This is a genomic window from Paraburkholderia sp. RL17-381-BIF-C (assembly GCF_046026435.1).
Classification (GTDB): Bacteria; Pseudomonadota; Gammaproteobacteria; order Burkholderiales; family Burkholderiaceae; genus Paraburkholderia.
Genome location: NZ_JARESX010000005.1, coordinates 57,672 through 115,342, shown reverse-complemented (window position 1 = coordinate 115,342; position 57,671 = coordinate 57,672). Strand labels below are relative to the sequence as shown.

50 protein-coding genes (1 of these 50 only partly in view) are annotated in these 57,671 nt (G+C 64.2%); 23 read left to right on the top strand and 27 right to left on the bottom strand.

What is annotated here, in order from left to right; all coding sequences use genetic code 11:
• Positions 1-123 precede the first annotated feature (123 nt).
• The 10 genes from kdpE to P0D70_RS05710 form a co-directional block, all read right to left on the bottom strand.
• Positions 124-822: a two-component system response regulator KdpE gene (gene kdpE / locus P0D70_RS05755; RefSeq protein WP_091795932.1), complete on the bottom strand. Its 699-nt coding sequence runs from the start codon at positions 820-822 to the stop codon at positions 124-126.
• Positions 815-3,652 carry a DUF4118 domain-containing protein gene (locus P0D70_RS05750; protein ID WP_091795935.1) on the bottom strand — a complete coding sequence of 946 codons (2,838 nt, stop codon included), beginning with the start codon at positions 3,650-3,652 and terminating at the stop codon, positions 815-817. Before P0D70_RS05750 ends, kdpE begins: the two co-directional genes overlap by 8 nt.
• Before the next feature lie 234 nt (positions 3,653-3,886).
• On the bottom strand, positions 3,887-4,465 hold the full coding sequence (kdpC, locus tag P0D70_RS05745) for a potassium-transporting ATPase subunit KdpC (protein ID WP_408183433.1): 579 nt from the start codon (positions 4,463-4,465) through the stop codon (positions 3,887-3,889).
• A gap of 34 nt (positions 4,466-4,499) precedes the next feature.
• Positions 4,500-6,584, bottom strand: coding sequence for a potassium-transporting ATPase subunit KdpB (gene kdpB, locus P0D70_RS05740; RefSeq protein WP_091795941.1), 2,085 nt, complete (start codon positions 6,582-6,584; stop codon positions 4,500-4,502).
• Positions 6,585-6,636: 52 nt separating this feature from the next.
• Positions 6,637-8,442 (bottom strand): potassium-transporting ATPase subunit KdpA, encoded by a 1,806-nt coding sequence (kdpA, locus tag P0D70_RS05735; protein WP_408183430.1) that lies wholly within the window; start codon positions 8,440-8,442, stop codon positions 6,637-6,639.
• Positions 8,439-8,531, bottom strand: coding sequence for a K(+)-transporting ATPase subunit F (kdpF, locus tag P0D70_RS05730; protein ID WP_091795945.1), 93 nt, complete (start codon positions 8,529-8,531; stop codon positions 8,439-8,441). The genes kdpA and kdpF overlap by 4 nt, the downstream gene beginning before the upstream one ends.
• Positions 8,528-8,641, bottom strand: a complete 114-nt coding sequence (locus P0D70_RS05725; RefSeq protein ID WP_007175652.1) for a hypothetical protein — start codon at positions 8,639-8,641, stop codon at positions 8,528-8,530. Before P0D70_RS05725 ends, kdpF begins: the two co-directional genes overlap by 4 nt.
• A 254-nt stretch (positions 8,642-8,895) precedes the next feature.
• Positions 8,896-9,870: a quinone oxidoreductase family protein gene (locus P0D70_RS05720; protein ID WP_408183564.1), complete on the bottom strand. Its 975-nt coding sequence runs from the start codon at positions 9,868-9,870 to the stop codon at positions 8,896-8,898.
• Positions 9,871-9,929: 59 nt separating this feature from the next.
• Positions 9,930-10,319, bottom strand: coding sequence for a methylglyoxal synthase (locus tag P0D70_RS05715; RefSeq protein ID WP_091795951.1), 390 nt, complete (start codon positions 10,317-10,319; stop codon positions 9,930-9,932).
• 69 nt (positions 10,320-10,388) lie between these two features.
• Positions 10,389-11,168, bottom strand: coding sequence for an SDR family oxidoreductase (locus tag P0D70_RS05710; protein ID WP_091795954.1), 780 nt, complete (start codon positions 11,166-11,168; stop codon positions 10,389-10,391).
• A 290-nt stretch (positions 11,169-11,458) separates the two neighbouring features.
• Between P0D70_RS05710 and upp the strand changes: the two genes are divergently transcribed.
• The 13 genes from upp to P0D70_RS05645 all read left to right on the top strand — a co-directional run bounded on the left by upp (position 11,459) and on the right by P0D70_RS05645 (position 24,815).
• Complete coding sequence (upp, locus tag P0D70_RS05705; protein WP_011487457.1) at positions 11,459-12,109, top strand: uracil phosphoribosyltransferase; 651 nt, start codon at positions 11,459-11,461, stop codon at positions 12,107-12,109.
• A 445-nt stretch (positions 12,110-12,554) separates the two neighbouring features.
• Positions 12,555-13,283 carry a YebC/PmpR family DNA-binding transcriptional regulator gene (locus P0D70_RS05700; protein ID WP_408183424.1) on the top strand — a complete coding sequence of 243 codons (729 nt, stop codon included), beginning with the start codon at positions 12,555-12,557 and terminating at the stop codon, positions 13,281-13,283.
• 238 nt (positions 13,284-13,521) lie between these two features.
• Positions 13,522-14,820, top strand: coding sequence for a phosphoribosylamine--glycine ligase (purD, locus tag P0D70_RS05695; RefSeq protein ID WP_408183421.1), 1,299 nt, complete (start codon positions 13,522-13,524; stop codon positions 14,818-14,820).
• Positions 14,821-15,104: 284 nt separating this feature from the next.
• Positions 15,105-16,028, top strand: coding sequence for an oxygen-dependent coproporphyrinogen oxidase (hemF, locus tag P0D70_RS05690; protein ID WP_408183419.1), 924 nt, complete (start codon positions 15,105-15,107; stop codon positions 16,026-16,028).
• Between the two features lie 49 nt (positions 16,029-16,077).
• On the top strand, positions 16,078-16,794 hold the full coding sequence (locus P0D70_RS05685) for a nicotinate-nucleotide adenylyltransferase (protein ID WP_408183562.1): 717 nt from the start codon (positions 16,078-16,080) through the stop codon (positions 16,792-16,794).
• A gap of 4 nt (positions 16,795-16,798) precedes the next feature.
• The gene (gene rsfS / locus P0D70_RS05680) at positions 16,799-17,257 is read left to right on the top strand and encodes a ribosome silencing factor (protein ID WP_091795967.1); all 459 of its coding nucleotides are present in this window, start codon (positions 16,799-16,801) and stop codon (positions 17,255-17,257) included.
• Positions 17,258-17,303: 46 nt separating this feature from the next.
• Positions 17,304-17,774: a 23S rRNA (pseudouridine(1915)-N(3))-methyltransferase RlmH gene (rlmH, locus tag P0D70_RS05675; RefSeq protein ID WP_091795971.1), complete on the top strand. Its 471-nt coding sequence runs from the start codon at positions 17,304-17,306 to the stop codon at positions 17,772-17,774.
• Positions 17,775-17,849: 75 nt separating this feature from the next.
• Positions 17,850-18,479 (top strand): Maf family protein, encoded by a 630-nt coding sequence (locus tag P0D70_RS05670; RefSeq protein ID WP_091800681.1) that lies wholly within the window; start codon positions 17,850-17,852, stop codon positions 18,477-18,479.
• A gap of 9 nt (positions 18,480-18,488) precedes the next feature.
• Positions 18,489-19,958 carry a ribonuclease G gene (rng, locus tag P0D70_RS05665; protein WP_111930459.1) on the top strand — a complete coding sequence of 490 codons (1,470 nt, stop codon included), beginning with the start codon at positions 18,489-18,491 and terminating at the stop codon, positions 19,956-19,958.
• 342 nt (positions 19,959-20,300) lie between these two features.
• Positions 20,301-20,726 carry a ribbon-helix-helix domain-containing protein gene (locus tag P0D70_RS05660; protein ID WP_091796013.1) on the top strand — a complete coding sequence of 142 codons (426 nt, stop codon included), beginning with the start codon at positions 20,301-20,303 and terminating at the stop codon, positions 20,724-20,726.
• Positions 20,727-20,816: 90 nt separating this feature from the next.
• Complete coding sequence (locus tag P0D70_RS05655) at positions 20,817-21,917, top strand: extracellular catalytic domain type 1 short-chain-length polyhydroxyalkanoate depolymerase (RefSeq protein WP_408183413.1); 1,101 nt, start codon at positions 20,817-20,819, stop codon at positions 21,915-21,917.
• Positions 21,918-21,991: 74 nt separating this feature from the next.
• Positions 21,992-24,367, top strand: a complete 2,376-nt coding sequence (locus P0D70_RS05650; RefSeq protein ID WP_408183409.1) for an ATP-binding protein — start codon at positions 21,992-21,994, stop codon at positions 24,365-24,367.
• Positions 24,368-24,377: 10 nt separating this feature from the next.
• A complete protein-coding gene (locus P0D70_RS05645) occupies positions 24,378-24,815 on the top strand; it encodes a response regulator (protein WP_091800684.1) in 438 nt (145 codons plus the stop codon).
• A 94-nt stretch (positions 24,816-24,909) separates the two neighbouring features.
• On the opposite strand, the gene P0D70_RS05640 is transcribed toward P0D70_RS05645, so the two are convergent.
• The 3 genes from P0D70_RS05640 to P0D70_RS05630 all read right to left on the bottom strand — a co-directional run bounded on the left by P0D70_RS05640 (position 24,910) and on the right by P0D70_RS05630 (position 28,227).
• Positions 24,910-26,568: a sensor histidine kinase gene (locus P0D70_RS05640; RefSeq protein WP_408183407.1), complete on the bottom strand. Its 1,659-nt coding sequence runs from the start codon at positions 26,566-26,568 to the stop codon at positions 24,910-24,912.
• Between the two features lie 20 nt (positions 26,569-26,588).
• Positions 26,589-27,272: a biliverdin-producing heme oxygenase gene (locus tag P0D70_RS05635; protein WP_408183405.1), complete on the bottom strand. Its 684-nt coding sequence runs from the start codon at positions 27,270-27,272 to the stop codon at positions 26,589-26,591.
• Between the two features lie 145 nt (positions 27,273-27,417).
• Entirely contained in the window at positions 27,418-28,227 is an 810-nt protein-coding gene (locus tag P0D70_RS05630; protein WP_408183403.1) for a mechanosensitive ion channel family protein, read from the bottom strand.
• Positions 28,228-28,414: 187 nt separating this feature from the next.
• Here P0D70_RS05630 and P0D70_RS05625 point away from each other — a divergent pair, with 187 nt between their 5' ends.
• Positions 28,415-28,630 (top strand): hypervirulence associated TUDOR domain-containing protein, encoded by a 216-nt coding sequence (locus P0D70_RS05625; protein ID WP_091796025.1) that lies wholly within the window; start codon positions 28,415-28,417, stop codon positions 28,628-28,630.
• A 125-nt stretch (positions 28,631-28,755) separates the two neighbouring features.
• Here the strand turns inward: P0D70_RS05625 and P0D70_RS05620 are convergent, their stop codons facing one another.
• From P0D70_RS05620 to P0D70_RS05610, 3 genes are all read right to left on the bottom strand, one after another.
• Positions 28,756-30,465, bottom strand: coding sequence for a putative bifunctional diguanylate cyclase/phosphodiesterase (locus tag P0D70_RS05620; RefSeq protein ID WP_408183400.1), 1,710 nt, complete (start codon positions 30,463-30,465; stop codon positions 28,756-28,758).
• Between the two features lie 534 nt (positions 30,466-30,999).
• On the bottom strand, positions 31,000-31,509 hold the full coding sequence (gene msrC, locus P0D70_RS05615; protein ID WP_091796032.1) for a free L-methionine (R)-S-oxide reductase MsrC: 510 nt from the start codon (positions 31,507-31,509) through the stop codon (positions 31,000-31,002).
• A 176-nt stretch (positions 31,510-31,685) separates the two neighbouring features.
• The gene (locus P0D70_RS05610; protein ID WP_408183395.1) at positions 31,686-32,108 is read right to left on the bottom strand and encodes a TOBE domain-containing protein; all 423 of its coding nucleotides are present in this window, start codon (positions 32,106-32,108) and stop codon (positions 31,686-31,688) included.
• A 260-nt stretch (positions 32,109-32,368) separates the two neighbouring features.
• Here P0D70_RS05610 and P0D70_RS05605 point away from each other — a divergent pair, with 260 nt between their 5' ends.
• From P0D70_RS05605 to P0D70_RS05590, 4 genes are all read left to right on the top strand, one after another.
• A complete protein-coding gene (locus tag P0D70_RS05605; RefSeq protein ID WP_408183392.1) occupies positions 32,369-34,042 on the top strand; it encodes an SH3 domain-containing protein in 1,674 nt (557 codons plus the stop codon).
• 154 nt (positions 34,043-34,196) lie between these two features.
• Positions 34,197-34,661 (top strand): VOC family protein, encoded by a 465-nt coding sequence (locus P0D70_RS05600; RefSeq protein ID WP_408183390.1) that lies wholly within the window; start codon positions 34,197-34,199, stop codon positions 34,659-34,661.
• Positions 34,662-34,697: 36 nt separating this feature from the next.
• The gene (locus P0D70_RS05595) at positions 34,698-35,168 is read left to right on the top strand and encodes a VOC family protein (RefSeq protein ID WP_408183388.1); all 471 of its coding nucleotides are present in this window, start codon (positions 34,698-34,700) and stop codon (positions 35,166-35,168) included.
• Between the two features lie 195 nt (positions 35,169-35,363).
• Positions 35,364-36,572 carry an MFS transporter gene (locus P0D70_RS05590; RefSeq protein WP_408183385.1) on the top strand — a complete coding sequence of 403 codons (1,209 nt, stop codon included), beginning with the start codon at positions 35,364-35,366 and terminating at the stop codon, positions 36,570-36,572.
• Between the two features lie 62 nt (positions 36,573-36,634).
• Here the strand turns inward: P0D70_RS05590 and P0D70_RS05585 are convergent, their stop codons facing one another.
• The 4 genes from P0D70_RS05585 to P0D70_RS05570 all read right to left on the bottom strand — a co-directional run bounded on the left by P0D70_RS05585 (position 36,635) and on the right by P0D70_RS05570 (position 41,344).
• Entirely contained in the window at positions 36,635-37,438 is an 804-nt protein-coding gene (locus P0D70_RS05585) for a transglutaminase-like domain-containing protein (protein WP_091796051.1), read from the bottom strand.
• Positions 37,439-37,540: 102 nt separating this feature from the next.
• The gene (locus tag P0D70_RS05580) at positions 37,541-38,449 is read right to left on the bottom strand and encodes a transglutaminase family protein (protein WP_091796053.1); all 909 of its coding nucleotides are present in this window, start codon (positions 38,447-38,449) and stop codon (positions 37,541-37,543) included.
• Between the two features lie 382 nt (positions 38,450-38,831).
• A complete protein-coding gene (locus P0D70_RS05575; RefSeq protein ID WP_408183381.1) occupies positions 38,832-40,259 on the bottom strand; it encodes an HdeD family acid-resistance protein in 1,428 nt (475 codons plus the stop codon).
• 152 nt (positions 40,260-40,411) lie between these two features.
• Complete coding sequence (locus P0D70_RS05570) at positions 40,412-41,344, bottom strand: recombination-associated protein RdgC (protein ID WP_091796059.1); 933 nt, start codon at positions 41,342-41,344, stop codon at positions 40,412-40,414.
• Positions 41,345-41,559: 215 nt separating this feature from the next.
• Here P0D70_RS05570 and P0D70_RS05565 point away from each other — a divergent pair, with 215 nt between their 5' ends.
• Positions 41,560-42,108, top strand: a complete 549-nt coding sequence (locus tag P0D70_RS05565; RefSeq protein ID WP_091796062.1) for an ester cyclase — start codon at positions 41,560-41,562, stop codon at positions 42,106-42,108.
• A gap of 87 nt (positions 42,109-42,195) precedes the next feature.
• Positions 42,196-42,516, top strand: coding sequence for a hypothetical protein (locus P0D70_RS05560; RefSeq protein ID WP_091796065.1), 321 nt, complete (start codon positions 42,196-42,198; stop codon positions 42,514-42,516).
• A 92-nt stretch (positions 42,517-42,608) separates the two neighbouring features.
• Here the strand turns inward: P0D70_RS05560 and P0D70_RS05555 are convergent, their stop codons facing one another.
• The 5 genes from P0D70_RS05555 to msbA form a co-directional block, all read right to left on the bottom strand.
• Positions 42,609-43,868, bottom strand: a complete 1,260-nt coding sequence (locus P0D70_RS05555; RefSeq protein ID WP_408183560.1) for a glycosyltransferase — start codon at positions 43,866-43,868, stop codon at positions 42,609-42,611.
• Positions 43,865-45,211, bottom strand: a complete 1,347-nt coding sequence (locus P0D70_RS05550) for an O-antigen ligase family protein (protein WP_408183378.1) — start codon at positions 45,209-45,211, stop codon at positions 43,865-43,867. Before P0D70_RS05550 ends, P0D70_RS05555 begins: the two co-directional genes overlap by 4 nt.
• Positions 45,211-46,338: a glycosyltransferase family 9 protein gene (locus P0D70_RS05545; protein WP_408183376.1), complete on the bottom strand. Its 1,128-nt coding sequence runs from the start codon at positions 46,336-46,338 to the stop codon at positions 45,211-45,213. Before P0D70_RS05545 ends, P0D70_RS05550 begins: the two co-directional genes overlap by 1 nt.
• Before the next feature lie 345 nt (positions 46,339-46,683).
• Positions 46,684-47,760: a glycosyltransferase family 4 protein gene (locus P0D70_RS05540; protein ID WP_408183374.1), complete on the bottom strand. Its 1,077-nt coding sequence runs from the start codon at positions 47,758-47,760 to the stop codon at positions 46,684-46,686.
• Positions 47,761-47,876: 116 nt separating this feature from the next.
• Positions 47,877-49,670: a lipid A export permease/ATP-binding protein MsbA gene (msbA, locus tag P0D70_RS05535; RefSeq protein ID WP_408183372.1), complete on the bottom strand. Its 1,794-nt coding sequence runs from the start codon at positions 49,668-49,670 to the stop codon at positions 47,877-47,879.
• A 252-nt stretch (positions 49,671-49,922) separates the two neighbouring features.
• Between msbA and P0D70_RS05530 the strand changes: the two genes are divergently transcribed.
• On the top strand, positions 49,923-50,684 hold the full coding sequence (locus tag P0D70_RS05530) for a glycosyltransferase family 2 protein (RefSeq protein ID WP_408183370.1): 762 nt from the start codon (positions 49,923-49,925) through the stop codon (positions 50,682-50,684).
• A 199-nt stretch (positions 50,685-50,883) separates the two neighbouring features.
• Here the strand turns inward: P0D70_RS05530 and dnaE are convergent, their stop codons facing one another.
• Positions 50,884-54,465 (bottom strand): DNA polymerase III subunit alpha, encoded by a 3,582-nt coding sequence (dnaE, locus tag P0D70_RS05525; protein WP_408183368.1) that lies wholly within the window; start codon positions 54,463-54,465, stop codon positions 50,884-50,886.
• Between the two features lie 330 nt (positions 54,466-54,795).
• On the opposite strand from dnaE, the gene P0D70_RS05520 reads away from it, so the two are divergent.
• The gene (locus P0D70_RS05520; RefSeq protein WP_408183366.1) at positions 54,796-55,659 is read left to right on the top strand and encodes a sulfurtransferase; all 864 of its coding nucleotides are present in this window, start codon (positions 54,796-54,798) and stop codon (positions 55,657-55,659) included.
• Between the two features lie 62 nt (positions 55,660-55,721).
• Complete coding sequence (gluQRS, locus tag P0D70_RS05515) at positions 55,722-56,615, top strand: tRNA glutamyl-Q(34) synthetase GluQRS (RefSeq protein ID WP_408183558.1); 894 nt, start codon at positions 55,722-55,724, stop codon at positions 56,613-56,615.
• 18 nt (positions 56,616-56,633) lie between these two features.
• Here the strand turns inward: gluQRS and P0D70_RS05510 are convergent, their stop codons facing one another.
• On the bottom strand, positions 56,634-57,671 hold the 3' portion of the coding sequence (locus P0D70_RS05510; protein WP_408183364.1) for a DEAD/DEAH box helicase. The gene runs 444 nt beyond the window's last position; only the last 1,038 of its 1,482 coding nucleotides appear in the window; its start codon lies off the right edge, out of view; the stop codon is at positions 56,634-56,636.

The window sequence follows — 57,671 nt, the reverse complement described above, 5'->3', positions numbered from 1 at the left end:
TCGCCGGTAAGCCGCCGGGAACGACTCGCGACAAGAGATCGCGCCGGCCGTGGCGGATTCACCACAGTGCGCCGCTAGGCTGCGTCAACGCACCGCATCACAGCGTGCCATCACGTCACCGCATCAAGCCGCCCCCACCAGCCGGTATCCCACCCCGGTTTCCGTAATGATATGTTCCGGCTGCGCCGGATCGCGCTCGAGCTTGCCGCGCAGATGCGCCATATAGATGCGCAGATAGTGATGGCTCTCGACATGCGACGGCCCCCACACGTCGCGCAGCAACTGGCGGTGCGTGAGCACGCGGCCGGCGTGGCGCACCAGCGTGGCGAGCAGCCGGTATTCGATCGGCGTCAGGTGGACGGCCGCGCCGTCGCGGCTCACCTGCCGCAAGGCCAGGTCGACGGTCACGGCGCCGAAGCGCACTTGCGGCGACTCGTTCGCACCACCCTGATTGCGCCGCCGCATATGCGCGCGGATTCGCGCGAGCAACTCGGACACGCCGAACGGCTTGGTGAGGTAGTCGTCCGCGCCGGCATCGAGCGCGGCGACTTTCTCGCTTTCCTGCGTGCGCGCCGACAGCACGATCACCGGCAATTCGCTCCAGCCGCGCAGTTCGCGGATCACGTCGAGGCCGTCGGTGTCGGGCAGGCCGAGATCGACGATCACCAGATCGGGCTTGCGCGTGGCGGCTTCGACGAGACCTTGCTTGCCGGTTTCGGCGTCGTGCACGACGATGCCCTCGCCTTCCAGCGCCGTTCGCACAAAGCGGCGAATCTGCTTTTCGTCTTCGATCAGGACGACGGTGATGCTCGGGTCACTCATGGGTAGGCTTGGCAAGCGTGTTAGGAGTTGGTTCGCTGTCGGTGTCGGCGTGCGTCAAAGCATCGGCGCCTTCGTCTTCGAGTGCGTCCGGTGCGTCGGGCGGCGTTTCCACGGGCAGCGTGAACCAGAAGCGCGCGCCTTCCACATGGCCGTCCGCCGACACGCGATTGAGCGCGCCGATTGTACCGCCGTGCGCTTCCACGATCGCGCGGCAGATCGCAAGCCCGAGACCGATGCCCGGCTTGGCCGACTCTTTCTCGCCACGCGTGAACTTCTCGAACACGCGTGCTTCCATGCCGGCGGGCAGGCCCGGGCCGTCATCGTCGACAGTGACGCGCACGAACGACTTGCCGTCCGCGTCGAGACGCTGCGCGCCGATCGTCAACGGCGTGGTCGGCGCCGTGTATTTGGCCGCGTTCTCGAACAGGTTGGAAAAGAGGCGCTCCATCAGCACGGCGTCGAGGTGCAAGAGCGGCAAGTCGGCGGGCAACTTCACCTGCACCGGATGATTCGCCAGCACGCGTTTGCACGCGCGCAGCGCGGCGCCCACGGTTTCTTCGAGCAGCGTCCATTGCTGGTTCAGTTGCAGACTGCCCGCCTGCAGGCGGGCCATGTCGAGCAGATTCGTGACGATGCCCGTCATGCGCAGCGCCTCCTCGTGAATCGCTTCGACCAGTTCGCCGCTGGGCTGCGTATCAGGCGATTGCGCGAGCATCGACGAGAAGCCGACGATGGTCGTCAACGGCGTGCGCAGGTCGTGCGAGATCGCCGACAACAACGAGTTGCGCAGGCGCTCCGACTCCATGTTCACGAGCGCATCGCGCGCGATGTCCACGTAGTGCACCCGTTCCAGCGCGAGCGCGATCTGCGCGGCGAACGCGTCGAGCATGCGCTGCTGTTCGGGCACGTCGAGTTCGCCCTCGTTGCGCATCACGACCGCCAGCACGCCGCGCGTACGCATGGGCGCCTTGAGCGGCAGGTAGAGGGCCGCGGCGGCCGGCAGCGTGTCGGTGCCGTGACCGGCCGGCTTCTGCTGATCGTAGACCCACTGGCCGACGTCGCTATCGAGCATCTCGCCTTCGAGCGTGACCGCCGCGTCGGGATCCTCGATCTTCTGTTTGACCTGATCGGCGCTATCCGGCAACAGAATCGCGACGCGTGCGCCGAACACCTCGCTCACATGACGGCTGCCTATGCCGACGATCTGCTCCGTGGTCAACGCCGCGGCCAGCTCGCGCGCCATCGCGTACATTGCGCCGGTGCGTTGCTCGCGCCGCCGCGCCACGCTCGCCTCACGGCGCAGGCTCGAGGTGAGATGGCTGATCACCAGCGAAGTCAGCAGCATGCCGAAGAAGGTCAGCAGATACTGCGTGTCCGAGACCGACAGCGACATGCGCGGCGGCACGAAGAAGAAGTCGAACGCGGCCACGCTCATGAACGACAGCACCACACCCGGCCCGCGCCCGAGCTTCACCGCGGCGAAGATCACGCCGAGCAGATACAGCATGACGAGGTTGGTCAGATCGATATGGTCGATCAACTGGCTCGACAGCAGGGTGATGGCCGCGCAGATCGCCAGCGCGAAAGCGTAGGCGCGCGGCGGCGAGCGGCGTTCGCGCGCGGCGCTCAATGCATCGCGCCAAGCGTTCGCGGTGGTGTTCAAAAGATGCCGATGCTCGCCGCCGTCGCGCTCAGAAGAAGCGCGAATCAGCGTGAGATCGAGATCGCCCGCTGCCGTTTCGGCGATACGCTCGCCGAGGGGCTTGCGCAACCAGCGCTGCAGGCCCGTGCGCGCCGACGCGCCGGCCACGAGCTTCGACACGTTGCGAGCCTGCGCGTAGCCGATCAATGCGGCGGCCGCGTCGGCGCCCGCCAACGTCGCGGTTTCGGCGCCGAGTTCAGCGGCGAGCTTCAGCGCGTTCAGCGTGCGTTCACGGCGCGCATCCGGCAAACGCTGCAGCGCGGGCGTCTCGACATAGACGGCAATCCAGTCGGCCTTCAGGCTGGCGGCAAGACGCGCCGCCGCGCGCACCAGCATCGGCGCTTCCGGGCCGGGGCCGACGCACACCAGCAAGCGCTCGCGCGCCTGCCAGATGCGCTGGATCGAACGGTCGGCGCGATACTCCCGCATCTGCGCATCGACGCGATCCGCGGTGCGGCGCAGCGCCAACTCGCGCAGCGCGATCAGGTTGCCTTTGCGAAAGAAGTTGCGCACCGCGCGTTCGGCCTGCTGCGGCAAATACACTTTGCCGTCGCGCATGCGGTCAAGCAGTTCCTCGGCGGGCAAGTCGACCAGCGTGACTTCGTCGGCGCGATCGAACACGCGATCCGGCACGGTCTCCCAGACGCGAATGCCGGTGATCTGCCCGACCACGTCGTTCAGACTTTCGAGGTGCTGGACGTTGACCGTCGTATACACGTCGATGCCCGCGTCGAGCAGTTCGTAGACATCCTGCCAGCGCTTCAGGTGGCGCGCGCCCTGCACGTTCGAATGCGCGAGTTCGTCGACGAGAATCAGTTGCGGCTTGCGGGCGAGCGCGGCGTCCAGATCGAACTCGCCGAGCTTGCGGCCGCGATATTCGATCTGCGCGAGCGGCAGCACGTCGAGGCCTTCGAGCAGCGCCGCGGTTTCGCTGCGGCCATGGGTTTCGGCGATGCCGACCACCACGTCCGCGCCTTCATCGTAACGGCGGCGCGCGGCCTGCAACATCGCATAGGTTTTGCCGACGCCCGCCGACGCGCCGAAAAAAATCTTCAGCCTGCCTCGCTGACGTTTTTCTTCGTCGCGTTGCAGCTTGTCGAGCAGCTCATCGGGATCGGGGCGGTTCATGCTCAATGGTTTTCATCGTTGGACGAGCGTCAGTCTACGCATGGTGGCACGGCGGCGGCGCGGCCGCAAATGGCGGGGGCCGCTCGTGGCGGCGAGCGCAGATCGCTTCGCGCCGCGGCTACGCCCATGCCGCGCCGCCATCATGCGCGCTACGCCGCGCCGTCAAAAGCCAAAGGCGGAGTCGCGAGGACGCCGCCTTTGCGAAACGCTGCGACTGAAAGGCTCGACGGAGGATCAGCCGCGCTTCATCTCGTCCAGCGCCAGGTTCAGTTGCAGCACGTTCACGCGCGGCTCGCCCAGAACGCCGAACTGACGGCCGCTCGTATAACGGTCCACCAGCGCCTGCACGTCGTTCGGTGCGAGCTTGCGAGCCTTGGCGACGCGCTCGATCTGATAAGCCGCCGCAGCCGGGCTGATCTCAGGATCGAGACCGCTGCCCGACGACGTCACCAGATCGACCGGCACCGGCTTGGACATATCCGTGCCGGCGGCTTTCAGCGCGTCGATGCGGCCTTTGATTTCGTCGAGCAAGGCCGGGTTGGTCGGACCGAGATTCGAGCCGCTCGAACCCTGCGCGTTGTACGGCATCGGGCTCGTGGCCGACAGACGGCCCCAGAAGTACAGCGGCGCGTCGAACTGCTGGCCGATCAGCTTCGAGCCGACCACCTTGCCGTCCTGTTCGAGCATGCTGCCGTTGGCCTGATCGTGGAAGGCCGCCTGACCGACAGCGGTCATCACCGCCGGATAAGCCAGCCCCGTGACAGCGGTGAGCACCGCGAAAATCACGATCAACGGACGGAACAGATTTTTCATGATGAATGATTCCTCTTGAACTAGCGACTAGCGCTCAGACCCAACCGAACGCGGCCAGCACCATATCGATCAGCTTGATGCCGATGAACGGCACGATGATCCCGCCCAAACCGTAAATGAGCAGATTGCGGCGCAGCAGGATCGCCGCACCCAGCGCGCGATAACGCACGCCCTTGAGCGCCAGCGGAATGAGCAGCACGATGATCAGCGCGTTGAAGATCACCGCCGACATGATCGCCGAAGCCGGCGTGGCCAGGTGCATCACGTTCAGCGCGTTCAGCGCCGGATAGGTCGTGGCGAACGCGGCCGGAATGATCGCGAAGTATTTGGCGACGTCGTTGGCGATCGAGAACGTGGTGAGTGAGCCGCGCGTCATCAGCATCTGCTTGCCGATCTCGACGATCTCGATCAGCTTGGTCGGATTCGAGTCGAGATCGACCATGTTGCCCGCTTCCTTCGCGGCCTGCGTGCCGGTGTTCATCGCCACCGCGACGTCGGCCTGCGCGAGCGCCGGGGCGTCGTTGGTGCCGTCGCCTGTCATCGCGACGAGGCGGCCTTCGGCCTGGTGCGCGCGGATCGTGGAGAGCTTCGCTTCCGGCGTGGCTTCGGCGAGGAAATCGTCGACGCCAGCTTCAGCGGCGATCGCGGCGGCGGTCAAGCGGTTGTCGCCTGTCACCATGATGGTCTTGATACCCATCTTGCGCAGTTCGGCGAAACGTTCCTTAATGCCGCCCTTCACCACGTCCTTCAACTCGATCACGCCGAGCACGCGCGCGCCCTGCTCGCCCTTCTCCGCGACCACGAGCGGCGTGCTGCCGCGGCGCGCGACTTCGGCGACCGCGTTGCTGACTTCGTTCGGGAAACGTCCGCCGTTGGCTTCGACATAGTTCTTCACCGCGTCGGCCGCGCCCTTGCGGATTTCACGGCCCGGCAGATCGACGCCGCTCATGCGCGTTTGCGCGGTGAACGCGAGGAACACGGCATGCAGCGACGCCATATCGCGTTGACGGATATTGAAGCGCTGTTTCGCCAGCACGACGATACTGCGGCCTTCCGGCGTTTCATCGGCGAGCGACGAGAGTTGCGCCGCGTCCGCGAGCGCTTCTTCCGTCAAGCCCGGCGCGGGCACGAATTGCGACGCCTGGCGATTGCCCAGCGTGATGGTGCCGGTTTTGTCGAGCAGCAGCACGTCGACGTCGCCGGCGGCTTCCACCGCGCGACCCGAGGTGGCGATCACGTTGGCCTGCATCATGCGGCTCATGCCGGCCACGCCGATCGCGGACAACAACCCGCCGATGGTGGTCGGAATCAGACACACAAGCAACGCGACCAGCGCGGTGATCGTCACCACGTGGCCGGCCTTCGCCGCTTCGACCGAGAACATCGAGAACGGCAGCAGCGTGGCGGTGGCCAACAGCATGACGATCGTCAACGCGACCAGCAAAATGGTCAGCGCGATTTCGTTCGGCGTCTTCTGACGCTTCGCGCCTTCCACCATCGCGATCATGCGGTCGAGGAACGCCTCGCCCGGGTTCGCCGTGACGCGCACCACGATCCAGTCCGACAGCACGCGCGTGCCGCCCGTCACCGACGAAAAGTCGCCGCCCGACTCGCGGATCACCGGTGCGGATTCACCCGTGATCGCCGATTCGTCGACCGACGCGACACCTTCGACCACTTCGCCGTCGGCCGGAATCACGTCGCCGGTTTCGACCAGCACGACGTCGCCCTTGCGCAGGTCGGAAGCCGTCACAATGCGGATCGGCGACTTCGGATGCGGCTCGTTCAGCTTCTTGGCCATCACGTCTTTCTTCGCGCTGCGCAGCGACGCCGCCTGGGCCTTCGAACGGCCTTCGGCGAGCGCTTCCGCGAAGTTGGCGAACAGCACCGTGAACCACAGCCACAAGGTGACCGCGAGAATGAAGCCCGCGGGCGCCTCGGCCTGGCCGCCGAGCGCGGCGATCCAGAGAATGGTGGTGAGAATGCTGCCCACGTACACGCAGAACATCACCGGATTGCGGAACTGCGTGCGCGGCGTGAGCTTCTTGAAGGAGTCCACGATCGCCGGGCGCACCAGCGCCGGGTCGAACATGGACCTGGTTGCATTATGTTCAGTCATTGAATCCTCGAATTTCCCGTTTGCGCGTGATCACTCGTTTTCATCGCGGGTCTCAATGGGCGCCCATCATCATCAGATGTTCGACACCAGGACCCAGCGCGAGCGCAGGCACATAAGTCAGCGCGCCGACCAGCAGCACCGTGCCGAGCAGCAGCACGACGAACAGCGGTCCATGCGTGGGCAGCGTGCCGCCGGTCACGCCGATGCGCTTTTTCGCGGCGAGCGAGCCGGCAATCGCGAGCACCGGAACGATCGTGCCGAAGCGGCCGAACCACATCGCAATCGCCGTGAGCCAGTTGTAGAACGGCGTGCCCACGGTGAGGCCCGCGAACGCGCTGCCGTTGTTGTTGGCGGCCGAGCTGAACGCGTAGAGGATTTCAGAGAAACCGTGCGCGCCGGGGTTGAGAATGCCGGCCTTGCCCGCGTCGCTCAACACCGCGATCGAGGTGCCCACCAGCACCAGCAGCGGCGTGAGCAGCACGACGATCGACACCATCTTCATCTCGTACGCTTCGATCTTCTTGCCGACGTATTCCGGCGTGCGACCGATCATCAGGCCCGCCACGAACACGGCCAGCAGCGCGAACACGAGCATCCCGTACATACCGGAACCCACGCCGCCGAAGATCACTTCGCCCAGTTGCATCAGCAGCATCGGATACAGGCCGCCGATCGGGGTGAGCGAATCGTGCGTGTTGGCGACCGCGCCGCACGAAGCCGCAGTGGTCGCAACCGTGAAGATGCCCGACTGCGCGATGCCGAAGCGCGTTTCCTTGCCTTCCGCATTGCCGCCCGACTGCAACGCATTGGCCGATTGATCGACGTGCAATGCGGCGATGGCCGGATTGCCGGTCTGCTCCGCGCTGATTTCGCCGAACACGCAAACCGCGAAAGCGATCGTCATGGCGGCGAGCACGGCCACGCCTTGCCGGCGGTCCGCGATCATGCGACCGAACACCAGCGCCAGCGCCGCCGGGATGAGCAGGATCGAGAAGATCTGCAGGAAGTTCGAGAACGGCGTCGGGTTTTCAAACGGATGCGCCGAGTTGCCGTTAAAGAAGCCGCCGCCGTTAGTGCCCAGCATCTTGATCGCTTCCTGCGATGCAACCGGACCCATGGCGAGCGTTTGCGTCTTCACCGGCGTATCGACCGTCACCGGATTGCCCTTCGCGTCCTTCACCGGATTGCCTTGTGCGTCGAGCTTCGGCGCGGCATAGGTGGTGGTCTGCAAGGTCGGCACGTCTTCATACGACTTGAAGTTCTGGATCACGCCCTGGCTCATCAACAGCGCCGCGATGATCGCCGACATGGGCAGCAGCACGTAGAGCGTCACGCGCGTCAGGTCGACCCAGAAATTGCCGATGGTTTGCGCGGTGTGGCGCGCAAAGCCGCGAATCAACGCGATCACCACCACGATGCCCGTGGCGGCCGAGAAGAAGTTCTGCACGGTGAAACCGAGCATTTGCGTGAGATAGCCGACGGTTTGTTCCGGCGTGTAATCCTGCCAGTTCGTGTTGGTCACGAAACTGACTGCCGTGTTGAACGCGCCGTCCACCGTCATCGGGCCGAACTGTTGCGGGTTGCCCGGCAGCCAGCCTTGCACGCGCAACAGTACATAGAGAAACGCCACGCCGAGCGTGTTGAACGCGATCGTGGCGATCGCGTAGTGCTTCCAGCTCATTTCCGTGGAAGGATCGACGCCCGCGATGCGATACAGCAAGCGTTCGACGGGACCGCCGAGGCGCACCACGCGCGAGCTGCCGTCCATCACGGCGCTCAGATAACGGGCCATCGGCACCGCGGCTGCCAGCAGCACGACGATGAACAGGCCCGCTTGCAGGACATTGTTCGAGTTCATTCAATGTCCTCCGCGCGCAGCAGCGCATAGACCAGGTAGACGAACAGCAGCGCGGTCGCCGCACCGGACAACCAGAGAATCCAGCTCATGAGCGCGCTCCCTGACCACGGCGGAACTGCATCAACTTCTCGCAGCCGGCAATTAACGCAAAGGTCAGTGCGGCGAACAGCACCAGGCCCCCGACATACAGCACATCCATTTTTGTTCTCCATTACACGGACTTTGGATGGGTGCAACGTTATGCCGAACCGCGTAAAGGGCTGGTCAAAGATGGGAGGGCGTGTATAAAAATCGCGTAAACGGGAAAGGCCGTTCCATCGCAAGATGGAACGGCCTTGTGCATGCCTGGCATGGGTTTACCGCATGACGTGCCGGCTTTTCCAGTGCGCCGAGCGCGACTTCGAGGATCGCGCGGTTTTTATAGGGCTGACGGCACGTTTATGCCGCGACGCCTCACGGCAACAGAACCGTTGAGCCCGTGGTGCGGCGTCCTTCGAGATCCGCGTGCGCTTTTCCGACATCCGCCAGCGCGTAACGCTGATTGATGCTCGTCTTCACCTTGCCCGACACCAGCATGTCGAATAGCTCGGCGGACATCGCCTCGTAGTCGCTGCGTTTGGCGATATAGGTGAAGAGCGTCGGACGCGTAAAGAACAGCGAACCACGCCCGGCGAATTCAGAAGAGTCGATCGGCGGCAACGGCCCCGACGCGTTGCCGAAGCTCACGAACATGCCGAGCGGCGCGAGGCAATCGAGCGAGCCCGCAAACGTGTCTTTACCGATCGAGTCGTATACCACCGGCACGCCCGCGCCGTTGGTGATCTCGCGCACGCGCTTGGTGAAGTTCTCGCGCGTGTAGACGATCGCGTGGTCGCAACCGTGCGCCGTGGCGATCTGCGCTTTTTCATCCGAGCCGACCGTGCCGATCACCGTCGCGCCGAGCGCCTTCGCCCATTGGCACACCAGCAGGCCGACGCCGCCCGCCGCGGCCTGAATCAGGATCGTGTCGCCGGCCTTCACCGGATACGTGCGACGCAGGAGATATTGCGCGGTCAGGCCTTGCAGCATCACCGAGGCGGCCTGCTCGTCGCTCAGGGCATCGGGCACCTTCACGACCTGCGCGGCCTGCAGCACACGCTCCTGCGTGTACGCGCCGGGCGGACGCGCCACGTAGGCAATGCGATCGCCCACCTCGAGGCCGGTCACGCCCGCGCCGAGCGCCGTCACCTCGCCGGCCGCCTCCATGCCGAGACCGCCTGGCAGCGGCAACGGATACAGGCCCGTGCGGAAGTACACGTCGATGTAGTTGAGTCCAACCGCCGTCTGTTTGACGCGGATCTCGCCCGCGCCCGGCTCGCCGACTTCGACGTCGACCCACTTCATGACCTCCGGGCCGCCGGTTTTATCGAATCGGATTGCTTTGACCATCATGTCTCCTTGGGGTTGGGTTGGAATTGGAGCGTGCCGCGCGTGCGATGCCGCTGGTCTCAGACCTGTTGCGTGAGGCGCAAGGTCAGCGAATCGAGCACCATGCGCGCGGTCGAAATGTTGGTCGCGCACGGAATGTTGTGCACGTCGCACGCGCGCACCAGGGCGTTGATGTCCGGCTCGTGCGGCTGCGGTGTCATCGGGTCGCGCAGGAAGATCACCATGTCCACGCGTCCTTCCGCGAGTTGCGCGCCGATCTGCAGGTCGCCGCCGTGCGGGCCGGACAGCATCCGCTCGACCGCGAGGCCATGCGCGTCGGCGATGCGCCCGCCGGTCGTGCCGGTCGCCACGATGTTGCAACGCCTGAGCGTGTCGACGTATTCGCCGGCCAGTTTGACGATGTCGTCCTTTTTATGATCGTGCGCGATCAGCGCGATACGGGTGGTCATGACGAAAGACTCCTGAAACCGTTGTGATTGTCGTTGTTGTAGTGATGATGGAACTGCCGCAGTTGCGGATCAGAACGTGCCCGGATAGGCGCCGCCGTCGATCAGCCAGTTCTGCCCGGTAATGTAGCCGGCATGCACGCTGCACAGGAACGCACAGGCGCGGCCGAATTCGTCGCGGTTGCCGAAACGGCCGGCGGGGATCGTCTTCATGCGCTGCTTGCGGGCGTCGTCGACGGAAATGTTTTGCGACTTGGCCTGCGCCGCGAAGGTCACGGCAATGCGGTCGGTGTCGAAAATACCCGGCAGCAGGTTGTTGATGGTCACACCGGTGGGCGCGACCTTGCGCGCGAGGCCCGCGACGAAGCCGGTCAGCCCCGAACGCGCGCCGTTGGATAACCCGAGCACGTCGATCGGCGCCTTCACCGCGGAACTCGTGATGTTGACGATACGCCCATAGCCGCGCTCGCTCATCGAGTCGATGGTTGCGCGAATCAGCTCGATTGGCGTGAGCATGTTGCTCTCCAGCGCGCGGATCCAGTCTTCATGCGTGAAGTTGCGGAAGTCGCCCGGCGGCGGACCACCCGCGTTATTCACCAGAATGTCCGGCTGCGGACAGGCGGCGAGCGCCGCGGCGCGGCCTTCGGGCGTGGTGATGTCGCAGGCCACCGTCTTCACTTCCACGCCGCTTTGCTGGCGGATCTCCGCCGCGGTGGCTTCGAGCGTCTCGGCGGTGCGCGCGACGATCGTCAGATTGACGCCCTCGGCGGCGAGCGCTTCCGCGCAGCCGCGGCCGAGTCCCTTGCTGGCCGCGCAGACCAGCGCGGTGCGTCCTGCGATTCCCATGTCCATGTGTATTCACCTCGTGAAGTTGTGCGTCGTGAGAAAGCGCCAGGCGGCCTCAGCTTTTTCCCCGCTCGTGAGTCTCGCTCGAAGCGCCGGGTCCGGCGGGCTCCCGTGGCGAAGTTTCCCCCGATTCTAGAAGAATCGGTGCCGGACTGCGCCGGCTCGCTGCAATCTCCGGTATCTTCGGAGCGCACTCTTTCGGTAAACTTGCGCCGTGGCGCGTCCGCCAGCCAGCCGGCCCCCCGGCCATGCGGCGCGCCGAACCGATCCCTCTAGCCGCCGCTTGCGCCCCCGCCATGACTCAGGACAGCCGTTTCCCCAATCTCTTCATCCTCGATCACCCGCTGATCCAGCACAAGCTGTCGCATATGCGCGACCGGGACACCTCGACCCGCACGTTCCGCGAACTGCTGCGTGAAATCACGCTGCTGATGGGCTACGAAATCACCCGCAACCTGCCCATGACCACGCGCCGCCTGACCACGCCGCTCGTCGAGATCGACGCGCCGGTGATCGCCGGCAAGAAGCTGGCGATCGTGCCGGTGCTGCGCGCCGGCATCGGCATGTCGGACGGCCTGCTGGAACTGGTGCCGTCGGCGCGGGTGGGCCACATCGGCGTGTATCGCGCTGAAGACCATCGCCCTGTCGAATATCTGGTGCGCCTGCCCGACCTCGAAGATCGCGTGTTCATTCTGTGCGATCCGATGGTCGCGACCGGCTATTCCGCCGTGCACGCGGTCGACGTGCTCAAGCGCCGCAACGTGGCGGGCGAAAACATCCTGTTCCTCGCGCTGGTTGCCGCGCCCGAAGGCGTGCAGGTGTTCCAGGACGCCCACCCGGACGTCAAGCTGTATGTCGCCTCGCTCGATTCGCATCTGAACGAGCACGCCTATATCGTCCCGGGTCTCGGCGACGCCGGCGACCGCCTGTTCGGCACGAAGAACTAGAACTGAAAGCGGCCTGAAAAGCGCACGACGGCGTGCGGCCAAGGCCGCCGCCGCGCACTTTTCGCGTCGTTTGCGGCTATCTCGCCCTCTGCCGCACCCTTGCGGCGTGATAAAATTCGAATCCGCTCAAAGAGCGGCTCAACTTGCACCACCGCCTGGCGCACCGCGCCTTTCGCGGGGCCCGGCAGGCCGGCGCGGCATTTGTCGCGTGGGGTCTGGCCAGATCGCCCTGTCCCAACCGCGCTGCCGACCTGCGGTCCCGCTAGCCGGGTCCGGCCGGGCGTGGCGAGGCGCGAGACGGGTAGCCACGAATGGTTGACCCGGACAGTTAAGCACCGGGCGGATTGACATCGCGGCGCACAAACGCAGAACGCGTCAGCGCCCGGCATCGCAACGACAATTGCACACTGCGTGCGCCCCACTGGCGCGCGCGACGGAGAAAGGTATGGCGGGTCATTCGAAATGGGCCAACATCAAGCATAAGAAAGCAGCGGCCGACGCCAAGCGCGGCAAGGTCTGGACGCGGCTCATCAAGGAAATTCAGGTCGCGGCGCGCATGGGCGGCGGCGACATCGACTCGAACCCGCGTCTGCGGCTCGCCGTCGAAAAGGCGTACGACGCCAACATGCCCAAAGATAACGTCAACCGCGCGATCCAGCGTGGCGTGGGCGGCGTGGACGGCGCAAGCTACGAGGAAATCCGCTACGAAGGCTACGGCATTGGCGGCGCGGCGGTGATCGTGGACACCATGACTGACAACCGCACGCGTACCGTGGCGGAAGTGCGTCACGCGTTCTCGAAGAACGGCGGCAACATGGGCACGGACGGCTCGGTGTCGTTCATGTTCGATCACGTTGGCCAGTTCCTGTTCGCGCCCGGCACGCCGGAAGACAAGCTGATGGAAGCCGCGCTCGAAGCCGGCGCTGACGACGTCGTCACGAATGAAGACGGCAGTATCGAGGTGCTGTGCCCGCCGAACGATTTCCCGAAGGTGAAGTCCACGCTCGAAGCCGCCGGCTTTAAGGCCGAACTGGCCGAGGTGACGATGAAACCTCAGACGGAAGTCGAGTTCACCGGCGAAGACGCCGTGAAAATGCAGAAGCTGCTCGACGCGCTGGAGAATCTGGACGACGTGCAGGAAGTCTATACAAACGCCGCGATCGCCGACGAATGAGCGTGCCCCGGCGGCGCGTAGTGCAGCGGTTCCCGTCGAACCGCGCCACGCCGCCGGCCCTCGCGTCGTTGCTGAAGCGCCGAAGCGCGTGAGTGCGACTTACGCACCGCGCTTCCACCCGGCTTCGCATCGTGCCCTGCGCCGCTACTGGCTGCGGGCCCAATGCGAACCTCGTTGTCATTGCACGGCTGAGCATGTTGCGTCAGCCGTTTATGGTTTTTAAGTCTCGGGGATTCACATGAAGTTACTCGTCGTCGGTTCCGGCGGTCGCGAACATGCGCTCGCATGGAAGCTCGCGCAATCGCCGCGGGTCCAGCTCGTCTACGTGGCTCCTGGCAACGGCGGCACCGCCCAGGACGAGCGTCTGCGCAACATCGACATCACGGATCCGGCCGCGCTCGCCGATTTCGTCGAGAAAGAACAGATCGCCTTCACGCTGGTCGGGCCGGAAGCGCCGCTCGCGGCCGGCATCGTCAATCTGTTCCGCTCGCGCGGTCTGAAGATTTTCGGGCCGACCAAAGAAGCCGCCCAGCTCGAAAGCTCGAAAGACTTCGCGAAGGCGTTCATGAAGCGCCACGCGATTCCGACCGCCGAATACGAAACCTTCGCCGACGTCGCCGCCGCGCACGCGTATCTGGACGCCAAGGGCGCGCCGATCGTCATCAAGGCCGACGGACTCGCCGCGGGCAAGGGCGTGGTGGTCGCGCAAACGCTGGAAGAAGCGCACGCCGCAGTGGACATGATGCTGTCGGACAACAAGCTCGGCGACGCCGGCGCGCGTGTCGTGATCGAGGAATTCCTCGCCGGCGAGGAAGCGAGCTTCATCGTGATGGTGGACGGCAAGCACGTGCTGCCGCTCGCTTCGAGCCAGGATCACAAGCGTCTGCTCGACGGCGACCAGGGCCCGAACACGGGCGGCATGGGCGCCTACTCGCCCGCGCCGATCGTCACGCCGCAACTGCACGCCCGCGTGATGCGCGAAATCATCCTGCCGACGGTGCGCGGCATGGAGAAGGAAGGCATCCGCTATACCGGCTTCCTGTACGCCGGTCTGATGATCGACGCGCAAGGCAACCCGAAAACGCTCGAATTCAACTGCCGCATGGGCGACCCCGAAACGCAGCCGATCATGGCGCGTCTGAAGGGCGACTATTCGAAGGTGGTCGAGCAGGCAATCGCCGGCACGCTCGATACGGTCGAGCTGGAATGGGATCGCCGCACCGCGCTCGGCGTGGTGCTCGCCGCGTACAACTATCCGGATACGCCGCGCAAGGGTGACCGCATTAACGACATTCCGGCTGAAACCGCGGATTCGGTCACGTTCCACGCCGGCACCACGTTGACGGACGGCAAGCTGACCACCTCGGGCGGCCGCGTGCTGTGCGTGGTGGGTCTCGCGGATTCGGTGCGCAGCGCGCAGTCGGTCGCGTACGAAACGATCAACCAGATCTCGTTCGACGGCATGCAGTACCGGCGCGACATCGGTTACCGTGCGTTGAACCGCAAGCACGACGCCAAGACCGAAGGCAAGCACTAAGCCGCACTGCGCCGCACCAGGCCATTACCCCGCTCGCCCGCGTGCAGCGCCAACAGCGCTACACTGCGGGTTTTCGCGGCGGGTTTCAGCAGCGACACCGGCGCCCACCGCACCATGTGGGCCGATCCAGGCCCATGCGGGCTGAACGAAGCCGGGAGCATTTCGCCGGGCGCGAAAAAACGTCAGGCGCGCCTTCGCAGGTTCCGACCTGACGCGGGCCCGGCCAACGCCCTTCACGACGAACCCGCGGCACGACGAGCGTGCCGCCCTCAGCATCTGCATTCATGACCGAATCGAGCTACGACGCACAGGCCGTGCGCAACTGGCTGCAAGGCCTGCAAACGCAGATCGCGGACACCCTCGGCGCGTTCGACGGCACGCCGTTCGCCACCGACACATGGCAGCGCGCCCCCGGCGAGAAGCTGCGTGGCGGCGGCTGCACACGGATTCTGGAAGGCGGTAACTTCTTCGAACGCGCCGGCATTGGTTTCTCGGACGTCGCGGGCGACGCGTTGCCGGGTTCGGCGAGCGCGGCGCGTCCGCAACTGGCCGGCCGGGGTTTCGAAGCGATGGGCGTATCGCTCGTGCTGCACCCGCACAATCCGCACTGCCCGACCGTGCATATGAACGTGCGTTTGCTGGTCGCGACCAAGGCCGGCGAAGAACCGGTCTTCTGGTTCGGCGGCGGCATGGATCTGACGCCGTACTACGGCTACGAGGAAGACGCGCAGCATTTCCATCGCACCTGCCGCGACGCGCTGCAGCCTTACGGCGCGGACCTGTACCCGAGTTTCAAGCGCTGGTGCGACGAGTATTTCTTCCTCAAGCACCGCAACGAGCCGCGCGGTATCGGCGGGATTTTCTTCGACGATTTCTCGGCGCCGGGCTTCGATCAATCGTTCGCGATGCTCAAGAGTGTGGGCGACGGGTTCCTCAAAGCGTACCTGCCCATCATCGAAAAGCGCCGCAACATTCCGTACGGTCAAGCCGAGCGCGATTTCCAGGCATACCGGCGCGGGCGCTACGTCGAGTTCAATCTGGTCTTCGACCGTGGCACACTGTTCGGGCTGCAGAGCGGTGGACGCACGGAATCGATCCTGATGTCGATGCCGCCTGTGGTGAACTGGCGCTACAACTGGCAGCCCGAACCGGGCACGCCGGAAGCGCGTCTTTACAGCGATTTTCTCGTGCCGCGCCAGTGGGTGTGACGGGCAGCGCCCGCACCTCGCTCCAATCGTCACGACAAAGGATCTTCACCTGAAGCCGAACGCTCATCCTGTCGCCCTGCCTCGCCGGATCGGACTGCTTGGCGGCACTTTCGATCCGATCCACGACGGCCATCTCGCGCTCGCGCGGCGTTTCGCGCATGTGCTGCATCTGACCGAACTCGTGCTGTTGCCGGCCGGCCAGCCCTGGCAGAAATCGGACGTGTCGCCGGCCGTGCACCGCCTTGCCATGACGCGCGCGGCGGCGAGCGAACTGGTGCTGCCGGGCACGACCGTACGGGTCGCGACCGACGAAATCGAGCACGAAGGCCCGACTTACACGATCGACACGCTGCAACGCTGGCGTGATCGCGAAGGTGAGGACGCATCCATTGCGCTCCTGATCGGCGCGGATCAACTGGTGCATCTCGACACGTGGCGCGACTGGCGGCGCCTGTTCGAGTTCGCCCACATCTGCGCGGCCACCCGGCCCGGTTTCGACCTCACGTCGATTCCGCCGGCGGTCGCTCAAGAAATCGACGCGCGCCGTGCCCGCGCCGACGTTCTGCAAGCCACGCCCTGCGGCCACTTGCTGATCGATACGACGCTTGCGTTCAACGTTTCGGCCACCGACATTCGCGCGCATCTGCGCGAGCAGGTGAACCAGCGGCTTGCCCTCGCGGGCGGCGAACAGCAAGACCAGGCGGCGAGCCATGTCCCCACCGCGGTGTGGGACTATATTCTTCAACATCATCTGTACCACCGGTAAATCCATGGATATTCGCAAACTGCAACGCGTGATCGTCGACGCTCTCGAAGACGTCAAAGCGCAAGACATCAAGGTGTTCAACACCAGCCACCTGACCGCGCTGTTCGATCGCGTGATCGTCGCGAGCGGCACCTCGAACCGGCAAACCAAAGCGCTCGCTTCGAGCGTGCGCGAGAGCGTGAAGGAAAACGGCGGCGAGATCATCAGCACCGAAGGCGAGGACATCGGCGAATGGGTGCTGGTGGATTGCGGCGACGCGATCGTGCACATCCTGCAGCCGGCCCTGCGTCAGTACTACAACCTCGAAGAAATCTGGGGCGACAAGCCGGTGCGCATCAAGCTGTCCACGCCGGATCCGTTCGGCGGTGCGCGTTCGAGCGAGCCCGACGAAGACGAGGACGAAGAGGAAGCCGCGCCGGCCGTGAAGAAGCCCGCGCGCAAAGCGCCCGCACGCCGCAAGTGAGCGGGCTTCGGCCCACTCACCGTTATCGTTCGCGAATGCTTGCGCAATGAAACTGCATATCCTCGCCGTCGGCCACAAGATGCCGGACTGGATCGCCACCGGCTTCGACGAATACGCGAAGCGCATGCCGCCCGAGCTGCGCATCGAACTGCGCGAGATCAAACCCGAGCAACGTTCGTCGGGACGGCCGGCGGAAAGCGTGATGGCCGCCGAGCGGCTGAAGATCGAAGCCGCGTTGCCGAAGAACGCGCGCATTGTCGCGCTCGACGAGCGCGGTAAGGACTGGACCACCATGCAGCTTGCCGGCGCCCTGCCCGGCTGGCAGCAGGACGGCCGCGACGTGGCGTTTCTGATTGGCGGCGCCGACGGTCTCGACCCCGATCTCAAAGCGCGCGCCGACATGTTGCTGCGCGTCTCGAGCCTGACTTTGCCGCACGCGATGGTCCGCGTACTCCTGGCCGAGCAGCTTTACCGCGCGTGGACCATCACGCAAAATCACCCCTATCATCGCGTGTGAATGGACGAGGCGGCGCAGGGATTGCGCGGCGCGCCCGTCGCATGTCCATGCAATCCGCTTCATCGAGACCTGTTCATGTCCACGTCCGCCGCATCGCTGCATCCGTTCGTCTACCTCGCTTCGCAAAGTCCACGCCGCCAGGAGTTGTTGCAACAGCTCGGCGTACGTTTCGAACTGCTGCTGCCGCGCCCCGATGAAGACGCCGAAGCACTCGAAGCCGAGTTGCCCGGCGAGCGCGCGCGCGACTATGTGCAGCGGGTGTGCGTCGCCAAGGCGCATGCGGCACGCGCGCGCCTCGTGGCCGGCGGTCATGCCGCGCGGCCGATCCTGGTTGCGGACACAACCGTCACGATCGACGACGCGATTCTCGGCAAGCCCGTCGATGCCGACGACGCTGTCGCGATGCTCACGCGCCTTTCCGGCCGCGCTCACGAAGTGCTGACGGCCGTGGCCGTGGTCGACGCCGAGGGCACGCTGCTGCCCGCCGCGCTATCCGTGTCGAAGGTGCGTTTTGCTGCACTGCACGCAGACGCGATCCGACGCTATGCGGCGAGCGGCGAGCCGCTCGGCAAAGCGGGCGCGTACGGTGTGCAGGGGCGCGCCGCGGAGTTTATCGAGCATATCGACGGGTCCTATTCAGGTATCATGGGTTTGCCGCTTTTTGAATCTGCTGCCCTCCTGCGTGCAGCGCGCATCGACTTCTAAAATAACACCATGAATGAAGAAATCCTGATCAATGTCACGCCGCAGGAAACGCGCGTCGCGCTGGTCCAGCAAGGCGCAGTCCAGGAACTTCACGTCGAACGAACGCTGTCGCGCGGCCGCGTCGGCAACGTCTATCTCGGCAAGGTCGTACGCGTTTTGCCGGGCATGCAGTCCGCTTTCATCGACATCGGTCTTGAACGCGCCGCGTTCCTTCACGTCGCCGACATCTGGCATCCGCGCATTGCCGGCGAACCACAGCATCAGGCGCCGCATCAGCCAATCGAAAAAATCGTCTTCGAGGGCCAGACGCTGATGGTGCAGGTCGTGAAGGATCCGATCGGCACCAAAGGCGCGCGCCTGTCCACCCAGGTGAGCATTGCCGGCCGCACACTCGTGTATCTGCCGCAGGAGCCGCATATCGGCATCTCGCAGAAGATCGAGAGCGAAGCCGAACGTGAAGCCGTGCGCGCGCGCCTGACCGCCGTGCTGCCCGCCGATGAAAAAGGCGGCTATATCGTGCGCACCATTGCCGAAGATGCAACTAGCGAAGAGCTGGCCGGCGACGTCGCGTATCTGCGCAAGACGTGGGCGACGATCATCTCGCAAGGGCAGCGCATGCCGCCCACGAGCCTGCTGTATCAGGACCTGAATCTCGCGCAGCGCGTGCTGCGCGATTTCGTCAACGATGAGACGTCGCGCATTCAGGTCGACTCGCGCGAAACGTATCAGATGCTGGCCGATTTCGCGGCCGAGTTCACGCCGGCGGTGTCGTCGAAACTGCACCACTACACCGGCGAGCGGCCGCTCTTCGATCTGTACAACATCGAGGCGGAAATTCAGCGGGCGTTGTCGCGGCGGGTGGATCTGAAGTCGGGCGGGTATCTCGTGATCGACCAGACCGAAGCGATGACGACCATCGACGTGAACACGGGCGGGTACGTCGGCGCGCGCAACTTCGACGATACGATCTTCAAGACGAACCTCGAAGCCGCACACACCATTGCGCGGCAATTGCGTCTGCGCAATCTGGGCGGCGTGATCATCATCGACTTCATCGATATGGAAAACGTCGAGCATCGCGATCAGGTGCTGGGTGAATTGAAGAAGGCGTTGTCGCGCGATCGCACGCGCGTGACGGTGAATGGTTTTTCACAGCTTGGTTTGGTGGAGATGACGCGCAAGCGTACGCGTGAATCGCTCGCGCATGTGCTGTGCGAGCCGTGTCCGGTTTGCCAGGGCAAGGGGCAGGTCAAGACGCCGCGTACCGTGTGTTATGACGTGCTGCGCGAGATTCTGCGCGAGTCGCGGCAGTTCAATCCGCGCGAGTTTCGCGTGGTGGCGTCGCAGCAGGTGATTGATCTGTTTCTCGAGGAAGAGTCGCAGCATCTGGCGATGTTGATTGATTTTATTGGTAAGCCGGTGTCGCTGCAGGTGGAGTCGAATTTGAGTCAGGAACAGTACGATATTGTTTTGATGTAAAAGTCTCCGCCAGACTCCGTCGTTTCGTTCAACACCCCTTAAAAACCGCATCACCCTACCGGTGCCAGTTCGAGCGCACCGGTAGCGCCCGCCGCGCGCCATTCAAACACGCGCGCCACTGTCGGAATGGCCGATTCTGCACAGACAGCAGCAATCGGCCCCGAAACCACTCCCTCCCGCAATCTCGCTCGGCGCCGCAAAACGCGCCGCTCGCATCCGCTCGGTCATCGCTAGCCCCCGAACGAACCCCCTTTATTCTCATTGACCCCCTCCGGCCAAACGGCGTATAACCATCCCATTGGATGTTAATTGGATGGCCTCGAGATGCCTCCCGGAGTGCAAATGACTAAACTCAGCCTCATCGACACCTCCCGCCCCAAAGGCGGCGAGACCGAAAAAATCACCATCAACCTGGGTCCGATCGACCTCGGCCAGATCGATCTTCTGGTTGAAGAAGGCTTTTACTCGAACCGCACCGATCTGATCCGCACGGCGATTCGCAACCAACTCGCCATCCATGCGCAGGTGGTCTCGGAAACGGTGACGCGACGCGCCCTCGTGCTCGGGCTGCAACATTTCTCCCGGCAGGATCTCGAAGCGGCGCAAGCCGCGCACGAACAACTCGACATTCATGTGCTCGGCCTCGCCAGCATCGCAGCCGATGTGCCACCGGAACTCGCGGCGGCCACGATTGCATCGGTGGTGGTGCTCGGCGCCTTTCACGCATCGCCCGCGGTCAAGGCGGCGCTTGCCGGCCGCATCAGCTAGGCACGACACTCGACTCACGACCGTGACTGACGCAGTGACCTATCGGTCGTCTTGCTCATTCACGCCCCACACAGGTCAACGCAAACCATCATGAAGATGAACGAAGATTTCCTGAAATCAATGAAAGACGCCTTCGAGCTATTGCGCACGAAGGGCCCGCAGGAAGCCACCGCGGCGGTTCAGCGCGCGCTCTCGGGCAACAACGCGAATCAGGCCCACGCGGACCACGCACAAGCCCCGTACACGCCGCCCAACGTGAACGAATGGACGCAAGCGTGGACGCAGGCGCAAACGCAAGCGAGCCCCGTTCCGCGCGCCCCTGCCGCACCGGCATTCGACGCCGACACGCCAGGCACCTTCAGCACGCATATGTTCAGCAACGCGGCCGGACAACGCCAATACAAGCTGTACGTGCCGGCTGTCTACAGCGCTGAACCGTTGCCCCTGATCGTCATGCTGCACGGCTGCACGCAGAACGCCGACGACTTTGCCGCCGGCACGCGCATGAACGAAATGGCCGAGCGTCACGGCTTCATCGTCGTGTATCCCAATCAGACCCATGCGGCCAATCACTCGAAATGCTGGAACTGGTTCAAGCCCACCGATCAGCAGCGCGATCAGGGCGAGCCGTCGTTGATCGCCGGCATCACGCGCGAGGTGATGGGACGCTATCGTGTGGATCCGGCGCGCGTGTATGTGGCAGGTCTCTCGGCAGGCGGTGCGATGGCGGACATCATGCTGAAGACTTCGCCCGATCTCTATGCGGCGGCGGGCGTGCATTCGGGTCTCCCCTACGGCAGCGCGAAGGACTTGCCCTCTGCGCTCGGCGCGATGAAAGGCGGCAAGACGCAACGCAATCGGGCGCGCGGCGCACCGCAACGTCCGCTCATCGTGTTTCATGGCGATGCGGACGCGACGGTGCATCCGTCGAATGCGGCCGAGATCATGGCCTCCTTCGACGCCGGCACCACGACCGTCAGCGCGCAATCCGGCGCGGCGAGCAGCCAGCGCACCTATACGCGACAACGGCATGTCGCGGCGAACGGCGTGGAAGCGGAGTACTGGTCGATTCATGGCGCGGGTCACGCATGGTCCGGAGGCAGTCAGCGCGGTTCGTACACGGACCCGTCGGGCCCCGATGCCGCCGATGAAATGCTGAAATTCTTTCTCGCCCATCCGCGCCGCGATTGAGTCACGCTGTTAGCAGCGAACCACGAACGCACGCCTGCTATGCGAAAATGCAGCGTACCGTTCGTGGAGCACGCATGGCAGACCTCACATCTTCCGCGTCTTCGACAGTCGAAGCCGACTGCGCGAGAGAACCCATCCACATTCCAGGCGGCATCCAGCCGCACGGCTTTCTGTTCAGCATCGCGGCCGACGGCACGCTGCTGCAAGTCAGCGCCAACGTCGCAACATTGACGGGCTCGCCCGCCGAGCAAGCGCCAGGCCAGCCGATTGCGCGGATCGTCGGCGACGAATGGGCAGCGCTCATCGTCGAGGCGCTGGCCACGCATCAGGAAGACGGCATCCCGCTTTATATCGGCTCGATGAGCGATCCGCGCGCCAATGCCACCGGCGCGCGCGCCACGCCGTTCGCGGTCATCGTGCATCGTCATGAGGGCATCGCGATCGTCGAACTGGAGCCCGCGCGCGGCACGCTCGACGTGTTCTCGTCGATGTACCCGCTGGTGCGCACCTTCATCAACCGTCTCGAGGAAGTGCAAACCGTCGAGGGCCTCGCGCAACTCGCCGCCGACGAAGTCCAGCGCATCACCGGTTACGGCCGCACACTGGTCTACAACTTCGACAGCACGGGCAGCGGCCACGTGATCGCCGAGCACGTCGAACCGGGCTACGCCTCCTACGCGGACCAGCACTTTCCCGGCTCGGACATCCCCGCGCAAGCGCGCGCGCTCTATGTGCGCAACCGCATTCGCCTGATCGCCGACGCCGACTATCGGCCCTCGCCGCTGGTCCCGCCGCTGCATCCCTCGACAGGCAAACCGACCGATCTCACCTACGCGTCGCTGCGCAGTATCTCGCCGGTACACGTGCAATACATGAAGAACATGGGCACGCTGTCGTCCATGTCGATGTCGATCGTGGTGCGCGGCAAACTGTGGGGGCTGATTTCCTGCCATCACGACAGCGCGCGTGTGCCGCCCTTCGAGGTGCGCACCGCGTGCGAGCATATCGCGCAGATCCTGTCGCTGCAGATCGAAGCGAAAGAGGAACACGCGCAAGCCCAATACCGGCTCGAACTGCGTCGCACGCTCGCGCGCCTGCTGGCCGCGATGGCCAACACGGAAAGTTTCACGGACGCGCTCGCCAACGACCCGAAGGATCTGCTCGGGCTGACCGCGTCGGACGGCGCGGCGATCGTCTTCGACGGGCGCGTGCTGCTGGTCGGCACCACGCCTTCCGAGCCGGAAGTCGCGAAGCTCGTCGAGTGGCTCGACACGCGAGTGGACGACACCTTCGACACCGACTCGCTTGCCACGGCCTGCCCCGTCCTGCCGGCCAATCCGCACTACGCGGGCCTGCTCGCCGTGTCGATTTCGAAGCTGTTTCGCAATTACGTACTGTGGTTTCGCGAAGAAGTCGTTCAGACGATCAAATGGGCGGGCGATCCGCGCGCGAAGCTGGCGGGCTTGTCCGCCTCGCTCTCGCCACGCCAGAGCTTCGACGTCTGGACCGATACCGTGCGCGGACGCTCACTTGCCTGGCGTCCTGCCGAACTCGAAATCGCCGTCGAATTCCGCACCGCGCTGCTCGGCATCGTGCTGCGTCGCGCGGAAGAACTCGCGCAACTGGCGCTCGAACTCGGGCGCGCCAACAAGGAACTCGAAGGCTTCTCGTACACGGTGTCGCACGATTTGCGCGCCCCGCTGCGGCATATCGTCGGGTTCGCCGATCTGCTGCGCGAAATGGAAAGCGAGCGTCTGTCGGAGCGTGGCAGTCATTTCGTCGAGCGAATCATTTCGTCAGCGCGCTTCGGCGGCAAACTGGTCGACGATCTGCTGGCTTTTTCGCAGATGGGGCGCGCGGCGCTGCGTCCGCAATCGGTCGATCTGCAAGTCATGACCGACGCGCTGATCGCCGACGAAGTCAAAGATGCGCCCTCGCGCAACATTGCATGGCGCGTCGGCCCACTGGGTCACGTCAACGCGGACGCCGTGCTGATGCACGTGGTGCTTCGGAACCTGATCGAGAACGCGGTAAAATTCACGGCGACCCGCGAACACGCGGAAATCGAAATTGGCCGCTATGCGGGTGAAGGCGAACTGGCTGGCCAGGACGTCTTTTTCGTCAAAGACAACGGCGTCGGTTTCGATATGCGCTACGTCGACAAACTGTTCGGCGTGTTCCAGCGGCTGCATCGCATTGAAGAATTCGACGGCACGGGCATCGGGCTTGCTGGCGTTAAACGCATTGTCGAGCGGCACGGCGGTAAAGCCTGGGCGACCGGCGAGATCGACAAAGGCGCGGCCGTGTATTTCTCGCTGCCTCATGTATTCATTGCCGACGCAAGCCAGGGCGAAGAGTCCGCGGCGGCGGCAGTGGCACGGCTGACTGCATTGTCACCGGGCAAGCGCTTTCGCCCCGTGCCGAAGGAGTCGAAAGATGAACCGAAATGAAGGACAGAGCGTGCTAAGACCGATCCTGCTGGTTGAAGACAATCCGAACGACGTGGAACTCACGCTGATCGCGCTGGAGAAAACCCGCCTCGCGAATCCGGTCGTGTCGCTGCGCGACGGCGAGGAAGCGCTCCAATATTTGCGCCGCGAAGGGCAATGGGCGAATCGCTCGGAAGACAATCCCGCCGTGATTCTGCTCGACAAGAAGCTGCCGAAGATCGACGGTCACGAAGTCCTGAAGGCCGTGCGCAGCGATGAAAAACTCAAGCGTATTCCGGTGGTGATGCTGACTTCGTCGCGGGAAGAAAGCGACTTGTTGCGCAGCTACGATCTGGGCGTGAATGCTTACGTGGTAAAGCCGGTCGCGTTCGACGACTTCATGGCTGCCATCAACGACCTCGGCATGTTCTGGGCTGTGCTGAACGAACCGCCGCCTTACCCACGTTGACCAACGCGCCGGGCGAATTCATCGAAGCGCCGGCGCTTGCCGGCGTGGAGAGCCCAAATAGCAAAGCCGGGCACACCGCGCGAAGCTAAGCCGCCTAGCGGTATGCCGGCAACCTGACGCGGAACGTCGCGCCCTGCCCCAAGCCTGGGCTCTCAGCGGTGATCGTGCCGCCGTGCAGGTCCACCAGGTTCTTGACGAGCCACAGTCCCAACCCGAGACCCGCCACGCGTCCCGACCCGTCGGCGCCGAATTGCTGAAAGCGGTCGAATATCCGCTCCAGCGACTCCCCATCCAGACCGAGTCCCGTATCGCGCACCGCGAGTTCGACGCGCTCGCCGTCCGCCCGAACCGAGAGTTCAATCGTGCCTTGCGCGCTGAACTTCACCGCATTCGACACGAGATTCCAGACCACCTGTTTCATCCGGCCTTCGTCGGCGAGCACCATGGCCGAGGTCAAATCGTCCGCGATCAGCCGGAGGCCCTTGGCTTCGGCATGCATGCGCATATCTTCCACGACAATCCCGGCCAGCGCGCCGAGATCGACGGGCTGCAGATTGACCGACAGTTTTCCGGTCACGATCGCGCCGCTGTCGAGCAGATCGTCCACCATATGCGAGAGCTGCCGTGCGTTGCGGCTGATCACGCCGGTAGCGCGTGCGAGATGCGAAGGATCGGCCGCGCGCTGCAACAGGTCGGTCCATGAAATGATGGCCGACAGCGGCGAACGTAGTTCGTGGCTGACCGTGGTGACGAAATGATCCATTGCCATGGCAAGGCGCTCACTGTGTTCGCGCGCGCGTTTCTCGGACGCGGCGATCTCGCGTTGCTCGAGCTCCGCCTCCTTGCGCGATGTGATGTCGAGCGTGAAGCCAATGACGGAGCTCAACGAGCCATCCGGCAGGAACCGTCCGACACCGCGCACCAGAATCCAGCGGACCGCGCCGCTCGCCCAGCCAATGCGGAAGTCGACTTCGAAATGGTCGTGAGCCGCCAGCGCATGATTCATCGCGTCGCGCAACCGGCTGCGGTCTTCGGGATGCACGACTTCGCCGAACAGGCGCTGTTCGGTGAGCAACGCGTTCGAATCCAGACCCAGGTTCGACTTGCATTGATCGGTGCATTCAATCGCCCCGGTCACCGGATCGAGTTCCCATGCGCCCAGTTGCGAAAACGCCATGGCAATCTGAAAGCGTTCCTGATGCTCGCGCAATTGCGCTTTGGCTTCATCGGCGAGGAGCTGCCGCAGTTGCGCCTGCGAGCGCAGCTTCGCGCGTTCGCGCTGATCGCGTTCGTAATCGGAGACCCGCTCGGTCACCTCGCTCACGCGCAGCGCGATCGTGCCGCCTTGCCCGTGACGCGCACCCAGCAGGCTCGCCTTGATTTTCCAGTAGCGCGGCACCCGCAGCTCGCCTGCTGCCTCACCATTGGGCTTGGCGTCACGGTGCTCGGGCATCTCGTAGCGAAACAGCGGCGACCATTTCGAGCCGCCCGGCGACAGATCGCGCAGTGCGCCGATCAGCCATGCGCGCCGTGCTTCCCGCTGTTCGGCCGGTCCGAACTGATTGACGTCGAGAATCGATTTACCTTGCAGATCGCTCAACGACTGCCCCGTCAGGTCGAGATAGCGCGCGTTGGCGAGCAGGATTTCGTACCGATGGTTGAGAATCAGATAGGCATCGGGCAGCGCCTCGAATGCGACCGCTGCGTCGAACTGGTGAGACGGCGAGGAAGAATCCTGGTGGCGGCTATCCATAGGCGTGTTCCGGTCGCGCTTCAATCGGCGCTCACGCAGACAGCCGTGACACGGTGCCGAGCGAGCTCGATCAATCGGTCGAACGCATCGGCCGCGCCGCCGCACGCTTCGTCAATCAGGGTGGGTGTGTCGACTTCAGCGGCTATCGCCCGATGGAAATCCTGCCAGCGCGCGCCGAGCGACTCGCGCCCCGCGTTCAGATAGCCGAGAGGATGCGGAGCGAGGCGCGCTTGCAGACGCGCGTACAACACCGCGCCGCCTAGCTGGGACCCTTCGATCACATAGCAGATGCCCCAGCGGTAAGCCGCGCTGGCGTCGCCGAGCCAGCTGCTCGTGGTGTTCGATGACAGCGTGCCGCCCCGGTCTTGCGGTTCGACCGATTCGTGCGAGAGATCAGCGTCGATCAGCGCAAGGCGATTCATGCGTGCCGGCGACGCCGGCGATTGCGGACCGTCGCTGAAAGTGTCGAGCCAGGCTTCGAGCGGCGCCAGCCAGTCACGCAGAATCGCCAGATGCGCGAGGTAGTCGCGCAACGCCACACTGTCCACCGACAGCGGCATGATCTCGTGCAGCAGTTCATGGCGTTGCGCGGTCGCGGCGCGCAGCGCGCCCAGCACTCCGACTGCGCCGACTGCGCCGTCCTCGCCGCTCGGTGAGCGGCTGGCGGATTCAGGTGTGTCGATCAAACGGGTCCGGTTCAACATGAATGAGCAGGGTCTGATTATAGGGGCGGCTGTCTGGTGGCGCGAGACGCGTTTTGCACGGGGTGCCTCGCGCGTTGAGGCGTGTTCCAGCCGCGAGGCACTCGTTGAGCGAGCACCAGGTGGCACGATCCAGGCGCGCCGCAAACTAGGCCGCAACCGGGCAACCGGCCTGCTCGAGCGCGGCCTGCGCGTGGTCGTGCAGGTCGTCGCTGGTGAGCGACGCATCCGGCGTGCGAACCCATGCCGCGATGCGCAGCGTCGCGCCGCCATCGTCGGGATAATCCGCCACCGTGACGATCGGCGCGAGCGTGGCGCCGCTCAGCACACGCGGTTCGTCGGCGACCAGTTTCTTCAATTGGCCGATCGCGGCGTCGACGTCTTTACGCTGCGCGAGCCCCACTTCGACCTCGATACGCTGCGTGCCGCCGCTGCTGTAGTTGATCACAGGATTGCTCCAGATCTGGCTGTTCGGCACGAACACCGCGTTGCCGTCGCCGCGCTCGATCCGCGTGGTGAAAAGCCCCACTTCGCGAACGATACCCGCTGCCGCGCCGCTGCCTTCAATCACGTCGCCGACGCGAAACGGCCGCAACATCAACAGCATCATCCCCGCAGCGATATTTTGCAGCGTGCCTTGCAACGCGAGTCCGATCGCGAGGCCCGCCGCGCCGAGCACCGCGAGCACGCTGGCGGTCGCGATGCCGACCTCGCTCAGCGCCGCGATGAACACCAGCACGCGCACGGCCCAGGTGCTCATGGCCGCCAGCATCGGCGCGAGCGTCGGGTCGGCATGCGTACGCGCGAGCGCGCGCGCGAACATCGCGCCGACGCGATTCGACAGCCACCAGCCGACTACGAGGATCAGCACAGCCAGCACGATATGAAGGGCGTCGTGAGTCAGGGTGACGAGCAACGACGGCTGGAAGTGAAAGAGTCGGGTAAGGAGATCATTCATCTTGAGTCTTCGTTCCGTTGCGATAGAAATATCCTGACGCAGGAAGCAGGATATGTTCCTGCCCCCTTCGTTTCGTGGGCGGAGGCACGCTGTTTGCTCCTTGTTGCGAACCAAAGCAGTGCAATCACGCAAAGCCCTGTAAGCAAGGGGATTTCAAGCCGCGTTAGCCCACGCACAGGAGCGCCTCATGTCTCAACATCTGAAGCCGGAAGATCGCGTAAGTTGGAATACGCCGCAAGGCGTCACGCATGGCAAGGTCGTGCGTGTCATTTCTTCCCATACGACTGTGGAAGGCAGAACCGTCAATGCGTCGAAGTCCGATCCGCATTACGAAGTGGAAAGTGAGAAAAGCGGCAAGCGAGCCGTTCATCGCGGCGACGCATTGCATCGGATCGGGAAATGAATGAAACGCGTGCGCCAGGCGTCATTTAATACGGATGGCTAAGCACATTGATTGACCTGCGAACTATGGTGCCGCGATCGGCAAAGCTTGCTGGCCCGTTAGCAACCCGCCGTCAAGCGCGCGCCTCAGTGTGTGCCCAACGGCCTCAGCAGATTGCGCAGCGCGCCCACGGTAATCGGACGCGAGAACCAGAAGCCTTGCGCTTCATCGCAACCGAGCGCTTCCAGTTGCGCCGCCTGCTCCGCCGTTTCGACGCCCTCGGCCGTCACGCGCAATTTGAGCGCATGCGCCATGGCGATAATCGCGCCGACCAGCGCCTCGCACTGTGGATCGGTGCTCATGCGCATCACAAAAGAGCGGTCGATTTTCAGGCGATTCAGCGGAAAACGCGTCAGATACGCGAGGCTCGAATAGCCGGTGCCGAAGTCGTCCACCGCCACTTCCACGCCGAGATCGCGCAACGCAAAGAGCGTCTGCAAAGCTTGCTCGGTGTCGCCGAGCAGGACACCCTCGGTGATTTCCACCTCGAGGTATGACGGGTCGAGTGCGGCCTCTTCCAGCGCCTCGCGGATCGTCTCGAACAGGTTTTGCCGCTGGAACTGCTGCGGCGACACATTGACCGCGAAGCGCGGCAACGTGCCGGTCAGCCGGAGCAATTTGCCGGCGTCGCGGCATGCGGTCCGGATCACCCATTCGCCGATCTGCTCGATCAAACCCGCCTCCTCCGCGACCGGCACGAATTCGACGGGGCTGATCAGGCCGCGCTGCGGATGGTTCCAGCGCAGCAGGGTTTCGACTTGCGCGATGCGGCCGTTGGCGAGCGTCACTTGGGGTTGATACACCAGATGCAGCTGCTGCCGCTCGATCGCTTCTCGCAGCATGGTCTCCAGTTCGAAGCGGCGCGCGGCCTGGCCTTCCAATGCGGTGGAAAAACGCCGCACCGCATTGCCGGTCACGGCCGAGGCCGCCGACAACGCCACGCCCGCGCGACGCATCAGCGTAGGCGCATCGCCGCCGTCGGCCGGATAAGCCACGATGCCGATGCTCGCGGTAATGTTCAACGTCGTGCCGGCGTAATCGATCGCTTCGGCGATACGGCCCAAGGCTTCAGCGGCGAAGGCATCGGCGGCCGCACCGGTTTCGTTGACCAGCAACGCGAACTGCGTTCCGCCGATCGAGGCGATCGTACCGTCGTTAGGAAAGAGACCACGCAACCGTTCACCGACGATCTGCAGCACGAGTTCGGCCGCGTGCAAACCAAGCGCATCGCGCAGTTTGCGCAGATGGTCGAGCTCGGCGATCAGCACGGTAAAACCGCTGCCGTTTCGGTGGCAACGCGCGATCGTCAATTCCAGCCGTTCGGTAAACAGCGTTTGATTCGGCAGGCGGGTCACGCCGTCGTGATGTGCGACGTACCAGAGGCGCGCTTCGGACTGCGCGTAACGTGTCATGTCGAAGGCCATGCCCACGTAGCGCGCCGGACGCGCGGCAATTCCGCCAGCATGCGCCGACCCCTGGACGAGCGGCGCCAACGCGAGCACCACGCGAATCGGCGTGCCATTGCGGCGCAGGAAACTCCATTCGCCTTCATAGCGCGAGGTCACCATGGCGAGCGGCGGCAGTTCGGTGTGGCGCCTCGCGAATTCGGCCGGATCGAACAACGACTCGAAGGTACGCACGCCGACCAGGTGCTCTGCCGCAAACCCCGTTAGCTTTTCGAAAGCAGCATTGACGGACTCGAACGTGCCGTCCGCGGCGCAGATGAACATACCGCAAGGCGCCGAGGCGAGCGCGGCGTCGCGCGTGCGCGATTCGGCGAAGAGGTGGTCGTGCATCGCGCCAGCCTTTTGATATTCCTGAGTAGTGGATGTGATCGAACGTGTTCTTGACGCGCGCGCAAACTGTAAGGCCCTGAAACTACGGTCCGATGTACTGGAGGACCGTGCGTATGATAACGGCTTTCGCGCCCCCGCCGACCTCGCAGGCTTCGCATTCGTCGCGCCAATCGTTTCCCTTGGTGTAATCCCCGATTCGTTGCTGTATCGGTGGCGATCTCAATCTGTAACGCGCGCTCGCCTTCGGGCATGACGGCGAAGGAGGGAGTGGCAGGCGTTTTGATCGTGACAGGCAGTTATCGCATGCGCGCCAGCTAACCGCTCACGCGGAACACCACGAGGGTGCGTCGAGCGGAATCACGCTGATGGGTGGGTCGGCGATCTCGGTGGCGAACGCCACCGCATGCCGATAGCGGCTGAGACTGTCGCAGTCGCGGCAATCGAAAGTGCAATTGCGGGGTAATGCGGGGAACGCTGAAGCTACTCTACGGATGAAAAAAGATGGGTTGCTTCGGCACCACCGCCGCTTCATCCTCAGGAAGCCGACGCGGCGCGCGGCAACGCTGCCTCGATGAACACCGCGCACAGCGCTTCCATGCCCTTCGCGTCTTCTTCGTCGAAGCGCGCGACGACCGGGCTGTCGACATCCCACACGCCGATCAGCGTGCCGTCCGGCGCGACGAGCGGCACGACGATTTCCGATTGCGAGGCCGAATCGCAGGCGATATGCCCGGGAAACTCATGCACGTCGCGCACGACCTGCGTCTGACGGGTTTGCGCCGCCGTGCCGCATACGCCTTTGCCGAGCGCGATGCGCACGCACGCGGGCTTGCCCTGAAACGGCCCGACGACCAGTTCGTGACCGTCGTGGAAGTAGAAGCCGGCCCAGTTCAGATCACTGAGGGAATGAAACACGAAGGCGGAAAAATTCGCGGCGTTGGCGATCCAGTCGGTTTCGCCGGCGAGCAGCGAGCGCGCCTGCCCGACCAGTTCTTCGTAGTGCGCGGCTTTGGGCAGATGCGAGGCAGAGGAGACTTCGAACATGACGGCGTCCGTGATGAAAGCGGAAAGAGGAATAGCGAGTCGTGAAGTTTAAAGCAAGCTGCCGTTTCCTTCACGACGCGCGCTGGGCACACGGCCTCGCTCTTCCGGCTCCATCTGCCCGCCGGCTGTCGTTCAACGCGCAAGCCGACGAAAATGAATCCGGTGGCGATCGACCGTTACTCGACGCCGATGATCACGCTCGATGCCTTGAAAATCGCCGTCGCTGCTTTGCCGTTCGCGAGACCGAGACGATCGACGCTCTCGTTGGTGATAATCGCGGCGATCTGCGCGCCGCCGGCGCTGATCGACACTTCCGAGTTCACCGCGCCCTTCGTGACCGCCGACACCGTACCGGCGATGCAGTTGCGCGCCGACACCTGGTTCTTCGTCACGTCGACCATCACGATCACCGACGAAGCCTTGACCAGCGCGAACGCTTTCTTGCCGACCGCGAGGCCGAGCGAGGTCGCGCTGCCATGCGTGATGATCGAGACGATCTCGAGACCGTCCTGAGTGCGCAGCGTGACTTCGTCGTTCACGGCGCCATGGGTGAGTCCGATGACTTCGCCGGCGAAATGGTTACGTGCGCTGGTTTGCATGGTGTTCTCCTGGTCATGCCGCCTCTCGAGCATGTTTCGAGGCGATGCGTTTGGTTAGGCAGGGAGTTTAGTGGAACGCTCGCCGGTTGCGGCAGCCCGCGCGTAAAGCACACTATCGCGCAGCCGCTATTGACGATACGAACCCCAATGAAACCACATACGCGTTGCATACGAGCCGCCATCATGCGGCGCGGGCACGACATGCGCCACGACGCGCCGACACCGTATCATCGTGTCCTCTACTTACTCCGCTGAATCTCATGCCCGTTGTCGTTCTATCCCGTCTTGCCGCCGCATGGCCGAACGCCTGCCGCGCCGCCGCACTGGGCGCGGCTCTGGTGGCGGCCACCGCCTGCAGCAACCCGTCGCCGACGCGCGACACGCACGCGCCGGTCGACACCGTCTCGCTGTTCCCGATCGCCGGCTACGACCAGAACGTCGATCACTGGCTCGAACCGGACAGCCCAGGCTACGACCAGCCGTTCCTGAGCCCCGCGGATCAGCACGCCCATTTCCAGGTGCTTTACGCGCGCTACTTCGGCACCGGCACCGCGGCGTCCTCGCCGTGGAACGCCAGCTTCGTGACGATGCGCGTCTATCGCCAGCAAGGTGCGGATATTGCCGCATTGCAGCAGCGGCGCATCGACAAGTTCGACAACACCGGCAAGCCTGGCGCGAGCATCGGCTACGGAGAAAACTTCCGGCCGCACGACAAGGCGTGGATCGACGCAATCGCGCACAACATGAACGTCGGGCAGTTCACGCAGACGCCCGTCTACCGGCCCGAGCGCCGCGCGATCGCCACCGGCAACCTGATGCTGCGCGAACTGCCGACCACCGACCCGTCGTTCTACGACCACCGTCTGGCCGGCGAAGGCTATCCGTTCGACAACCTGCAGATTTCCGCCGCGCGGCCGGGCACGCCGCTATACGTGCTCGGCGGCAGCGTCGACGGTGCGTGGCTCTATGTGCAGACGCCCGACGTGCAGGGCTGGGTGCGCAGCGACGGCGTCGGCATGACCGACGACCGCTTCGTCGACACATGGCGCGCCGCGACCGGCAAATCGCTCGGGACGGTGATCGTCGCGTCGGCGCCTGTACGCGACAGCCGCGGCGTGTTCCGCTTCGACGCGCCGGCCGGCACGCTGCTGCCCCTCGTGCCAGCCGATGCGGCACGGCCGGCGTCGGGCAAACGCGTCGCCAGCGGCACGGGTAACGCGAGCCGGAAAAGCGACCCTAGCGACCCGGGCAGCACGGGCGAAGCAAGCGACAAGACCGGCACGAGCACGACCCCGGTGACGCGCCGGGTGCTCGTTCCGGCCCGCAACGCGGACGGCGAGGCGCTGATCCGCACCGCCGCCCTGAGCGACGCGCAAATCGCGCCGACACCGCTCGCCGCCACGCCGCGCCATCTGGCGACGCTGATGAGAACGCTGATCGGACGGCCTTACGGATGGGGCAATAGCGGCATCTACAACGACTGCTCGTCGGAGCTGCAAAGCATCTTCGCGGCGTTCGGCGTCTGGCTGCCGCGCCATTCGTCCACGCAGATGAGCGCCGGGCGCCTGCTCGACCTGTCGTCGTCCACGCCCGCCCAGCGGCTCGACTATCTGGCGCAGCACGGCGAGCCGTTGCGCACGCTGATCTACATCGGCGGCCATGTGATGCTGTATATCGGCAACACCACGCGCAACGGCAGCGCGGTGCCGGTCGTCTATCAGGACGTGTGGGGCTTGCGGCCCGCCGACAATAGCCGGCGCGCGGTGATCGGCGGCTCGGTGATCTTGCCGCTCTTCGAACACATCCCCGAAGACGCCACGCTGCAATCGCTGGCCGCCACGCCGACCTTCCAGATCAGCATCCTCGGCGCGCCGAATGGCGGCGTTCCGGCGCCGGCCACCGCGCCGCCGGACGAGGACAACTCCGCCGGTTGAAACGCCCGACCGGGCGCTCACAGCGCGCCCGGCGCAAAAAATATTTTTTCCGGAGTGTCGATTCAACGGTGATGCACTCGTCGTAACGTTGAAGGCCTGACTCGCACAGTCGGTCTTTCAACTCACGAACCTGTTACTTCAAGGAGTCGCCGTCATGTCCAGCAACGCTGTCAAACCGATCCCCGACGGGATGCACGCGCTCACCCCGTACCTGATCTGCGCCAACGCCGCGGACGCCATCGCGTTCTATACCAAGGCCTTCAACGCCGTCGAACAGATCCGCCTGCCCGGCCCGGGCGGCAAGGTCATGCACGCCACCCTGAAGATCGGCGATTCCATGCTGATGCTGACCGACGAATGGCCCGAGCACCACTCGTTCGGCCCGAACTCGCTGAAAGGCACGCCGGTCACGATTCACCACTATGTGGAAGATGTCGACGCCAGCTTCAAGCAGGCCGTCGAGGCCGGCGCGACCGTCGTGTTGCCCGTCACCGACATGTTCTGGGGCGACCGCTACGCCCAGCTGAAAGACCCGTTCGGCCATAGCTGGTCGCTGGCCACGCACAAGCGCGACCTGAGCGTGGAAGAAATCCAGCAAGCCATGGCCGCCATGAAGTAATGGGCGGTTCGTCCGGTGAGAAGGAGGAGCTACGTCATGCAAAAGATTGCACCGTGTCTGTGGTTCGACGGCAAAGCGGAAGAAGCGGCCCGCTTCTACACGTCAGTGTTTTCCGATTCCCGCATCGCCACGACGATGCACTACACCGACGCCGGCCCCGGGCCGAAGGGTGACGTGCTGGCCGTCACGTTCGAGATTGAAGGCCAGGAGTTCATGGCGCTGAACGGCGGCCCTCAGTTCACCTTCACACCGGCGATTTCGCTGTTCGTGCACTGCCGTTCGCAAGAGGAGATCGACCGCTACTGGACCCGACTCACCGACGGCGGCAAGCCATGGCAATGCGGCTGGCTGCAGGACAGGTTCGGCGTCTCGTGGCAGATCGTGCCGGACGTGCTCGGCGAAATGCTGCGTGACCCGGACACCGCCAGGGCGAGCCGTGTGATGTCCACCATGATGCATATGGTCAAGCTGGATATCGCGCCGCTCGAAGCGGCTTATCGCGGCTAGCAGCAGGTTGCGATAAGCCGTGCGGTTGGAGCGTATTCGCCGTACGGTAGGCGCAAAGTTCCGCGCAAGCTCGGCGCTCCGCCCGCACGGCTCGCGAGCTTGCCTTGACTCCCCGGCGCAACACGGTGCGCTGCGGCGCGAGACCGCCATCTTTGATAGGATCGGTCTCGACCCATAAACGGCGGGACATCAACGGTGCGCGTCAACCATCAGGCTTTTTTCTGCTCGCTGTTTGTCGCGCGTCTCGCCGATCAGGTCCTGCTGTTTCTCGTGCCGCTCGTCGTCTTCCAGACGACACACCAGGTTTCGTGGTCGGGGCTGGCGTTCTTTATCGAAACGCTGCCCCGCTACCTGGTGTTTCCCTTCTTCGGCGCCTTGTGCGACCGCGTCTCGCCGCTCAGACTGATGCGCGTCAGCCAGACCGTGCGCGCGCTGACGTGTTTCGGCGGCATGATCGCTTATGCCATGTTCGGCGGCATCGGCTGGCTGATCGCACTTTCGGCGGTTTGCGGCGTGTTGACGAGCCAGGGGCTCGTCGCGCGTGAAGTCATGCTGCCGCAGATCTTCAGCACGCAGCGGTTCCAGCGTGTACTCGCCTATTCGCAGTTGGCCGACCAGTTGGGTTTCGTGCTCGGTCCGATGCTCGCCGCGCTGCTGCTCGGCCTGTGGCGTTGGGAATGGGTGGTCGGCGCAACCGGTGTGCTGTTTCTGCTCGCCGACGGCGCGCTGCTGCTATGGCAACGTACGAGCGGTTTTCGGGCCACGGATCCGCCGCCCGCCGACGCGGGCCACTGGACGCTGCCCGTGCGCATCGCGCTGCGTCACGTGCTGGTTCTACCCGGCCTGAAGAAAGTCGTACTGCTCGCCGCCGCCGAAAATCTGGTGATCGGCGTGACGCTCGCCACGTCCGCTGCAATGGTGACCGGCGTTCATGCGCAATCGAGTCACTACTACGCCGGCTTGCAAACGGCCGGCGCCGTGGCAACGGTACTGATTCTGTTGACGATCGCCCGCGCCGCATGGCCGGCCCGTCGCCTGGGTCTCGTCGCCTTCGTTTCGATCTGCGCAGGCGGCGTGATCGCCGGCGCCAGCGCGGCTCCTTGGGGTTATGCGCTCGGCTTCCTGCTGATCGTCGGCTTCGACAAAATGTTCAACGTGTACATTCGCAGCGCACGGCAGCAAATCATTCCGCCACAGGATTACGGCAAGACAACCGGCGTGGTGATCCTGCTGAACAACATGACGCAGCCGCTCGCCGGGCTCCTGGTCAGCGTGTTCTCCGCACGCACGCAAGCCGGCCCGCTGATCGTGATCCTGTCGCTGACAATGGGTGGTATCGGCGCGGCGGTGTCGATCGGCGCGGCGCTGGCGCGCAGGAAACGCGGGCTCGCGCTGGGGGAATGATGCCGCGCCAATTCACATGAGCGCCGTCTTGTGAATCAAGTTTGTCTTCAACGGCCACGCTTCTAAACCGGCTCGCACACCACCTCGAACTTCAGCAGTTGCGTCGGCCCAAAGGCATTGCTGATCGCGACATCGGCCGCGTCGCGCCCGCGAGCCATCAGAACACGCCCCGTACGCGGCGCATTATTGCGCGGGTCGAACGTCTGCCAGCAGCCGCCGATATACGCCTCGAACCACGCGGCAAAATCCATCTGCGCGTAAGGCGGCGGCAGGCCGACGTCGCTGATATAGCCCGTGCAATAGCGCGCCGGAATATTCATGGCTCGGCATAGCGCCACGGCCAGATGCGCGAAATCCCGGCATACGCCTTTGCGCTCCTGCCAGGCTTGCCATGCGGTCTTGGTCGGCCGCGCAAAGTCGTAGCCGAACACGATGTGGTTGTGCACATAATTGCAAATCGCATCCACGCGCACACGGCCAAGCGGCAGTGTGCCGAAGGTCTGCCACGCAAATTCGGAGAGCAGATCGGTTTCGCAATAGCGGCTGCCCAGCAAAAACACCATCGTATCGTCAGGCAGCATTTCCACCGGATGCTGTTCGGTGTATGGTGGCCGCGTCTCCGGCTCCGACGACACCTCCAGCACCGCGCGCGTCGCAAAGGAAATTTTTCCCGGCGGCGCCACGAGCCGGCTGCACAGGTTGCCGAAGCTGTCGCGATACTGGCGGATCGGCACCGCCGGATCGACCACCAGCAGATCGGGATCCAGCACCTCTTTCGCATGCGAATAGTGGGTGTTCAACATCAGCAGCATCGGCGTCGGTTGCACACATTCATAGACCAGCTCGTACCCAACGCGCAATTTCATCGCGGCGCCCTTTTCCAGTTGAAACGTTCAATTGACGTGCGAACACGTTTCGATTCGAGCATCCGGGACATCGTCGCGTCCTTACTCGCCCTTGCGTCACACTCACGCGCCTTCGGTCACGCTCACATCCACCTGCAAACCCTGAAACGAATGCGGCGCCCCATGCCACGTGCCCCACAACGGCAACGCCTGATAGGCGTTCCACGCCACCGCCACGCGAATCAGATGGCGGTTGCCGACAATGCTGTTGGTCGGATCGAAATCGACCCAGCCGGCACCCGGCAGATAGATTTGCAACCACGCGTGCGTCGCGCCGCCGCCTTGCGTGGCCTCGTGCTCGGGCACGTCGGGCACGAACAGATAGCCGCTCACGAAACGCGCCGCGAGACCGAGCGAGCGCACCGCGTCCATCATCAGCACGGCGAAATCGCGGCAACTACCACTGCGACTGCGCAAGGTTTCGCCTGGGCGATTCACGCCTTTCTCCGTGCGGCGCACATAGAAAAACGAACTCTTGATTTCGAGCGTCATGGCGCGTAGCAGCGCCATCGTGCCGCCGGCGCCGCCTTTGCCGCCCTTAGCCGCGCCACCCGCAGTGGGCACGAAACGACGCGCCCATTCGTCGACGTCGCTATCCGGATGCGGGCGGCTGCGCGCGTTCACGAGATCGGACGCTTCCTCGTTGGTGTACGCGAACGGCCAGTTCACCGCATACGGTTCGAGTGCGTAATCGGGCATTGGCGCTTCGAAGTGCTCGAGCGTCACTTCGCTGTCAAAGCGCAATTCGCGCGCCTTGTCCGCGAAACTCGCGACCGCCACCGAGTTATCGAATACGTCGTGCAGCCAATGCAGCCGCGACGGCGTGGGCGTGATTACCAACTGGTTGGTCACGAGGCGCAAATCGTGACTCGCGCGCGGACGGAACATCATGCGATGCTCGCCGAAACGCACGGGTTCGGAGTAACGGTAGATGCTGACGTGGCGCACCGTGAATCGCTGCGGCTCATTCATCTGACCACCCGATGGATGCCGCTGGGTTCGTCCTGTCCATCGCGTTCACGCTTATAAAAAAGCCACAGCCGCAGCGGGCGAAGAACGCGCCGCGCGGTTTTGATCCTCAATGAGCGACGGCCGGATTCCGGTGTGGTCGAGCGGTGTCAACGACAAACTGACGGGTTGAGCATACACCCGCCATATTGGTTGAAAACACTCATTTGGGCTGTACGGCGCGCGCTCGGAGTTATCAACAGAATCTGTTCGCAAATCTGTGCATAACTAACCGGCAAAAACTGCAAGCTATTGATGTGACTGCCATTTTTACCGCGACGTCGAAGTTGGGCAACGCTGCCCGCGAGCGTGCTCACCCTCGCTTCATGCACGCCTCATTCGCGCCTCATTCACGCACCGTGCCACGCGCCGCATCCTCATCGCCGCGCGCATGTCGTGCTTCCTCACGCCATTGCTGGCGCGAACGAACCATTCGGCGCAGCGCAAGGCGCGCCATCTTGACCCAGCCCGAGGGCCGCGGATCGGCCAGCATGCTGAGGGCGCGCGCATAGTCGAGCGTGAGGCCTGGCGTCCATGCCATCGTTGCGGCTCGCTTGCGCACTTGCGCCGCGACCCACAACTCGGGTGTCGCGATCACGCGCAGAAACGGCCGCCATCCGCCGAGACCGCCCCACACGCGCGCCGATGCCCCTTCGATCGCGGCCTCCAGTGCGCGCGAGACCGTGCTCGAACAGTTGCGGTGCGTGAGGTTGTATGTGGTGTCCTGTCGATACGTGTCCCAGAAGCGGCGCAGCCGGACGGGATCGTAGTTGCGGATTCGCACCTGCACCGTCGAAGCACACCACGCTTTCGACTCGGTCGCGTAATCGGGCTGGAATAGCCCCGGCACGTCGTTCTCGCGCGTGGCGCGTAAAAGCCGCGCGAAGTCGTCGGGCGAGCGATCGATCTCGACACCCGGATAAAGGCTGATGTAGATGCCCTCGGGCGATTCGAGCGCGGCATGACCGGTCGATATCACGCCATTGCGATCCACCGCCGCGATATAACGGTCGACGATCGGCTGCCGCCGCGCCTCGCCTTTTGCCGACCCGACCGGCGTCCACACATGCACGGTCAACGCGGCTTCGTCGGCGGCGGGCGGACCGTCCCATTCGTGGGCGATCACACGGCTGGCAGCGAGTTCGCTCGCGGCAGCGATGCCGGCATCCGCCGCGGAATCTTTCGCGGCAAGCCCGGGGCTCGCGGCGGCAGCAGGATTCGAAGCGAGCCGCCGCACTCGCGTGCTCAGCAGGAGCATGTTCCAGCCGCCAAAGATCAGGCCGAGACCGAGACAGTAAGGCACCGTGCCGACGTAGTGAGTCGGATAAGGTTGATAGAAGAAAATCGCCAGCGCGATTTCGACGCCACCGCCGATCATCGCGAGCCGCCACGTGCGATAGCGGACCACGTTGGCCGAGACGATCTGCAGCAGTCCATCGGCGAAAAAGAGCGTGCCGAAGATCATCGACAGAATGAAGTTGCCGTGCTCGTGGCCGACCAGAATCAACGCCGCCGCAGTGGCGAATGCAATGCCTTTCACATAGCGCAGCGTGCGTTGCCCGCCCATGCCGGTCCAGGCGACGGCCAGCGTGGCGAGACCTTCCAGCAACAGGAGTAACGCGAACGGTGTGATCGGAAAGTAAAGCGCGCTATCGAGCGCGTCGATGAACACGAAAACGCCGAGCAGCACACTGATGCAGCCGACGAGCCGCAGCGACCGCCAGCGCGTGCGCAGATAATCGACTCCCAGCAGAATCATGACGAGACGAACCATCGCAAGCCCTCCGTGACTGACGCGCGCTGCTGCCGATCGCCATCTTATACACGTTCACAGATCGGGCGCACAATGCTTCGCCACGACGAGGCTGCCACACGCACGCGGCGCGCCCTATTCAGACGCGCCGGCGTGCCGGCAACTGAAGTCTCTTATGCCGCTGCGGCTTGCGGAACCGCTTCGCCCTGCTCGCCGCCCAACGCGTCGAGCAGATCGCACAGCATGCGGTCGAGTTCGGCGGTCATCAGCGTGAGGTCAGAGTCGAACCGTTCGTCGTCGTTTTGCGCGGTAGGATCGCTTGCTTCTTTCAGCACGTCGAGCGGCGCAATGCGCTTGATCGTGAGCGACGGCGTCAACACGAACGACACACGATCGTTCCACGTCATGGCAAGCCGCATGCATTGCTTGCCGGCTTCGATATGACGGCGCATATCTTCGGCATCCAAAGTATGTCCCACGTAGCGTACGGTCGCATTGCCTTCCGCAGGCGAACGCAGCTCGGTGTCCTGGTCGAGCGTGAAGCCGGCGGGACCTTCGCCTGAAAGCAGCCATTCAGTCATGGCCGCGACCGGCGAATGCGTGACGCGCACCGTGCCGAGCGGCAATTGATCGATCGACTTCACCAGCAGGCCGCGCACTTCATCGGCAACCGCTTGCGAGCCGGCGTCGATCACGAGCCAACCGTTCTTGCAATCGATCCACACGCGCGTATCGCGACGAATGCTGAAGGCGCGCGGCAGCAGTTCGTCGGTGACCTGCTCCTTGAGTTCGCGCATCTGTTTGCGGCCCGGTTTGAAGCCTTGCTGTTCCTCGAGTTCGAGCGCGCGCGCCTTGGTCACTTGCGTGACGACCGAAGCCGGCAGCAGTTTCTTCTCGGCGCGAAACACCAGCAGCATCTGGCCATTGAGCGCGTACACCAGCGAGTCGTTAGCGTCGCTCTCGCGCGGCGGTGCCCAGCCGTGGCTTTGCATCTCGACGCTGTTGCCGGGCGCGAACGCATGCGGCGCGAGCCACTTCTGCATCTGTTCTGGGGTGACGGACCACGGAGCGGGAAGACGGTGAAGCTGAAGGTTTTTGAACCACATGGGCAGAGTCGTGTACGGGCAAAGCGCACCATTCTATCTGACGATAGACATCGCGCGGCCGGCCGAACTGACTCGCTGCGTCAGCCAAACGCTCATACAACGGCGGTCATTTTCAAAAATGGATAGACAATCCTTTAAGCGACAGACCAATTATCAAACACGACCATTGGCCAGAGAATGCGCTTCATCCACTTCAACTCTCTCTGGAGCGCACCATGTCCGCATCGCCGATGTCCCGAATCGCCCGTCATCTGTTGGTTGTCGCGAGCCTCGCGGGCGCGCTGAGCGCCCATGCCGCGAGCGACGCCGACCTGCCCGCGCCGCACCACCTCGCTGTCGCATCGAACTCGGCGCAATCCGCCGCGATCGTGCAAAGCGCACGCCGCTACGCCGCTTTCTGGAACACCGGCGACGAGGCCTACGCGAAACTCGCGCTGTCGCCGGCCTTCGTGGACCGCACCTTGCCGGACGGCCGCCCGCAAGGTCCTGATGGTCCGCTGCAGGCATCGAAGGGATTTCGTGCGGCGGTGCCCGATCTCCACGCGGAGATCGACGACCTCGTCGTGGCGGGCGACCGGGCCTCGGTTCATCTGCATTTCTACGGACACTTCACCGGGCAGTTCCAGAACCTCAAAGGCAACGGCCAGACCATCGACTTCCAGGCCTTCGATCTGTATCGCGTGAAGGACGGCCGCATCGTCGAAAACTGGCACCTTGAAGACAATCTGACGCTGCTCAAGCAACTCGGCGCCATCAAGCCGTAGTGGTTTTGCCGAATCCGTTTGGGAGCGCGCTTCAGCTTCAAATCACCTAGACTTTTTGAGAAGCGCGCGACCTAGACGGAGGCGGCCATGGCCGATGAAACCGCACCCTGGCAAATGGTGGAATACGAGGGTTTTGAGATTCACGTGGCGCCTCGTCCGAAAAACCCGCCCAGCGAGGGGCACGCGCCGGCCGCAGCGGATAACCGCTATACGTACGTCGGCTATGTTTGCCATCCTGGCGCGGACCCGACCATCCCAGGGCATGCGGTGCCGTTTCACGCCGACGGCGAAGAGAGCTTCGCGGGCGAGGACGAGGCGTTGTACGAAGGTGTGCACGTGGGACGCAGCATTGTGGAAGGCACGCATCCAGACCTGACCGTGTTGCCACTGGTGACTGGCGGCGTGTGAATCTGGCGCGGTTCAGCGTGACGTTGGTGCGCCCGGCGAATCCTGCATCGTGCAACGGCACAACGCCAGTGCGCGTGAGCCTGGCGCGCGCTTCAGCGCAACGCCTGCACGTCCTGTGAATCCTGTTGCGCCGAAAGCCGCAACGCCAGGTCCAGCATGCGCTGGTTGGCGCTGGCCGGCGTGAACGTTTCGACCTTTTGCTGCGCTGCTTGCACGAGCGTGCGGCGCAATTCCGTGTCGGTCAGCAGACGTTCGATTGCGCGCGCCATCGCGTCCACGTCGCCGACCGGCACCAGCAGGCCGGCCTTGCCGCCTTCCAGCAAATCCCTTGGCCCAGTCGGACAATCTGCCGACAGCACCGGCGTGCCGAGCGCCATGGCCTCGCCGAGCACCATGCCGAAACCCTCATAACGACTGCTCAACACCAGCAGTTCCGCCTGCCGGATATAAGGCGCTGGATTCGCGCAGAAACCCAGAAAATGCACCGCTGTACCGATCCCGAGTTCGTCGGCGAGTTGCTCCAGTTCGCGCCGGTCGCGCCCCTCGCCGATCAGAACGAGCGCCGCCTTGCAACGGCCACGCTCGCGCACCTGAGCGTAGGCTCTCAGCAGCGTCTTGTGATCCTTCTGCCCTTCGTCCAGGCGCGCCACCGAAACGATGAACGAGTCGGCCGGGCGTTCGATCGGCGCGCGCGCCGCGCGCCGCAGTGCATCGACGTCGATCACATTCGGCAATTCGACGATATCCAGCGCGGTTGCCGAGAAGAGTTCCTGCGCCTCGCGCAGCATGGCGGGCGTCAGCACGGCGATCGCCGAATAACGTGAATAATGCTTGACCCGCCGGGCGATGTAGCGCGCGCTCTTGCTGCCGAGCCGCGCCGCCAGGCTGAAATGGCTCACGCCGAACCACGGCACATGGCCGCTTCCCGCCACGTGGCGCAGCGAGAAATCGAAATCGCAGATCAGATCGTGCTGCCTGGCGAGACGCCGCATGCGCAGCGCAGCCAGCGGCCGGATCGCGCCATAGGTCAGCAGCTTGTGCAATAACTTCTCGCCCTTGCCCAGCTTGCGCTTTCGGGCCTCCTGATGAAGCGAGTACATCCACTTCGATGAGGCGAGCACATGGACGGGCACGTCGTCGGGGGTCGACTGCGCGCGCCAGAACAACAGGTCGTCGGTCGGATACGCCACCGAGAGGCTCGGCGCGAACAGCCGCCGGTCGAGCGTCTTGAGCCACGACAGAAGCGCGGTCTCGGTGCCGCCTTTACCGAAATCGTTGATATGGAACAGGATACGCAGCGGCGTGCGGTCAGCTTCGGTAGCGTGCGGGTTTGCGTTGGTCACCTTGGTTATTCGCCCAGCTTGGCTGTTGGCGCTTCACGCCGCTGTTCACTGCGTACTGCCGTGACCTTGCCGCGTACAGTGTCGAGCGACGCTTCGCCGGAAGCGCCGACTTGCTCCGCACAACCCAGCAGCAGGCCCGCAAACGCCCAGAATGCGAGCATGGTGGTCTGCCACATGAAATCGTCGGTGGTATTTTTCGCGATCATGCCGGCCACCAGCGCGACGCCCGCTGCGCACAACCAGGGCTCGACCCGCCGAAGCCGCCAGAAGCGCGCGACGAGGCACAGCAACAACGCCGTCTGCAGCGCGACGCCGATGAAGCCCGTCTGCAACCACGTGTTGATGAACAGGTTGTGCGCGTGAGTCAGCGCCTGCGGTTCGACCGCCAGCAAACTGGCGGGCATTTCGCCACGATAGACGATCCCCGGCAACGGCTTGCCGAAGCCCACTCCGACCCACCTATGGCGCTCGGCTTCGCTGACATAAAACGCCCACAGCTTCGGACGCGTGTCAGCCGATACCGTGTCGCCGATCGCGGACAGCGAGCCGGGCACGTAGACCTGATGACCGTCGATCGCGACATCGCGCGGCTGGCTGGCGGCGGGCGCGGTGCCGGCCGTGCGCAGACGGGAACTGAACTCGAGCGTGCCGACGCCGGCCGCGCCGACCACGGCGACGACCAGCACCGCCAGCAACAGGCGGCGCCGGTAGAGCGGAAACAACGCGACCAGAAGCGTCACGGCGGCCGCCGGCCAGAAGAATCGATTGAGGGTCGCCAGTCCGATGAACAGGCACAGCACGATGCCGCTCGCGCCGATCACGCGCCAACGCGGCTTCAGCAGGAAGCCGGCGAAGAGCGGCATGGCAAACACCGCGAGCGTGCTGGTATGGCCGACGCGATTATAGAAATGCAGCGGAAAAGTATTGGCGGTGGGCGGCTGCAGATGCCCCCAGTAGAGCGCGCTGATCACGGCGAGCACCACGCAGGCGCCCCAGTTGACGAGCACCACGGGCGCCGGCCGCCGCAGTTCGGTGCCGAACAGCCAGAAGCCCCAGAACGACACCAGCGGATAGAGCACCTCGTCGCACCACGCGTGCAGGCTGATCATCGGATACATGGACCATGCGACAGAAGCGAGGCTCCAGCCGGCCCAACCCACGATGGGCAGCACCAGCGGCCACTTCAATAGCGATGGCCGGTTCGCCGAACAGGCGGCCGCCACGACGCCGAGCGCCATCAGTGCGAGCGCATTGAAGACGAGCGCCGTCATGTGGCCGAACATCACCACGAACAGAATCACGGGACAGGCAACCCATAACACGCGCTCCACTCGCGCAGCCGTGTGAGTCATTACACTTTCACCAGAACATTTTGCAATGCGTTGTACACCGACTCGACAGACAGCCGGCCCATACACTCGGCATGGTCGCCGCGCCAGGCCACACAGGTCGTCTCGTTGCGATCACAGCGCCGCACCCATGCTACCTTGCGGCGGAATATAAAAGGCTGATCGCGACAGGGCATCTCCGCGATCGTAATGGGCACGAACGGCACTTCGCGCCAGTAGCGCCCCGCGCCATGAATCGAAGCGTTGCCCGGGCCGAACAGCGCAAGCGTGGGCACCCCAATCAGACGCCCCAGATGCGCGACCCCGGTATCGGGACAAACCACGGCTTGTGCGCCGGCAAACAGATGCCACAACTCGCCGAGGCCAAGCCGCGCCGCCAGGTTGGGATGATGAGGGTCCGGGTCGATCGCGCGAATCAGCTCGGCTTCGCCGGGGCCGCCGGTCCAGACCGGCAGATAGCCAAGCGCTTCCACACGTTGCGCAAGCTCGCGCCAGCGCGTATTGGGCCAGCGTTTGACGCTGGTGCTCGCCCCCGGATGAAGCACGACGTAAGGTTTCGCCAGTAGCGACGGCTCGGGTAACGCCGCATGCTGCGGCGCGGGCCAGTCGGCGGGCGCGTAAGCGCGCGGCGGCGGTCCGTCGACCAGTTCCGCGGCGAGGTCGGCCCACGCGGCCGGCGCCGCGGGATACGGCGCGCTCCGGTTGAGCGGCCAGTTCTTCCAGGCCGGCTCATCGCCCGCGTGTCCGACGATCCAGCGGCAGCCCGCGCCCAACGCGAGCCAGCTGTGACGATTGTCGCCGAGCACCATGCCGAGGTCGTAAGGTCCGGAAAGCAAAACGTCCCGCACCGACTTCGCATCACGCGGATCGAAGGGCAAGACCGTGACGTCGAAAGGCCGACCGGCATACAGCGGCACGATCGCCTTCGGACAGGTCAGTACGATCTGCGCTTGCGGATATTGCGCGCGCAACTTGGCGAGCAGCGGCGTGAGCAGCAGCGTGTCGCCAAGCAACAAATGGTGTGCAATCAGAATGCTGCGCGGATGCCGTGGCTCGCGGCGCAGTGGCTTGATCAACAATCGCGGGATAGCCCGCGCAAAAATACGAAGACGCCCGGCAAGCCGACTCATAGGCTCATCGGCGCGTTGGTTCCCGCCGCGATCTTGCTGTGCGCCGATACCCGGCGCGAGGTCGCGTTCGCCATGCACAATCTCCAGCGGTATTCTTCCCGAAGGCCTCCAGTGCAGCGGCTACGGCCCCGTCACGACGGGCCGGCGCGGCTCGGGATGCGGCGCCTCTCGCCCGCCGCCTGTCCAGGCCGGCATGGAAAGCTCGATGAAATAAGTGGGTGTTCGGCCCGAATTGAGTTCGAGCGTTGAGAGTGAAAAATTATAACATGTGACCCTGCCGCGGAACGGCGCGAAACCGCGCCAGCAAGGCCGCCCGCTCCTTGTGCGACAAGGGTCCGGCGGTCCCTAACGCGTCGCGTCGAGTTGCTCGGCCAACCTCAGCAGCGCGTCCACGTGAGCGGCTACGCCTGGGTCGTAAAGCACTGCGTCGCGGGCCCGTTCCGACGGCGCGCGACGCATGCCGTCGCGATGCGCCGCCACCGCCCGCTCGAGCGTGGCACGCAGATCCGCCACGTTGTCCGGTGCGAAAATGAATTTCGCGTGAGGGGCGATCGCATCGCAGCAGCCAATGGTCGACGGGAAAATGACCGGGGTGCCGCACATCACCGATTCGATACCGACCAGACCGAACGGCTCATACGTGGATGCGAGGATCGTGAAGTCCGCGGCCTGGTAACACTCGGCGAGCTCTTTCACATAGCCGATATAGCGCAGCCGCCCGGACGTGCGCGCGGGCGGCCGTCCGGCCACGGCCACCACCACGGGCAGCGCCGTGTCGGGCAGCGCGGCTTCGATGAGCGGCAAACCCTTGCGCTCATGGCTGCTCGACGGAAACAGCAGGACGATCTCGTCGTCGGCAAAACCATATTTGCGACGCAGGGTGGCGCGCGTCGCGGCGTCGGTCGGCGCGAAACGCGTGCCGTCCACGGGGGGGTACAGCACGCGGATTTTCGCCTCGTCTACGCCGTACAGTTCGCGCAGTTCGTCGTGCATCAGTTGCGAATGCGCGACCACGACCTTCGAGCGCTCGTACTGACGGCGCTCGAGCGCAATCTGCCAGCGGTCCGAACGCTTCTGCGCACGCCCTGTCGCCCGTAAAAAGCCGAGATGCGTGCCGCCGCAGATCGCCATATCGGACGAGTCGACGCGGTTGCAGCCGATCAGCACATCGACTTGCGCCGCACGACGTGCGCCGCGCAGCCGCCATGAAAACCAGCGGTCGCGCAACTTGCCCGGCAGAAACGACACGTTGATGCGGTGTGGCTCGACCATCGCGTATTCCGCCAGCGACGCATCGAAGCGACGCGCAAAGAAAGCCGGCTCGATGCCGCGCGCGGCGAGGCCGCGCACGAGATCCATGGCGTAGCGCTCTAGGCCGCCGCTGTGCTGCAGCGCGTTACTGGAAAGTCCAAGTTTCTTCATTCAGCAGACAGCGCGAGCCAGCGCCTCGTCAAATGTTAAGGGGCAAGTCATGCGCGGTCCGCGCTGGCGAACCGCGTGAATGGAGACCCGAATGGCCGATCGACGTGTCGCGCGCGTTACGCCGCGCTCTGCTGGAACTGGATGCGGTGCAGATGCGCGTACAGCCCGTCTTTCGCCAGCAGTTCACGATGACTGCCGCTCTCGACGATCCGCCCCGCTTCCATCACCAGAATCCGGTTGGCACGCTCGATGGTCGACAGGCGGTGCGCGATGACGAGCGTCGTGCGGCCCTTCATCAGCGTTTCCAGCGCGGCCTGGACGTGGCGTTCGGATTCGGAGTCCAGCGCCGACGTTGCTTCGTCGAGGATCAGGATGGGCGCGTCCTTGTAGATCGCCCGCGCAATCGCCAGACGCTGCCGCTGGCCGCCCGAGAGCATCATGCCGTTGTCGCCGACCAGCGTTTCGATGCCTTTCGGCATGGCCTCGACGGTGTCCCACAGGTTGGCCGCGCGCAACGCCGCCTTGACCTTGTCGGGATCGGCGACCTGTCCGTACGCGACGTTATTGGCGACCGTGTCGTTGAACAGCACCACGTCCTGACTCACCATCGCGATCTGGCTGCGCAGCGCGTGCAGATCGTATTCGGGGATCGCCACGCCATCGACCAGAATCTGACCGCCGCTCGGATCGAAAAAGCGCGGCAGCAGATTTACCAGCGTGGTCTTGCCGCTGCCCGACGGGCCCGCGAGCGCGACCATTTCACCCGGCGCCACCCTGAACGACACCTGGTCGAGCGTGTGGCGGTTGTGCGTGGCGTTCGCGCTGTAGTTGAACGAGACGTCGCGGAACTCCACTTCGCCGCGCGCGCGTTCCAGCGGCTTGCCGCCGCCTTCCGGTTCTGACGGCTCGTCGATCAGGCCGAAAATCAGCTCGCACGCCGTCATGCCGCGCTGCAGCGGCTGGTTCACGTCCATCAGGTGTTTGAGCGGCGAGATGATCAGCAGCATCGACGTGACGAAGGCGACGAAGCCGCCCACCGTGGTCTGATCCGACGACGACTGCACCACCGCGATCGTAATCACCACGGCGAGCGCGATCGACGCAAGGAACTGCGTCAACGGTTGCGCGAGTCCACCGGACACGGTCATGCGCATGGCATAGCCGCGCAGACGCTTGCTCATCGACTCGAAGCGATCCATCTCGTACTGCTCGCCGTTGTGCACCTTGACGACCTTGTAGCCGCCCACCGACTCTTCGACGATGTACGACAGCTCATTGGTCAGCAACTGATGCTCGCGGTTCAGACGGCGTAGGCGGCGGTTGATCTTGCCGACCAGCCAGCCGATCGCCGGCAGCAGCACCGCGACGATCAGCGTCAGACGCCAGTTCAGATAGAACAGATAGCCGAGCAGGAAGACCACGGTGAGCGAATCGCGCACCAGCGTGACCAGCACACTCAGCAGCACGTTGAGAATCTGGTTCACCTCGAAGACGATCGCGTTGATCACCGTGCTCGCGGTTTCGCGCTGGAAGAACGCGACGCTCGTATGAATCATGCGGCTGAACATCTTCAGACGCAGATCGAGCAGGATGTTGTTCGTCACGTAGGCAAGCAGATACCCGGATGCGTATTGCGACAGGCTGCGCACCAGCGCGAGGCCGATCACCGCGGCCGGCACGAACCACTTGGTTTTGTCGTTGGCATGCGCGCCGAAGCCCTTGTCCAGCAAAGGCTTGAGCAACGCAGGGATCGCCGCGTCGGTCGCGGCGCTGACGGCCATTGCAACGATTGCGCCGAGGAGAACCCAGATCAGCGGCTTGATATACGGCCACAGCCGTTTGAAGACGACGGCGGGCGACGACGCCTCACCTGTACCGATGGGTTTGCTTAACGTTGGCTTCGCGCTCAAGGAATCCTCGGAGAATGCGGGACGGCAACCGCGCGGCAGACGGAATGCCGGCCGGGCGGAATATCAAAAAAGAGCATTGTAAACGGTTGGGGATGGGCGTCGGCGGTTGGGGATCGGCTGTGTATACTTCGGCAACTCGCTTCGGCAACTCGCTTCGGCAACTCGCTTATGCCCGCTGCTTCGCGCAACATGCCTGGGGGGCGCCGGCTGGTGCGAAGCGTTCCGTCATTTTGCCCTTCACGCTACTCAGGTATGCAAGAAACCACCCTCGGCGTCGCCATCATCACCAAAAACGCGGCGGCGCGGCTGGCTGAATGCCTGCAAGCCGTGGCGTTCGCCGATCAGATCGTCGTGATCGACGGCGGCAGCACGGACGGCACCGCCGACATCGCCCGTTCGCACGGCGCCCGCGTGATCGAACAGACCGACTGGCCGGGCTTCGGCCCGCAAAAGAATCGCGCGGTCGACGCGCTCGGCACCGATTGGATTCTTTCGATCGACGCCGACGAAATCGTCTCACCGGAGCTGGCCTCAGCGATCCGCGCGGCGCTGGCCGCCCCAACCGCCGACGTTTATGCGGTAGACCGGCTGTCGAGTTTTTGCGGGCATTGGATTCATCACAGCGGCTGGTATCCGGACTGGATTCCGCGACTGTTCAAACGCGGCGCCGCGCGCTTCTCCGACGACCTGGTACACGAGCGGCTGGTGTTCGACACGCCGGCGCAGCGTCTCACCGGCAAGCTGATGCATTACTCGTACGAGGACTTTGAAGGTGTGTTGCGCAAGCTCGACGCGTATTCGACAGCGGGCGCCCAGCAACGTCACGCGGCGGGCCAGCGAGGTAGCTTCGGCAAGGCGCTCGGGCGCGGCGCGTGGGCGTTCGTGCGGACTTATTTGCTGCGTCGTGGTTTTCTGGACGGCCGCGCCGGTTTCATGATCGCGGTGTTCAATGCGGAGACGGTGTATTACCGGTTTTTGAAGCTGGCGCGCTTGGGGGAGAAGGCGCGGCGCTAGCTTGCGGGGCATGGGTCGCCAATCACCGTCGGTTGGTCTAGCCGGCTGATTGCCTCGCGCTCGTGAAAGATCGCACGCTTGATAAGGCGGCGTGCTTAGCGGCACTCGCTCATGCCCGCGTCGCAGGGATTCGCCGCTTCGAGTCACAGTCAGGTTTTGCCGCGCCATTGGCGCGGCAAAAGCCAGCATCAACCCACCATCAATACACGATCTCGATCGAGCTTCCGGCGAACTCACCGCGCAACGCCGCGAGCAGTTCGTCGGTCGGCTTCACGCGCCACGCGTCGCCCAGACGCATTTCACCTTCCGCGTTCTGGCTGCGATACACCACCTGCACGGCGAGCCCGTTCGGAATCTGTACCGCCTGACGCTGCCCACCACCGCCGTAGCCGCCACCATTGCGGCCACCACCGTTTCCACCGCCGTTCCCGCCGCGCGATGAAGCCGCCGGTGCCGCTGCCGCCGGCGGTTCGTCCTTGCCTGCGCTATGCGCTTCAAGCACACGACGCAATGCCAGCGCGTCCGCGTTGCCGTTCATCTGCACCTTCACGGCCTCAGCGTAACGACAGCGTGCGCGGCCGAGGTCCATGACCGTGTCGACAGTGAAACGAATCCCGCCGGTAAACGCGTCGTTACGCGCCTGGCCCTGCACGACCAGCAGTTCGTCTTCCTTGAACAGCTGCTTGTGCGCTTCGAACGTTTCGTTGAAAACCGTGACTTCGCATTGACCGGTGCCGTCGTCGAGCAGCGCGATCAGCATCTTGCCGCGCTGGGTCATCTGCGTGCGCAGCGACGCGATCACACCCGCGACCAGCTTGTCGCGGCCTTCCTTCAACTCGCCGATCTTCTGGCGCACAAAGCGGCGCACTTCGTTCTTGTAGGCATCGAACAGATGGCCCGACAGATAGAAGCCGAGCGCGGCCTTCTCTTCCTGCAGCTTTTTCTTTTCCGGCCATTCCGGCTCGTCGACCAGTTCGTGACCTTGCGACGGCGCGTCGCCCATGTCGAACAGGCCCGCTTGCAGCGCGTTGGCGCTCGCCTGCTCGGCGGCTTCCATGGCGAGCGAAACGGAGGCGATCAGTTGCGCGCGGTTCGCATGCAAGGTGTCGAACGCGCCAGCGCGGATCAACGCTTCAACCGTGCGGCGATTGACGATGCGGCGGTCGACCCGGTTGCAGAAATCGAAAATATCGATGAACGGACCGTCTTCGCGCGCGCGCAGAATTTCTTCGATCGCGTTCTGGCCGCTGCCCTTGATTGCGCCGAGGCCGTAGCGGATCGTTTTCGAGCGCTTGCCGTCAGGCTCGGCGACCGGCTCGAAGCGATACGCGGACAGATTCACATCCGGCGGCAGCACCGCCATCTTGTTCGTGAGACAGTCTTCGAACAGGATCTTGACCTTGTCCGTGTCGTCCATGGCGAGCGACATATTCGCCGCCATGAATTCCGCCGGATGGTGCGCCTTCAGCCATGCGGTGTAATACGCCAGCAGCGCGTACGCGGCCGCGTGCGACTTGTTGAAGCCGTAGCCCGCGAACTTCTCCATCAAGTCGAAGATTTCGTCGGCCTTCTCAGCGGTCAGACCGTTCTTCGCGGCGCCCTGGCGGAACAACTCGCGATGTTCGGCCATTTCCTCGGCCTTCTTCTTACCCATCGCGCGACGCAGCAAGTCGGCGCCGCCCAGCGAATAGCCGCCGATGATCTGCGCCATCTGCATGACCTGCTCCTGGTAGACCATGATGCCGTAGGTCTCTTTCAGAACAGATTCGACACGCGGATCCGGATATTCCACCACTTCGCGGCCGTGCTTACGCGCGCAGAAGCTCGGAATCAGGTCCATTGGGCCCGGACGGTACAACGCGACCAGCGCGATGATGTCCTCGAAGCGGTCAGGCTGCGCGTCTTTCAGCATGCCCTGCATGCCGCGGCTTTCCAGCTGGAACACGGCGACCGTATTCGCTTTCTTCAGGATCGAGAACGACGCCGGGTCGTCGAGCGGCACTTGCCCGAGCGACCAGTCCTGCTTGGACGGATCGAGACGCCGGATATAGCGCTCGGCCCAGTCGAGAATCGTGAGCGTGGTCAGACCCAAAAAGTCGAACTTCACGAGGCCGACGGCTTCGACGTCGTCCTTGTCGTACTGGCTCACCACGCCGCTTTCGTCGCCCTGCGTGTACAGCGGACAGAAATCGGTCAGCTTGCCCGGCGCGATCAGCACACCGCCCGCGTGCATGCCGACGTTACGCGTCAGCCCTTCCACGCGCTGCGCGAGTTCGAGCAGCTGATGCACTTCGTCTTCGTTGTCGAAGCGCTCCTGCAGCAGCGGCTCTTCCTTCATCGCGTCGGCAATGGTGACGTGCTTGCCCGGCTTGAACGGAATCAGCTTGGCGATGCCGTCCGTGAACATATAGCCGAGATCGAGCACGCGGCCGATGTCGCGCACCGCCGCCTTCGCCGCCATCGTGCCGAACGTGGCGATCTGCGACACGGCGTCCGCACCGTACTTTTCCTTCACGTACTGGATCACGCGATCGCGGCCGTGCTGGCAGAAGTCGATGTCGAAGTCGGGCATGGACACCCGCTCCGGATTCAGGAAACGTTCGAACAGCAGGTTGTAGCGCAGCGGATCGAGGTCGGTCACGCCGAGCGCGTATGCGACCAGCGACCCGGCGCCCGAGCCCCGGCCCGGACCGACCGGCACGCCGTTGTTCTTCGCCCAGTTGATGAAGTCCGCCACGATCAGGAAGTAGCCGGGAAAGCCCATCTTGATGATCGTGCCGCACTCGAATTCGAGGCGCTCGTAGTACGTGGCACGTTGCGCCGCGCGTTCGGCTTCGTCCGGATAAAGCTGCTCGAGACGCTTTTCGAGGCCCTCTTTCGACAGATGCACGAGGTAGTCGTCGAGCGACATGCCGTCGGGTGTGGGGAAGAGGGGCAGCTTCGGCTTGCCGAGTTCGAGCGTGAGGTTGCAACGCTTGGCGATTTCCACCGAGTTGGCGAGCGCCGACGGAATGTCCGCGAACAGCGCGGCCATCTCTTCCTGTGTGCGGAAATACTGCTCAGACGTAAAGCGCTTCGGGCGGCGCGGATTGGCCAGAATGTCGCCTTCGGAAATACACACGCGCGCTTCGTGCGCGGTGAAGTCGTCCGGCGTCATGAACTGCATGGGATGCGTGGCGACCACCGGCAGTTTCAGCGACGCCGCGAGTGCGACCGCCTGCTGCACGTAATGCTCGCCGCCGGGCTGACCGCAGCGCTGCAACTCGATATAAAAGCCGCCGGGGAATACCTTCGCCCAATGCAGCGCGTTGCGCTTTGCCGCTTCTTCGTTACCCGCCGCGAGCGCGAGGCCGATGTCGCCCTGCTGTGCGCCCGACAACGCGAGCAGCCCTTCGCCGAGACCCGTTTCGAGCCAGCCGGCCTCGACTTCCGCGCGACCGCGATACTGGTTGGTGAGCGACGCCTTGCTGAGCAGTTCGCACAGGTTCAGGTAGCCGCGCCGGTCCTTGACCAGCAGCAGCAAACGGGAAGGCTTGTCGCGGTCGTCCGGATTGGTGATCCAGACGTCGCAGCCGGCAATGGGTTTGACCCCTTTGCCACGGGCTTCCTTGTAGAAACGGACGAGGCCGAATGCGTTGCCGAGATCGGTGAGGGCGAGCGCGCCCTGGCCGTCTTTGGCGGCGGCCTTGACGACGTCGTCAAGGCGCACGATGCCATCGGCAATCGAGAATTCGGAGTGAACGCGGAGATGAACGAAGCGGGGATCTGACATGGGCGACATTGTAACTCCACCGTTCCGGAGTTTTCAGGCCAAAACCGCTCGTTGGCCGTCCGGCTTAGGGCGCAAACGCGCGAGCCGCGTGCACAGGCGTTTCTGAGGTGGCGGAGCATGCGGACGTCCGCCTGAGCAGGGCAAATCGACAGCAAGTTCGAGAACGATTTGCGCTACCGCAACCCGCTGGCCATTCGGCCGAGTCGGGGAACGCGCCGGGTTGAGAGATAATAGGGCTTTCGCCCCATTCGACGTGGCCGTGCCGCGTGGCGCCTGAAAGCGGGAGCCCAATGCGCCCCGTTTTCCGCAACGCCGGTCACCTCTTACCGCTGGACACTTATGAGTATCGTCAACCTCTCTTCGTATCAATTTGCGACTATCGAAGACACCGCCGCATGGCGCCCGTTCGTCACGGAGCGCTGCAATGCGCTCGGCCTGAAGGGCACTGTTCTGCTGGCGCCGGAAGGCATCAACCTGTTCGTCGCCGGCACGCGTGAGGCTACGAACGCGTTCATCGACTACATCCGTCACGACGCGCTGTTCGAAGGCAAGTTCGCGAATTTGCAGTTCAAGGAAAGCCTGTCGGACAAGCAGCCGTTCACCCGCATGCTGGTCAAGCTCAAGCGCGAGATCATCACGATGAAAAAACCGGCCATCCGGCCGGAGCTAGGCCGTGCGCCGTTCGTCGACGCGCCCACGCTGAAAAACTGGCTGGACCGCGGTCACGACGATCAAGGCCGCCCCGTCGTGATGCTCGACACGCGCAACGCATTCGAAGTCGACGTCGGCACGTTCGATAACGCGCTCGACTACCGCATTACGAAATTCAGCGAGTTTCCCGAAGTCATCGAGCAGAATCGCGCCGATCTGGAAGGCAAGACGGTTGTGTCGTTCTGCACGGGTGGGATTCGCTGCGAGAAAGCGGCGATCCACATGAAGGACGTGGGCATCGAGAACGTGTACCAGCTCGAAGGCGGCATTCTGAAGTACTTCGAGGAAGTGGGCGGAGCCCACTATCACGGCGACTGCTTCGTGTTCGACTACCGCACCGCGCTCAATCCTCAACTTGAGCCCAGCAAGACGACGCAATGCTTCGGCTGCCGCGCCGTGGTTTCGCCGGAAGCGCAACAATCGCCCATGTACGTGGCGGGCAAGACGTGTCCGGAATGTCATCCGGACAGCAAGGCGGCACGCGCCGCGTGATGGTGGCCGCGCAGCCGGCGCAACAATCGGGCCGAGGCTTGCGGGCCGGGGCCAAGGCCGGCATGCCCTACCGCGGACGTTTCGCGCCGTCGCCCACCGGCCCGCTACATTTCGGCTCGCTGGTCAGCGCGCTTGCAAGCTGGCTGGACGCGCGTGCGCATCGGGGAGCGTGGCTCGTGCGCATTGAAGACATCGACGGCCCGCGCACCGTGCCGGGCGCCGCCGAAGACATTCTCGCCACCCTCGAACGCTTCGGCATGCAGGCAGACGAACCGCCTGTCTGGCAAAGCAAACGCCTCGCGCGCTACCAGCAGGCGCTGGAGGAATTGAAGGCCGGCGGCATGATCTATCCGTGTGGCTGCACGCGCAAGGAAATCGCCGACTCGCTGCTGCACGCGCATGCGCGCAACACCACCCTCGCCTATCCCGGCACCTGCCGCGAAGGCCTGCATGGCAAACCGGCGCGCGCATGGCGACTGCGCGTGCCCGACGGCGACGCCGCGATCATCACGTTCGAGGACCGCTGGCAAGGCACGCAGACACAGAACCTGGCCACCGAGGTGGGCGATTTCGTGCTGAAGCGCGCGGACGACCAATGGGCGTATCAACTGGCGGTGGTCGTCGACGACGCGGACGCGGGCATCACGCACATTGTGCGCGGCGCGGATTTGATGGATTCAACGGCACGGCAGATCTATTTGCAGCGCTGCCTGGGCGTGCCGACGCCCGAGTATTTGCATGTGCCCGTCGTCATGAACGAACAGGGCGAAAAACTCAGCAAGCAGAACGGCGCTACGGCGCTGGACAGCAATGAGCCACTCGACGCGCTGAGCGCGGCGGCGCGGCATCTGGGGCTCAAGCTGGAAAGCGCTAAGGCCCATACGACGCTAGACGGCTTTTATGCCGCCGCCACGGTGGCATGGGCAAAACGAATGGGATTACCCGCAGCAGGATAACCGCGATTCGAGTCTGGATCAGGAAGACGACGGCGACTTTCTCGGCATTCCGAACCCGCCCAACAGCGCCGCCAACGGCTGCTTGGAAGCGGACTTCTGCGGCGCGGCCGAAGCAGCGTCGGCCTCCTCGACCTTGCGAACCGAAGCAGGCGACGGCTCATATGGCTTCAGGAAGAAATCATCCACCGGTTGCGCGCGATGATGATGCGGCCGGTCAAACGAACCCGACGACGCACCCGTGCGCCGACGGCTGCCGCGATCTTCACGCCCTTCCCGCCCCTCGCTGCTACGCTCGCGACGCGGTGCGCGCTCTTCATGGTGGTGGCGCACCGGCGCTTCCACCGTCAGGCGTTGCACGTCCAACGGACGCTTGATCAACTTCTCGATATCGGCAAGCTGCTTGCGCTCGTTCGGGCTGCACAGCGACAAGGCGTCGCCGGAAGCACCCGCGCGGCCGGTACGGCCGATGCGGTGCACGTAGTCTTCCGCATTGAACGGCAGATCGAAGTTGATCACCGCCGGCAGTTCGGCGATATCGAGGCCGCGCGCGGCGACGTCTGTCGCCACCAGCGCTTCGATCTCGCCGCGCTTGAACGCGTCGAGCGCCTGCATCCGTTCGTTCTGCGAGCGGTCGCCGTGAATCGCGGTCGCCACCACGCCGTCGCGCTCGAGGCTGCGCGCGAGACGGCTCGCGCCGATCTTGCTGTTGCAGAACACGATCACCTGCTTGAGGCTGCGCTCGCGAATCAGTTGCACGACCGCCCCGGTCTTGTCCCCTTCGGCGACTTCGAAGACGATCTGCGTCACGTTGGTCGCAGTCGAATTGCTGCGCGCGACTTCAATGGTTTGCGGGTCGCGCAGATAAGTCGCGGCGAGCTTCTTGATTTCGCCCGAGAACGTGGCCGAAAACAGCAGCGTCTGACGCTCTTTCGGCAGCAGGTTGAGAATGCGCTGCAGATCCGGCAGGAAGCCCATGTCGAGCATGCGGTCGGCTTCGTCGAGCACGAGAATCTGCACCTGGCCGAGGTTGGCGGTCTTCTGTTGCACGTGATCGAG

Excerpts from the sequence above, each read along its gene's own strand:
- kdpE (WP_091795932.1), bottom strand. The coding sequence starts at position 822 with ATGAGTGACCCGAGCATCACCGTCGTCCTGATCGAAGACGAAAAGCAG.
- P0D70_RS05750 (WP_091795935.1), bottom strand. The coding sequence starts at position 3,652 with ATGAACCGCCCCGATCCCGATGAGCTGCTCGACAAGCTGCAACGCGAC.
- kdpC (WP_408183433.1), bottom strand. The coding sequence starts at position 4,465 with ATGAAAAATCTGTTCCGTCCGTTGATCGTGATTTTCGCGGTGCTCACC.
- kdpB (WP_091795941.1), bottom strand. The coding sequence starts at position 6,584 with ATGACTGAACATAATGCAACCAGGTCCATGTTCGACCCGGCGCTGGTG.
- kdpA (WP_408183430.1), bottom strand. The coding sequence starts at position 8,442 with ATGAACTCGAACAATGTCCTGCAAGCGGGCCTGTTCATCGTCGTGCTG.
- kdpF (WP_091795945.1), bottom strand. The coding sequence starts at position 8,531 with ATGAGCTGGATTCTCTGGTTGTCCGGTGCGGCGACCGCGCTGCTGTTC.
- P0D70_RS05725 (WP_007175652.1), bottom strand. The coding sequence starts at position 8,641 with ATGGATGTGCTGTATGTCGGGGGCCTGGTGCTGTTCGCCGCACTGACC.
- P0D70_RS05720 (WP_408183564.1), bottom strand. The coding sequence starts at position 9,870 with ATGGTCAAAGCAATCCGATTCGATAAAACCGGCGGCCCGGAGGTCATG.
- P0D70_RS05715 (WP_091795951.1), bottom strand. The coding sequence starts at position 10,319 with ATGACCACCCGTATCGCGCTGATCGCGCACGATCATAAAAAGGACGAC.
- P0D70_RS05710 (WP_091795954.1), bottom strand. The coding sequence starts at position 11,168 with ATGGACATGGGAATCGCAGGACGCACCGCGCTGGTCTGCGCGGCCAGC.
- upp (WP_011487457.1), top strand. The coding sequence starts at position 11,459 with ATGACTCAGGACAGCCGTTTCCCCAATCTCTTCATCCTCGATCACCCG.
- P0D70_RS05700 (WP_408183424.1), top strand. The coding sequence starts at position 12,555 with ATGGCGGGTCATTCGAAATGGGCCAACATCAAGCATAAGAAAGCAGCG.
- purD (WP_408183421.1), top strand. The coding sequence starts at position 13,522 with ATGAAGTTACTCGTCGTCGGTTCCGGCGGTCGCGAACATGCGCTCGCA.
- hemF (WP_408183419.1), top strand. The coding sequence starts at position 15,105 with ATGACCGAATCGAGCTACGACGCACAGGCCGTGCGCAACTGGCTGCAA.
- rsfS (WP_091795967.1), top strand. The coding sequence starts at position 16,799 with ATGGATATTCGCAAACTGCAACGCGTGATCGTCGACGCTCTCGAAGAC.
- rlmH (WP_091795971.1), top strand. The coding sequence starts at position 17,304 with ATGAAACTGCATATCCTCGCCGTCGGCCACAAGATGCCGGACTGGATC.
- P0D70_RS05670 (WP_091800681.1), top strand. The coding sequence starts at position 17,850 with ATGTCCACGTCCGCCGCATCGCTGCATCCGTTCGTCTACCTCGCTTCG.
- rng (WP_111930459.1), top strand. The coding sequence starts at position 18,489 with ATGAATGAAGAAATCCTGATCAATGTCACGCCGCAGGAAACGCGCGTC.
- P0D70_RS05660 (WP_091796013.1), top strand. The coding sequence starts at position 20,301 with ATGACTAAACTCAGCCTCATCGACACCTCCCGCCCCAAAGGCGGCGAG.
- P0D70_RS05655 (WP_408183413.1), top strand. The coding sequence starts at position 20,817 with ATGAAGATGAACGAAGATTTCCTGAAATCAATGAAAGACGCCTTCGAG.
- P0D70_RS05650 (WP_408183409.1), top strand. The coding sequence starts at position 21,992 with ATGGCAGACCTCACATCTTCCGCGTCTTCGACAGTCGAAGCCGACTGC.
- P0D70_RS05640 (WP_408183407.1), bottom strand. The coding sequence starts at position 26,568 with ATGGATAGCCGCCACCAGGATTCTTCCTCGCCGTCTCACCAGTTCGAC.
- P0D70_RS05635 (WP_408183405.1), bottom strand. The coding sequence starts at position 27,272 with ATGTTGAACCGGACCCGTTTGATCGACACACCTGAATCCGCCAGCCGC.
- P0D70_RS05630 (WP_408183403.1), bottom strand. The coding sequence starts at position 28,227 with ATGAATGATCTCCTTACCCGACTCTTTCACTTCCAGCCGTCGTTGCTC.
- P0D70_RS05625 (WP_091796025.1), top strand. The coding sequence starts at position 28,415 with ATGTCTCAACATCTGAAGCCGGAAGATCGCGTAAGTTGGAATACGCCG.
- P0D70_RS05620 (WP_408183400.1), bottom strand. The coding sequence starts at position 30,465 with ATGCACGACCACCTCTTCGCCGAATCGCGCACGCGCGACGCCGCGCTC.
- msrC (WP_091796032.1), bottom strand. The coding sequence starts at position 31,509 with ATGTTCGAAGTCTCCTCTGCCTCGCATCTGCCCAAAGCCGCGCACTAC.
- P0D70_RS05610 (WP_408183395.1), bottom strand. The coding sequence starts at position 32,108 with ATGCAAACCAGCGCACGTAACCATTTCGCCGGCGAAGTCATCGGACTC.
- P0D70_RS05605 (WP_408183392.1), top strand. The coding sequence starts at position 32,369 with ATGCCCGTTGTCGTTCTATCCCGTCTTGCCGCCGCATGGCCGAACGCC.
- P0D70_RS05600 (WP_408183390.1), top strand. The coding sequence starts at position 34,197 with ATGTCCAGCAACGCTGTCAAACCGATCCCCGACGGGATGCACGCGCTC.
- P0D70_RS05595 (WP_408183388.1), top strand. The coding sequence starts at position 34,698 with ATGCAAAAGATTGCACCGTGTCTGTGGTTCGACGGCAAAGCGGAAGAA.
- P0D70_RS05585 (WP_091796051.1), bottom strand. The coding sequence starts at position 37,438 with ATGAAATTGCGCGTTGGGTACGAGCTGGTCTATGAATGTGTGCAACCG.
- P0D70_RS05580 (WP_091796053.1), bottom strand. The coding sequence starts at position 38,449 with ATGAATGAGCCGCAGCGATTCACGGTGCGCCACGTCAGCATCTACCGT.
- P0D70_RS05575 (WP_408183381.1), bottom strand. The coding sequence starts at position 40,259 with ATGGTTCGTCTCGTCATGATTCTGCTGGGAGTCGATTATCTGCGCACG.
- P0D70_RS05570 (WP_091796059.1), bottom strand. The coding sequence starts at position 41,344 with ATGTGGTTCAAAAACCTTCAGCTTCACCGTCTTCCCGCTCCGTGGTCC.
- P0D70_RS05565 (WP_091796062.1), top strand. The coding sequence starts at position 41,560 with ATGTCCGCATCGCCGATGTCCCGAATCGCCCGTCATCTGTTGGTTGTC.
- P0D70_RS05560 (WP_091796065.1), top strand. The coding sequence starts at position 42,196 with ATGGCCGATGAAACCGCACCCTGGCAAATGGTGGAATACGAGGGTTTT.
- P0D70_RS05550 (WP_408183378.1), bottom strand. The coding sequence starts at position 45,211 with ATGACTCACACGGCTGCGCGAGTGGAGCGCGTGTTATGGGTTGCCTGT.
- P0D70_RS05545 (WP_408183376.1), bottom strand. The coding sequence starts at position 46,338 with ATGAGTCGGCTTGCCGGGCGTCTTCGTATTTTTGCGCGGGCTATCCCG.
- P0D70_RS05540 (WP_408183374.1), bottom strand. The coding sequence starts at position 47,760 with ATGAAGAAACTTGGACTTTCCAGTAACGCGCTGCAGCACAGCGGCGGC.
- P0D70_RS05530 (WP_408183370.1), top strand. The coding sequence starts at position 49,923 with ATGCAAGAAACCACCCTCGGCGTCGCCATCATCACCAAAAACGCGGCG.
- dnaE (WP_408183368.1), bottom strand. The coding sequence starts at position 54,465 with ATGTCGCCCATGTCAGATCCCCGCTTCGTTCATCTCCGCGTTCACTCC.
- P0D70_RS05520 (WP_408183366.1), top strand. The coding sequence starts at position 54,796 with ATGAGTATCGTCAACCTCTCTTCGTATCAATTTGCGACTATCGAAGAC.
- gluQRS (WP_408183558.1), top strand. The coding sequence starts at position 55,722 with ATGCCCTACCGCGGACGTTTCGCGCCGTCGCCCACCGGCCCGCTACAT.